This is a genomic window from Lacrimispora amygdalina, assembly GCF_900205965.1.
GTDB classification, from domain to species: domain Bacteria; phylum Bacillota; class Clostridia; order Lachnospirales; family Lachnospiraceae; genus Lacrimispora; species Lacrimispora amygdalina_A.
Map to the genome: position 1 here is coordinate 461372 of NZ_OAOF01000001.1, position 57671 is coordinate 519042.

Sequence of the window (57671 nt, forward strand, 5' to 3'; positions counted from 1 at the left end):
GCAGGTATTCTACTGCGGAACTCTCACTTCCTTCATAAGAAATATAAGCGCAATAATATTAGGAACTGCCATAAGCCCATTCCAGATATCGGAAAATTCCCAGACTGTTTCAAGTTTTGCCAGGCACCCCACAAACACCGCGCACAGATAAAGAAGGGTATAGATCTTCCCTCTCAAAATCCGCTGCAGCAGATAGAGACAATTCCGCTTTTTCAGACTTTCTGCCAGATAACCCGCAGCCTGCTTTCCAAGATAATACCAGGCTATGATGGTTGCAAATGCAAACACCAGCATGGAGCCGGACACCACATATTCTCCAAGACCTCCCAGACGTCTGGAAAAGCTGTACGCAGTGAGCGCTGCACCGTCATAACCGGAGGCGGCTGCATCTCCTTCTGTCATACACAGTATGACAAATGCAGTCATGGTACAAATAATAACGGTATCAAAAAACACTTCAAACATCGCCCACATTCCCTGTTTTTCCGGTGTGGTATTTTCTGCTGCTCCGTGCAAAACCGCCATGCTGCCAAGGCCTGCTTCATTGGAAAAGACTCCGCGGGAAATTCCGTATTGAAGACTTTTGCTGATCCCAAATCCGGCAGCTCCTGAAAAAACGGAAACAGGCCGGAATGCATCCTGAAAAATAATATGAAAGATATATGGAATTTTATCATAACAGGACATAATAACAACCATGGAAAACAACATATATATTCCGGAAGCCAAAGGTATCATTCGTTCCGATACGAAAGCGATCCGGCTGATTCCGCCCAAAACCACAAGCAAAACCAGACCGGTCAGTAAGATTCCGGCTAACGCGGTTGGAACCTGAAAGGAATATTTCATTGTTTCCGCAATGGAATTAGACTGGACCATACTTCCCATCCCCAGTGATACCATAATGCAGAGAAAGCTGTATACCATTCCCAGTACCGGAAGCTTTAATCCTCTTTCCAGATAGACCATGGGACCGCAGATCCATGCTCCCTTCTGATCCCGGTAGCGGTAGCGGATCCCCAGCATCGTCTCCGCATATCCTGTCATCATACCGATGGCCGCAGATACCCACATCCAGAAGATGGCTCCCGGGCCTCCCGCTGTTAACGCAGTAGCCACACCCACGATATTACCAGTTCCTATGGTAGCTGCTAAAGCAGTACAGGCCGTCTGAAATTTGGTCACATCTCCATTTTCCTCATCCTCGTCATCCGTTATACTGCCGATGGTCTGTTTCCACCAATAGGTTAGCTTTCTGAATTGGAAAAAACCGGTTTTTATAGTATAAAAAATTCCGATTCCCAGAAACAGAACCAAAAGCCATGGGCCCCATACCAGTTCATGTATGTAATGAATCATACCTTTTACTCCTTAATTGTCCTCTTTATCACATATTCCATCCAGGAGGATTGTATGAAAATTTCCATTCATTTTTATACAAATTTAATTTTACTATGATATAATCTTATTATGTAATGTATTATTTACAACAAATACGAGGTGAACAATATGCCGGGTTTTACCACCCACTACTTATTAGGTGTCAAGGCATTTAATAATATGCCCAATACTCCGTTAAAGCGAATTATCTCCAAATACCGCTGGCTATATCAGCTCGGCCTCCAGGGGCCGGATATATTTTTCTATAATATCCCTATTCTCCGACACAGAGATTACCGCAACGTTGGCTCCTATATGCATGAAAATCATGTGAACAGCTTTTTCGTTAACAGCTTAAACCAAATAGCTTCCATTGAATCCAGACAACAGAGAGAACAGGCCATCGCATATATGAGTGGCTACTTCTGTCATTATATCGGAGACTCCATCTGCCACCCCTATGTATACGGAAGAATTGAGTACGATATTAAGAATTCCGGAAACTATTATCACGGACTTCATGCCATGCTGGAGAATGATATTGATGCACTTTTATTAATGATCTATAAAAAGAAAAAGCCATCCCAGTTTAATCAGGCAGCTACCATCTGCTTAAATGGCCAGGAGATGCAGTTTATCTCCGGCTTTTTGTCAACCTGCATTAATGATACTTACTATCCGCTGAATTACCGCAATAATTATCAGGTTACTCCCCGCATGGTATCACGCTCCATCCTTGCGATGCGTCTAGGCTGCCGGACACTGGCTGACCCGAACAGCCGTAAGAAAAACAGCATTGAATTTGTGGAATCCCTGTTCCTTAGAACGCCCGTGGCATCACGGAAACTGGTTACTGATATAACCTCTGATCCTGTGATTACATTTAATCTGAATCATGAGACCTGGTGTAACCCCTGGGACCGGAGACTTGCCTCCAAAGCGTCTTTCCCTGAACTGTTTCATCAGTCTATGTCAAAATGCGGGAATGTATTTTTCCGGTTAAATGAAGAATTAACCTCTCCGGTTCCATTAAATAACCTGGATCATAATAAGCTGCTGCGAGAGCTGGGAAATTATTCCTACCACAGCGGACTTGCGGTGGATTAAAAAAAGCATGGAACATAACGCCTGACGCGTTTTGTTCCATGCTTTTTATAACTGTTTTTACTTAGAAGCCTGTGTCTGCTCCTCTTCCGCTTCTGTTTCACTCTCATCTGCTTGCTCTGTATCGTCAGCTGCCGTTGTTTCCATCACAACCGCACCTTCCTTCGGTACAATTTTTTCATCAGAACCTTTTGGAATATCCATATCCACCAGCCAGTACTGCTTCTTGTTCATTGTATAATCCGGCATTACAATCAAATGCAGATCATTATCCTTAAAAAAACCTCCGTATGAGGTATCACTTGATCTCTCAATGCTGAAATCCTGATCAGCCGCTACATCATTCAAATAGCGCACTGCTGCATTAGCAAATGTAACCGCTTCTTCCGGAGTCGTCCCTTCTTTAACAATCAACGTTAAATCAAGACTCTTCTCCTTTGGATCCATGCTGTAATTGACACTGAGAGCCATAGGATATTCTTGATTATCCACAAATTCTTCATCCATATCATTTCCAATCTGAGTCCAGTCCAATACAATTCCCTGCTGCGTTTCAAAGACAGGTTCTGCAGGACCACCACCTGCAAGAATATGGCTCTGGGTACAGCCCGTTAACAGCATTGCTGAAACGGCACATATTATTAGCACTTTGTTCCTCATCATAATATCCTCCTTAATGAACATCACCATTATATCCGATCCGGACTTTTTTTTGTAGTGCTTTCAGCAAAAAGTCAGAAAATCTTCACAAATTCATTAGACTTTTTTATGGCACTCCTGTATTGTATTTCCTCTAATTCCATGTAACTCTAAATATTATTGTATTCAATCTTGCATTTTTGTATAGTCCGTGGTATTATGTTCAATAATGAGTTGTAAATATATTTTTTGAACTTCAAAGGAGCCATAAAATGAACAACAAAGAGAATTTATCATTGATAAAAAAGCTGGATATTATGACTACCCTGGTACCGTTTGCAGGGATTGTTTTATTATGCATTCTGTTTCTTACATACCCCAAAGCCTCAGGAGATGTATTAGCCTCTATCCGTTCCTTTCTGGGAGATGAGCTTGGCAGCTATTACCTGATTATCGGGCTGATCACGTTTTTCTGCTCCCTCTATATGGCTTTTTCCCGATATGGAACAATCAGACTGGGAGATTGTGAGAAACCTTTATACTCTAATTTTAAATGGGGAGCCATGATGTTTACGGCAGGTCTTGCAGCCGATATTTTATTTTACTCCCTTTGTGAATGGCTGCTTTATGCAGGGGAGCCTCACATAAGTGAACTAGGCTCCGTACAGGACTGGGCTTCCACCTATCCTCTGTTTCACTGGGGACCTATCCCCTGGAGCTTTTATCTGGTTCTTGCTGTTGCCTTTGGTTTTATGCTTCATGTTAAAAAACGGACGAAACAAAAATATTCTGAAGCCTGCCGGCCAATCCTTGGTAAACTGGTAGACGGACCTGCTGGAAAACTGATTGATCTGATTGCTGTTTTCGCTTTGCTGGCTGGAACTGCTACTACGTTTTCTCTGGCAACACCGCTGCTTTCCATGGCAGTCAGCCGGGTAACCGGACTGCCTGAATCCAGGTTCCTGACCATCGGAATACTGGTTATCATCTGTACCGTATATACAGTTACGGTTTATTTCGGAATGAAGGGGATATCAAAGCTTGCTGACTCCTGTACCTATTTATTCTTCGGACTTTTGCTTTACGTTCTTATCGGCGGCGGGCAGGCAAGATATACCATTGAAACAGGGATTACTGCAATCGGAAACCTGACCCAGAATTTCATAGGCCTGTCCACCTGGACCGATGCACTGCGGACTTCATCCTTTCCCCAGAACTGGACGATCTTTTATTGGGCATATTGGATGGTATGGTGTGTGGCCACTCCGTTTTTTATCGGCACCATCAGCAAGGGGCGCACGATCAGACAGACGGTTCTGGGCGGTTATTTTTTCGGTCTATCCGGGACCTTTACTTCCTTTATTATATTAGGAAATTACAGCCTTGCACTTCAGACGAAAGGAATCCTTGATGTACTGGGAATCTATCAGTCAACCCAGAATCTTTATCAGACCATACTGGCAATTTTAGAAACACTGCCTTACTATAAGATGGGCCTGGTGCTTCTGGCAGTCACCATGATTGCGTTTTATGCAACGTCCTTCGATGCACTGACACTGGTTGCTTCTTCCTATTCCTATCGGGAGCTGCCTGACAACGAAGAACCCCATAAGCACGTGAAGCTGTTTTGGGCCATTCTTTTGATGTTATTCCCAATCGCCCTTATTTTCTCAGAAAATTCAATGGCAAACTTACAGACGGTATCTATAATCGCCGCGTTTCCCATCGGCATTATCATACTTCTTATTATCTTCAGCTTCTTTCGGGATGCGAAGGAATATTTAAATCAGTCCTGAAAATCCTCTTGACCTTATATCAAGAGCAAAGCTCCTGTCAAACTTTAGGAAAAAAAGAAGGGTGCTGCAAAGCTAAATTACTTAGTTTTGTAGCACCCTCTCTATTTTACTATCAAAAACAACAATACTAATTTAAATTAATATATACCAACTTTCTCTTTGTAAAAGGAAAGGTATAATAGCAGAAATCTTTTTGTATAATTTATTCATAATCTATGTCCTCGTATAATAAATAATAGACTCTACAGAAACTAGCAGAGTCTATTATTCTCACTCTTTTATAAAGTTTTGTAATCGTTTAAAGTATAACCTCTATTCATAAATCTCAATTTCCATACTGGAGTGAGTAGGTACCTGATTTTCCTTTGGGGGAAGCTTCTTATAATCTCCGTAAATCCAGGTAAGAACTTCATGCCAGCCCTTAGGCGCCATCAATTTCGTATCTTCAAACTCCAGATCCACAGTCTGTTCACACCATTCTTTCTTTAACGTCACATATAAATAATCAGGCTGATAATTACTGTAATAGCGCAGACCGCTTTTTCCCTTCCGGTCTTTGACTGCCGCCCAGTACTGAAGCTTTCTTAAGACGCTCATGGGAATCAGCTTACCCGCCAGTGCCAGAATCCCCACGCATATTCCGTTTAACAGGCTGTATTTTTTTAAATCAACTTGATACCTGTGACCCATGGCAAGACCATATATCACTGTATGAAGCAATAATGTGACGGTTGATGACAATTTGTTCTCAGGCAGCTCATCAATGGTAAATAAATCCACCCACAGATGATTTAATCTGCCCTCATAATATTTCATCTCAGCAGTATCATCATGGGTTCTGCTTTTCTTATAAATGATTCTGGCTGTAAAATCATAAAAGGCCTTCCCTCCCCGCAGATCCTTTGGTTCGAGAAGTTCCATATCATCCGGAAGTTCGGCTCTCACCACCTGCAGAAAGGCCTGGTAATTGGAACGGGTAAATGCCACATCTGCATCGTCATCCCACGGAATAAATCCCTTGTGTCTTATTGCACCAAGAAGAGTTCCTGAATCCAGTAAGTATTGAATCCCATGCTTCCTGCAGATCCGGTCTATCTCTTTTAGAATCTTCAGATTTGCCTGATGCACCTTTGTCAGATCATACTCCTTCATAATTCCTCCATTCTGACTAAGACAGAAAAACGATACTTAAGCCTGCTGGTTTAAGCCTTCCTTTATGGTTTTCGCCATATAGTCAATCATGTCATCTGTCATACCCGGATAAACACCAATCCAGAAGGTATCCTCCATAATCCGGTCCGTATTCTTTAATTCACCCACAATCCTGTACCCACTGCCTGCCTCCCTCATCTGATTGAAGCATGGATGCTTGGTTAAATTTCCTGCAAAAAGCATTCTGGTCTGGACACCTTTTGATTCCACATACTGAACCAGCTGGTTCCTGTCAACACCTTCTTTACAGGTTATAAGAAATCCAAACCAGCTTGGTTTTGATCCAGGACAGGGCTCTGGTAAAATCAGCTTTTCCTGCGTATCTTTTAATGCTTCGTGAAGACGGCTGAAATTATGGCGTCTGCGTTCCACAAAAGATGGGAATTTTTCAATCTGCGCACAGCCAATGGAAGCCTGCATATCCGTCGCCTTTAAATTATAACCAAAATGGGAATAAACGTACTTGTGGTCATAACCCAGCGGCAGCTCTCCGTACTGGCGGTCAAACCGGTGCCCGCACAAATTGTCCGTTCCGGAAGGGCATACACAGTCACGGCCCCAATCACGGAAAGAACGGATAATCCGGTTTAACAGGGCATCGTTGGTGTATACGGCTCCACCCTCTCCCATTGTCATATGGTGAGGCGGGTAAAAACTGGAGGTTCCAATATCTCCGATGGTTCCTGAAAAACGCTCTTCTCCATCAATGGTATAAACGGTACCAAGTGCGTCACAGTTGTCTTCCACCAGCCATAAATTATATTTGTCGCAGAATGCTTTAACTGCAGATAAATCGTATGGATTACCCAGGGTATGAGCGATCATAACTGCCTTTGTCTTATCAGAACGCGCCGCTTCTAACATCGTCACATCAATGTTGTACTGGGGAATGGTCACGTCAACAAATACCGGTACTGCACCATATTGAATCACTGGGTTCACCGTTGTGGGGAACCCGGCTGCTACAGTAATCACTTCATCTCCTCTTTTAACCTGACGCTCCTTTAAAAGCGGGGAGGTAAGCGCCATAAACGCAAGTAAATTGGCTGAGGATCCGGAATTCACCAGAGAACAGAACCTTACGTTTAAATATTTAGAGAATTTCTTTTCAAATTCATCGGTATAACGGCCGGAGGTAAGCCAGAACTCCAAAGAGCTGTCTACCAGATTGACCATTTCCTTACTGTCATATACTCTGGAAGCATAGGGGATTCTGTCACCATCTTCAAACGGTTTCTTCTGATTGTGATAAGTATCACAGTATTCCTTTACAAGTGCCAGAATTTCTTCCCTTGCTTCTTTTTCTGTTTTATTATTGATCATAGAATAATTTCCTCTCTTACACTATTAATGAAAGAATTCGCCAATCTGCCGGTCCATCACAGTTATCATATCTGCTCCGGCCAGATACTCTCTGGTCCATTCCACAGTCTTATTAACAGCTTCCTTCACTCCATACCTGGGAGTCCAGCCGAACACCCGCTTTATCTTGGAGCAGTCCAGCTTTAAAAAATTCGCTTCATGAGGACCATCATCCGGTTTGGCGGACCAGGTAATTCCCTGTCCCCATGCTTCGCAGAACAGATTGGTTAATTCGCCGGTTGTAACACAATCCTTATCATCAGGTCCAACATTATAGTATCCCTGGTAAGAGTCATCCTCATACTGTTTCATGGCGATGGTCATATAGACAGCCAACGGCTCTAAAACATGCTGATAAGGTCTTGTGGAATCAGGATTTCTCAATATGATTTCCTGATTTTTAATGGCAGATCGGATACAGTCCGGAATGATTCTGTCATTGGCAAAATCTCCCCCTCCTATGACGTTGCCTGCCCTTGAAGTGGAGATCGCCGTACCTCTTCCGGAAAAGAAAGATTTGGCATAGCTGTGCGTCACAAGCTCAGAACAGGATTTACTGTTTGAGTAAGGATCATAGCCATCCAGTGGATCACATTCCCGATAACCATATTCCCATTCCTTATTCTCATATACTTTGTCAGTTGTTACATTAAGAAAGGACCGGACGCTATCGGTAAGGCGGACGCACTCTAAAAGATTGACTGTACCCATCACATTGGTTTCATAGGTATAAACCGGGTCTTTATAGGAATCTCTTACAATGGGCTGTGCTGCCAGATGAAATACAATTTCAGGTTTTGTATTATGAAAAACTGTTTTTAAATGTTCAAGATCCCTGATATCCCCGATTACAGAATTCATCTGCCCGGATAACCCTGCTACTTCAAACAGGGCAGGATCGGTTGGTGACTGAAGTGAATAACCGGTTACCTTAGCACCAGCTTTTATCAGCATACGGCTAAGCCATGCTCCTTTAAAACCGGTATGCCCGGTAAGAAGTACTCTCTTTCCATTATAAAATTCAGAAAATTCCTTCCATCGGTCCTTTGTTCTGTTCTCCATATTAATTCTCCCATATTTTCCAGGGCGCATTCCCTGACTGCCATAAATCTTCCAGTTTTTTCATCTCTCTCTGGGTATCCATACACTGCCAGAATCCGGTATGATGGAAGCTCATGAGCTGGCCTTCTGCTGCCAGTCTCTGCAAAGGCCTCTGCTCCAATACGGTGGTATCATCTTCCAGATAAGAGAAAATCTCCGGATTAAGTACCATAAAACCACCGTTGATCAGGCTCGCATCTGTCTCATCCTTTTCTCTGAATGAGCGGACAACATCTCCCTCATCAATGTCCAACACACCCTTTAGCTGGGCAATGTTGACCGTTGTCATGGTTGCTGTCTTTCCATGGTTCTCATGAAACTTCAATAGCTCATTTAAATCCACATCACAGACCCCGTCTCCATAGGTAAGCATAAAGGGTTCGTCTCCGATGTAGGGCTGAATACGTTTCACTCGTCCTCCAGTCATGGTGTTCAGTCCCGTATCCACAAGCGTTACCTTCCACGGTTCTGAATAATTATTATGTACCTCCATGCTGTTGTTGGCCAGATCAAACGTTACATCTGATGTATGCAGAAAATAATCTGCAAAAAATTCTTTTACCACGTACTGCTTGTAACCCAGGCAGATTACAAAATCATGGAAGCCAAATTGTGAATAATATTTCATTATATGCCATAAAATTGGCTTTTCTCCGATTTCAATCATTGGCTTTGGTTTTAAATGGCTCTGTTCGCTGATTCTCGTCCCAAAACCACCTGCTAATAATACCACCTTCATTGCGCTGCTTCCTCCTGATATTCCTTTATTCATATTCGTGATAAGCCTTACGGTAAAAATGCATCAGCACCTTAACAACCGGTTCCGGCCACATCTTTCTAAACATCTCCGTCTCTTCCTCTAAACGGCTGTTGTCTTCTATCGCCGCCTTTGTTGCCGCCGCCTCATGAACCCGGTAGAAAATAAGCGGTCTCTCCACACAAATAAAACGGCCGGGCAGCTTAGACAGCTTAAAGAGCGTATCCCAGTCCAGGGCAAAATGATAAGGGGAGGTAAAAAGAGGTTCCCCCAATTGTTCTTTATTGTATGCACATGCAGGACAGCAGATGGAATTCCCAAAAAGCAGGACACTTTTTTTCACCCAGGACAAATGACTGAGAAAGCGCAGGCGCAAAGGCAGACGCAAAATCCGTTTAATCAATTCAACCGGCTCAAGTACTGCAGTCTTGTCCTTTTTTAAAACGGTATAGCCGCCCGTAAACAAAGTCATGTCCGGATACGTTCTGTAACAATCCAGAAGCCTCTTCACATAGTTTTTCTGATAGAGATCATCCTGATGTGCGATTGTTACAAATACAGCGTCTGCCATGTAATAGGCAAAATTCCAGTCATCGCGGATGTTGCTTTTTTCATGTCTGATAAAAAGAGGAATCCCGTACTTGTCTGCCAGTCCGCTTATATAGCAACTAGGCGTTGAAGTACATAGTATAACATCGGATTCCACACTCTGGGCCATAATAGATTGGATACAGGATTCCAAATAAGGAGAATCCCTGTAAGCGCAGATTGCAAATGCATGTGGTTTCATTATTTACCTCTAAGAATACAATTGTTTTAGTCTGGGTATGATTATATCATAAAAACAATCAAACTTACTACCATATTCATTATTTTGAAAGAAATTACCTGTTGTTGATTCTAAACTTTTTATAAAATTAGCACTCTACTATTGACAGTGCTGATAACGCGTGTTATATTACATGTATAACAAATATATAAATTTTATCTTTGGAAAGGAGATATGACTTATGATGATGCCTAGCATTTTTGGAGAAAACTTATTGAGTGACTGGATGGATTTTCCCTTTGACCGTTCCTTCTTTGGAACGAAAGAAACTATGAAAACAGATGTACGGGAAGTTGATAACGGCTATGAACTGGATATCGATCTTCCAGGTTTTGAAAAAGAGGATATCAAAGCCCGTCTATCAGAGGGTTATTTAACTATAACTGCTGCAAAAGCAGAGAACAAAGAGGAAAAGGACCAGAATGGCCGCTACATCCGCAGGGAACGTTATTCCGGAAGCATGAGCCGGAGCTTCTATGTTGGGAATGGTCTGAAAGAAGAAGATATTCATGCTAAATTTGAGAATGGAATTCTTAAGCTGTCCGTTCCTAAAAATAAGAAAAATGAGATTGAGCAGAATAATTACATCTCCATAGAAGGCTGATAAAATAACTATAGCAAGGTATTCTGAATCATATAGCTCAGAATACCTTGCTTTTCTTTCATAAATTATTCATCTGTCGGATAAAAATACATCCTTGGGATTTCTATAATTATTTATTACCACTGCATGCTTTAAATATGGAGCCAACCCGATTATTGATGTCAAAATATCCGCTGTCCATTAAGATAGTAGGCTTTACCTTTGCCGCATCTGGTCTTTTGTTTTTTAAGCAGGATTCATCTGCATACGCAGCAACAATTTCTCCAAGAAACATGGTAAAATCAAATATTGGAATTGTCTGTATTACTTTACAAAGATAATTTACCGGACACTCCTTTATCATTGGTGCGTTTCCTGCTTCGTCATAAAATGACTGAAAAACATTTGTCTTATCTACTTTATTACCAGTTACAGTTCCACAGTAATCTGTTTTTTCAATTTCATCAGAAGATGGAATGTTTACCGAGAAATATCCATTTTCTATGACTCCAGCAGTTGTATAATGAGAATTTTTTAATGAAATATAAAGAACGGGCTTCTGACTTACCACTCCATAGGCTCCAATAGTGGCATAGTTGGGTTTTTCATTAATACACGCACCAGCCAGAACCGCGACATACGGCCCATAAGGAATGTTTGCTATTTTTGTTTTTGTCATATTTATTCTCCTATCAATCTTTCTTATATTGCTGCAGCAATGAAGATTATATAATAGAATTTTATAAATATATAGACTTTTTCTTTTGGATGGGATATCATATAGATAGAGTGCGCCCGGTATGCGCACTCTATTTTATTTCACTCATTATCCTGGTATTAAATTAATTCTATATAAGCCTCAATCAGCTTTAATGTCTGTTCCATTCCTTTTACATGGGTCCGCTCTGTTCCATGGGAAGCATGTACGCCCTGTCCGATCAGTGCAGCCCTGATGTTATGTCCGCCACGGATGGCTGCCCCGGCATCAGAACCGTAATGAGGGAATACATCTACGGCATAATCAATCTTCTTCTCCTTGGCCAGGGAAATGAGACGGTTTGTCATCTCGTAATCATAGGGCCCTGATGAATCCAGGGCGCAGATGGATACCTTACGTTCATCTCCTGATAAATCATCACCAAGTGCTCCCATATCCACTGCGATAAATTCTTCTATATCTTCCGGTATCCAGCTGGCACCGAAGCCAACCTCTTCATAGTTGCTGATCACAATCTTCAGAGTCTTCTTCGGCTTAATTCCTGATTCTTTTATATCTTTTAAAACGCCTAAAAGAACTGCAACTGAAGCCTTATCATCTAAATGGCGGGATTTGATATAGCCGCTGTTGGTATGTACAAACATGGGATCAAAGCTTATATAATCTCCAGGCGCGATTTCCAGCTTTCTTACATCCTCTTCGCTGTCAATTAACTCATCCAGACGCACTTCCATATTCTTTGGTTTTCTCTCCAAAGTTCTGGCGTCGTCATAGGTATGAACCGACGGCTCTTTTGTGAGTATCGTACCGGTGTAGGTCTTCCCGGTTCTGGTATGAACTTTGCAGTACATGCCTTCTATAGACTCCATCATAAATCCGCCTACAGGAATTATGATGAGCATTCCCTTTGAAGTAATGGATCGCACCATGGCACCCAGGGTATCAACATGAGCGGATAATCCTAAAACTTCCTTCTCTTCTCCTGGAACTTCAATGATTAAACCGCCCTTTTTATTATAACTGGCGGAATAACCAAACCCTGCTGCCTCGTCCTCTACTGCTTTTTGCACCTGTCTGGTGTATCCGCTGGGACTTGGGATATTTACTATTTTTTCTAATATGGTTGTTACATATGTCATGGTTTCCATAATATCTGCCTTCTTTTCTGGTTTTTTTCTATTTTAGCAGATCTATAAAAGGAAATCTACTTAAGAATATGGAAAAAGGCTGTAAAGACCAGCCGGATTAACCGGATCTGGCTTTACAGCCTGTATTCATGCTTTATTAAACTTCAAAAATCAGATCACCGTAGCTTGGAAGCGGCCAGATATCCTTATCCACAATCATCTCCAGCTTATCTGCCGGATCACGAAGTGCTTTCATGGCAGGAACTACTTCGTTGTGGTAAGCAGCAGCCTGCTCCTTGTTCTCTCCGATTGCTGCACACTTATCAGTGATATCAACCAGAGCGGAAAGTGCCACCTTCATATCAGACAGATATGCGCTTACCTCAGTCAGAAGCTCTTCCTGTACACTGGTATCTGCAGCCGGACATGCTGTTTTTACCTTGCTTAAGGAATCTGCAAGAGCTGTTGTATATTTTACAACTGCCGGAATGAGCTGTTTGCCAGCCATATCAATCATGGTTCTTGCTTCAATATTAATAGCCTTTGAATAGGATTCATATTCAATCTCAACACGGGATTCTAACTCAGCCTTTGTAAATACCTTGAATTCTTCAAACATGCTGATGGACGCGTCCGTGGTAAGTGCAGGAATCGCATCAACCATTGATTTAATGTTTGGAAGTCCTCTTCTCTCTGCTTCTTCTACCCATGCATCAGAATAACCATTGCCGTTGAAGATTACTCTCCTATGTGCTGCCAGCTGCTCTTTAATCATATCATGTACAGCCGTATCAAAGTCTTCTGCTTTCTCAAGTATATCTGCTGCTTCCTTAAATGCCTCTGCTGTAATGGTATTTAATACAACGTTTGGTGATGAGATGGAATCAGAAGAACCAACCATACGGAATTCAAATTTATTGCCGGTAAATGCAAATGGTGAAGTTCTGTTTCTGTCAGTTGCATCTTTGAATAAGTCTGGCAGAGTCTTAACACCTGTCTTTAACGTACCGCCGGACTTGGAGTGAGTTGCCTCACCTGTGCTGCAAAGCTGGTCTACGACATCCTCCAGCTGCTCGCCGATGAATACGGAGATGATTGCAGGCGGTGCCTCGTTTGCACCCAGTCTGTGGTCGTTTCCAACATCTGCTGCAGACTGACGGAGAAGATCTGCATGCTTATCAACTGCCTTTAAGATACAGGATAATACCAGTAAGAACTGAATGTTCTCATGTGGTGTCTCTCCAGGGTTTAATAAGTTAATTCCGTCATCACTGGTTAAGGACCAGTTGTTGTGCTTACCGGAACCGTTAACGCCTGCAAATGGTTTCTCATGAAGCAGACAGTTTAATCCGTGACGGCCTGCCACCTTCTTTAAGGTCTCCATAACCAGCTGATTGTGATCAACTGCTACGTTGGACTGTTCATAAATTGGTGCCAGCTCGTGCTGGGCAGGTGCAACTTCATTATGCTGGGTTTTTGCAGGTACCCCAAGCTTCCAGAGTTCTTCATTTACTTCTTTCATATACGCTGCAATTCTTTCACGAATGGAACCAAAGTAATGATCTTCCAGTTCCTGTCCCTTTGGAGGCATTGCACCGAATAAGGTTCTTCCGGAGTAAATCAAATCTTTTCTCTGTAAATATTTTTCATGGTCAACCAGGAAATATTCCTGTTCCGGTCCAACAGAAGGGGTTACTCTCTTGGAAGTAGTATTACCAAACAGTCTTAGGATTCTTAAAGCCTGCTCATCAACTGCTTCCATAGATCTTAAGAGAGGAGTCTTTTTATCGAGCGCTTCTCCTGTATAAGAGCAGAAGGCAGTTGGAATGCAAAGAGTTACGCCGATGGCATCTTCTCTTAAAAATGCCGGTGAGGTGCAATCCCATGCTGTATATCCTCTTGCTTCAAAGGTTGCTCTTAAACCACCGGAAGGGAAGGATGAGGCATCTGGCTCGCCTTTTACCAGTTCTTTTCCGGAAAACTCCATAATAACCTTACCTTCTGATGTAGGAGAGGAGATGAAGGAATCATGCTTCTCGGCAGTAATGCCTGTAAGCGGCTGGAACCAGTGTGTATAGTGAGTTGCGCCTCTCTCAATCGCCCAATCTTTCATTGCATGAGCTACTACATCTGCAATAGAAGGATCCAGTTCTGCACCGTCTTCAATGGTTTTCTTTAATTTCTTGAATACGCTTTTTGGCAGACGCTCTCTCATAACGGTCTCGTTAAAAACATTCTTACCGAACAGCTCGGCTACATTCACAACTTCGCTCATAAATTTTCCATCCTCTCATATTAATTTCCACTTAATAAAATTAAGTCTAATTGTTTTTTTAAGTCTCCTCATTATCTGAATATGCGCATAAATCAGAAAAGGCGCCCTCCTGTCATAAGGAGAACGCCATCGTTCTTAATTAAAATAAACCATTTCCCTAAAAAAATCAAGTACTTTTTGAAAAAAATATTTATTTTAGTATGTTTTCTATGCTTTTCCAACGGAACCGAATAATTCCATCTTCTCTTTCACAGTTGCCTTAATGGCTTCTGTTCCTGGTGCAAGGAGCTTACGCGGGTCAAATCCCTTGCCCTCTAAATCCTTGCCTGCTTCAATATATTTACGGGTCGCTTCTGCAAAAGTAAGCTGACATTCCGTATTCACATTGATCTTCGCTACGCCAAGGCTGATAGCCTTTTTAATCTGATCTTCCGGAATGCCTGTCCCGCCGTGAAGTACCAGAGGCATACCGCCTACTTTATCTTTTACGGCTGCCAGAGTTTCAAAGCTTAAGCCAGCCCAGTTTGCCGGATATTTGCCATGGATGTTGCCAATTCCTGCTGCCAGCATGGTTACGCCTAAATCAGCGATCTGCTTGCACTCGTCCGGATCTGCACACTCACCCATACCAACTACGCCGTCTTCCTCGCCGCCGATGGAACCAACTTCCGCTTCAATGGAAAGGCCCTTTTCATTGCAAACCTTCACCAGCTCTGTTGTCTTCTCCACATTCTCTGCGATTGGGTAATGGGAACCATCAAACATAATTGATGAGAAACCAGCCTCAATGCACTTATAACAGCCTTCATAAGAACCGTGATCCAGATGAAGCGCTACCGGTACACTGATCTTTAATTCGTCGATCATGGCCTTAACCATAGCTGCTACCGTCTTATAACCTGTCATGTATTTGCCAGCGCCTTCGGAGACTCCCAGAATAACCGGAGATTTCAGTTCTTCGGCTGTCAGTAAAACAGCTTTTGTCCACTCAAGGTTGTTGATGTTGAACTGTCCAACTGCGTATTTTCCATCTCTTGCTTTTTCAAGCATATCTTTTGCTGAAACTAACATATCACAGACCTCCATATTTTTTATTGTCTTACATTTCTTCATTATATACTATTTTCCCTTATTTGGAAAGGCTATTTTTTACAAGATTGTATTTTTTATAACAAAGTTACATTTACTTTCAGGAACTCTGTGTTAAGCTAAAAAGCCCATAACAGCCTCTTTCATTGAATCCCGGCCGCACTCGGTCTGATGAAGAACTGGTGCAGTGCGGATCTCTTCAACTGCCTGTGGTATATCGGTTCCTGATACCTCTGATAAACGATCTATAATCTTAAATTCATCTTCTAAAGATTTCTTACCTTCCAAAGCTTCTAAGACATTACCGGAAAACTTATACGGACTTGCTGTGGAGGCAATCACTGTTCTGGTCTCATCCTTCGTCCGTTCTTTATACTGATGATAAACAGAAGCCGCAACGCCTGTATGAGTGTCAATTAAATATCCGGTGCGGTCAAACAGCTCTTTTATGGTTCTCTGGTTTTCTGCTTCTCCTGCATATCCACCAATAAAGTCTACCATGAACTTTTTCATATCCGGTGTAACCGTATAACTGCCTGTTTCCCCCAGTTCTTTCATAAGATCTGCATTCTTCTTAGCATCACAGCCGGTGCTTAAATAAATGAGGCGTTCTAAGTTACTGGATATCAGGATATCCATGGAGGGAGAACTGGTAAGAATGAATTCCCTGTTTCTGTCATAGATCCCTGACTGGAAGAAATCATAAAGTACTTTATTCTCATTAGAAGCACAGATTAATTTATCAATAGGCACACCCATCTGTTTTGCAAGATAAGCAGCTAAAATATTTCCAAAGTTCCCAGTTGGAACAACCACATTGATCCGCTCTCCCTCAGAAATCTCTTCTCCTGAAAGCAGTTTTCCGTAAGCATACACATAATATACCACCTGCGGTACCAGTCTTCCGATGTTAATGGAATTGGCGGAAGAAAGTTGATACCCATTCTTCTTAAGCAAAGCTGCAAAGTCCCTGTCACCAAAAATTTTTTTCACACCAGTCTGCGCATCATCAAAATTCCCATGTATTGCCGCGACATGGGTATTCTTACCCTTCTGGGTTACCATCTGAAGCTCCTGGACACGGCTCACACCGTTTTTGGGATAAAAGACGATGATCTCAGTTCCTTCCACGTCCGCAAATCCAGCCATGGCTGCTTTCCCCGTATCGCCGGAGGTAGCAGTCAGTATCACAATCTTATTCTTTACCTGATTCTTCTTTGCAGCAACGGTCATCAGATGAGGAAGTATGGAAAGCGCCATATCTTTAAATGCTATAGTACTGCCATGGTACAGTTCCAGATAATATGCACCGTCTGCTTTTGATATCGGAGCAATCTCTTCCGTATCAAACTTGCTGTCATATGCACAGTTTATACAGTTTTTTAATTCCTCCTCTGTATAATCGGTAAGAAACAGCTTCATAACTTCATAAGCAGTTTCCTGATATGTCAATGTAGAAAGTTCTTTCATGGTCTTGTCAAGCCTGGGGATAAAACATGGCATAAACAATCCGCCGTCTGCTGCCAGCCCTTTTAAAATTGCCTGGGAAGCCGTCACATTGGCCTCTCTGCCTCTGGTACTCTGATAGGATAATTCCATGGTATCGCATTCCTTTCCTGCTCTCTCTTAATAAGTATGAATCAAAAAAACCTTGCCAGCATTGTAGCACACTTTAATCCCAGGTGCAAGAAAAAACAACAAAAAAGTTTCCTTATTGCGGACATATGTTTTTGTATAAAGGACACTTACTGGAGTTTGCAACTCCAGCTATGATGTGATAAGATACTGTGAGAACTACAGAAAGGAGCGCTGTCTCATTGAACTATCCACATATTGTAAAGGGCAGTTTTTTAAGCCGCCCCAACCGTTTCATTGCTTATGTTCAGATATTAACAGGAGAATCAAAGGGAAAGACCGTGGTGTGTCACGTAAAAAATACAGGCCGGTGCAAAGAGCTTCTGCTGCCGGAAGCCACAGTACTCCTTCAGTATCATCCGGAAGCTTCTGTCCTCGGCAGAAAAACAGAATATTCTCTGATCGGGGTCTTTAAAGTGAGGGATGAGGATACGCTGTTAATCAATATGGATTCCCAGGCTCCCAATCTGGCTGCGTATGAGTGGCTCCTTGGCTGTGGATCAGCCTGTGAAATTAAAAGAGAAGTCACCTACGGTCAGTCACGCTTCGACCTTGCTTTCCAGCTAATTGAAAAAGAGGAATCTGGAAGTATAAGGCATATCCCTGCATTTATGGAGGTAAAAGGTGTAACATTAGAGGAGCATAACCTTGCGCTTTTTCCGGATGCCCCCACAATCCGGGGAATCAAACATATTGAAGAGCTGATTCATGCTAAAAAAGACGGGTATGAAACGTATCTTCTCTTTTTAATCCAGATGAAAGGGATGACAGGCTTTTCTCCCAATGAACGGACCCAGCCGGAACTGAAAGAAGCGCTGCAAAAAGCGGCTGCAGCAGGAGTCCACATTCTGGCTTATGACTGCCAGGTTACGGAAAACTCAATGACTGTGGATCAGCCTGTTCCAGTTTATTTAGACTGACCGGATCTTTATCCCTCACTCCAGATAAAAATCCGGGGTGCGGGACAAAAGTTCCCCCCGGTCAACTATCCGGTATACCCTGTCTTCTTTTCTTATTACACCGTCCCTGCAAAGCGTATTTATAATACGGAATGTCTGGCGGTAACTTGCTCCAATTGATTTAGCCGTGTCTGCAAGCGTTTCCAGAAAAAGCCCTTCCTGCTCCGTAAACAGAATATACGCACACAGCCGTTCTTCACAGGAATGAAGAGCTGTAATCACACTCTTTTTGGAGCTTCTGATCAGCTTTGATGCCAGTTCTCTTCCTATATCATTGACAAAAAGAAGATTTTGTTTTAATTTCTCTTCATATTTTCTATATGGAAGCCCAATGCAGATAAACTCAGTCACAGCACAGATGGTGGCATTTGCTATATGGGAACCTGTCATTAACTCCACATCTCCTATAATTCCTTCTGAGATATAATAGCAAAGCAGAAAATCTTTTCCATTTGCAGAAGCAGAGCAGACTTTTGCTTTTCCTGAAACCACCAGAAGAAAATACTCCATCTCCCTGCCTTCCTGTAAAATCAGTTCTCCCGGCATAAACCGAAGTACAACGGAATCGTCAAGATCCATGTCTGACAAATGAAAATGGGTAATCAGACGTTTTATCCGCTGCTCTGTGATATTCATCTTCATCGGCCTCCTTATCTTTTTCTGGAAGTATGACATATGTCATACTGCTTTGTCAACGGATTATGATATGCTTGAAGCCGAAAACGGAGGTAATATTATGTATAATTTTCTCTCATTGCTTGCAGGCGTAATCATAACCTTCATGATTGCAGTTAACGGAGGGCTTACCGCACAGTACGGCGTATTTGGAGCAGCTGTTATCATTCATGCGGCCGGGGTCTTATTTGCCTTACCTCTGCTTAAGCTTCTTCCCACCCGCAGCCGGAAAAAGAAAGAAAAAATTCCATATTGGCTGTACACCGGCGGTATGATCGGTGTGCTGACTACTGCATTCAGCAATTTTGTTTTTGGAAAAATCAGTATAACAGGAATTATTGCCTTAGGACTTCTGGGGCAGGCAATTGCTTCCCTTGTCATAGACTGGCTGGGACTCTTTGGAATGACCGCATATCCTCCCAAAAAGCATACACTGGCCGGACTGGTGCTTGCATTTCTTGGCATTGCTGTCATGCTGAGCCACTCTTTCTATGGAACGGCTTTACCGGTTCTTATTTCTCTTTTAAGCGGAATTACTGTGGTACTCTCCCGTACGGTAAATGCAGGCTTATCCAAACGGACCGGAGCTTTAAAAGGATCCTTTATCAATCATCTGGCTGGGCTTCCCGTAACACTGATCCTGCTCTTCCTTTTAGGAAGAAAAGAACCTATATTTGAAAATTTTATTTTTTCGTACCACATCTGGATCTACTTTGGAGGAATCTTAGGAGTTGTTACAGTTCTTCTTTTTAATGTGACAGTCCCCAAAATACCTGCCTTCCGGCTTACACTTTTAACCTTTACCGGACAGATTTTCACCGGAATATTACTGGATCTGATCACACAGAAGGGTTTTTCAACGACCACCTTTTGGGGCGGTCTTTTAGTTGCTGCAGGTGTAGGAATTACCATGGCAGGAGAACAATTATCTTTACTTCTTTTAAATAAATCCCCTGCCTCCGGTAAATCCGCTTTATAAGCAAAAACAGGATAGAAGCTGAAAATCTGTGCTGTATACAGACTTTTCCTGCTTCTATCCTGTGATTTTCCTGAATCTCTATGTTAAAATTTTCTTCCCCCGCCCCCCATGGTGCGTCCGGAAGATGTATGGGTCGTGCTTCTGCCACCGGAAGACATTCCTCCACCGGATCCTCCGTTTCCTCCATTATTGCGTGGTACGATGACATGGGTAATGGTCTTGTTAATCAGGTTATCATTTTGAGCGGAGTAGGCGAATTCACAGTTGGCCCTGTAAGACATCAGTGCACCTCTGGCTCTTCCTCTCTCTTTTTTCATGGAATACTGGCTGGTGACACCGCCGCAGACTGCCGCTGCTGCTGCCGCTGCTGCCAGTACCGCCAATGCTGCTTCGTACCATCTGATGCTGCGGTAAACGCTGATTTTTCCCGTATCCTTGTCGTAATTATACTGGCCTCCCGGTATCCCTGCCCGGTAGTATTTAATCACTCCGTCAAGGTATATTCTGGCACAGGCTGCATAATCGCCCCCGCTGACCGCTTCATATGCATCATCCAGGATCGCATTCCACCTTTTATCCGTCAGAAACCGGTTCATCTTACCCACAGGCAGAATATACATCTCCCGGTTATCCATATCAATTAGAAACAGCACACCCCGGTAGTCACTCCCGGTTCCGAATTTTCTTTCTATATAGAAATTCTCCGCATAATCTTTGGCAGATTTACCGCCGGTATCCTGGGTGGTCGCTATCACCACATCCATATTCATCTCTTTCTGAATGGACTGGATGGTGCTTTCAAATTCCTCTTTCTCTTCTGTTGAAAAAAGATCTGCATCATCAAACACTCTTGACTGGGCGGCATACACCCCTGTGACGCCTCCAATAGAAATCAGCGCCAGAATCAGAAGAAGGCTCACTGCTGATAATACTCTTTTTATCCTCATACTAAATACCCCGCAAGCAGCAGCAAAAGACACACTGGAACGAATACTTTTGCAAACAGAAGCATCAGTTTTCCTTTGTCAACCGGAAGTTCACCGCATACCTTTCCGGTTTGTCCGTTGATGGTAAAATAATAGATCCGGTCTCTGGCTTCATCTCTGTACGTAAGCGTCCATACCGGAAGAAGTGCATATTCCCAGTTTTCATCCTCCAGCCGGATATCCTGGTTACTGACCCGTACCGAGTCATATGAGGTAATGCTGTTGCGAAGTGTATCTTCCGCAAAGTTTCTGATTTCCATCTTTACCTCATCTGTAAATTCCTGCTCCTCCATATCCCGCCGTTCAGCCATAAAACCCGAGAGATATCCCATGGTAAAAGGCTTTAATTTGTCGGTCTCAAAAGGCAGAACTCCCTCCGCCAGCTTACGGTTTGCTTTCTTTAAGGCATTGCGTGGTACATATCTTACAGGCATGTCACCGGAACGCAGAACTTCATAGGTCTGGGTTTCCGTATATCTTCTGTCACCGCTTACCCAGACCCGCACCCGGTCCGCACTTGCCTCCATACTCCCTTTTGCAAGACAGCTGTAAAGAAGATACGGGAAATAGACACCTGTAATTTTTTCAATCTGTTCCTCACTGTAAAATGCCTTTGGAACATAGCGCTTCTTCTTCATCCAGTCCCGGAAGATTCCCACTGCCTCTTTCTTATCAAGAGAAAAGGGGATTACATAATCCGGATGGAATTCTCCGCTCAGTTTACCGGATAAAATAACCGGGTTGTGACAGTAGTAGCAAAAGGATGCTGCCGTAGTATCGTCGGTTACAATTTCAGCTCCGCAGCTGGGGCAGTTATACAATAACGTCTCTGCCTCTCCTTTGGATTCCTTTTCCTCATTCAGGAGTGTATTTTCTGCAAATTCAGATAAACAGTATTCACAGGCATATTTCTGCTTTTGAGGATTAAACTTTAACGGTCCCCCGCAGTTAGGGCACTTATAGGAGATTGCCGCACTCATGGCCTTGGTTTTCCGCATTCTGAACAGAATTTACCGGTATTAACCGTTCCGCACCCACAGGTCCATGGACCTTCCGGTTTTTTGTTACCGCATTCCGGACAGAATTTGCCAGTGTTAACACTACCGCAGCTGCAGGTCCATGTCTCCTGCACGGCTGCCGGTTTCGCCGGCTGATTCATCTGCATCTGGCTGATGTTGGCTGCAGACGCAGCTCCCATAAATCCACCTGCTGTATTCATTCCCATTCCCATACCCATAAATCCTGCCATAGAGCCGTTTGCATTGCTTCCTGCTGCCTCTAAGCCTCTGGCTGCAGCTCCCTGAACATAGCCTTCCCGCACGCCGGGATCGCTTAACATGGCTCCCTGATTCCTCATCTGGATCAGAGCTTTGGATTCTTCATCATAGGAGATGCTTGCGATTCCCACAGACTGGATTTCCATTCCTCTTCCGGCTCTCCACTGGTTATCCAACACATCCGCCATATACTGCCCCAGTTCTCTTCCCTTTGAGGCTACATAGGAGATGCGGATCCCATCCGCTGACATCTGATTGATGGAAGACTGAAGCGCTTCTAAGAATTCCGATAAATACTGACCGTTGATATCGCTGACCTCAACATGGTCTGTATTCTTTGGAACGGCCTCTGCATAAAATAAGAAAGGATCCGTTACTTTAATGGAATAATTGCCATGAGCTCTTAAAAACAGCTCTGCATTATAAAACTGGTCAAAATAATTAATGGGATTGGGCGTTCCAAACTTGATTCCCTTGATTTCCTGAAGATTAATAAAGTAAACTCTTTGTGATGTAGGTGTCTGGCCTCCGAAACGCACACGGTCAAAAGATTCACTGATGGCTTCTTTCAGCTGACCGTTAAAAAGAGACGGCATGGAGGAATTCTTTACGGTAAAATATCCTGGCTCTCCTGTATAGTCTATAACCTTTCCTCCGTCAACCAGAAGCATAAACTGATTGGGATAAACATGAATGACGGAACCGTCTGACACCGTATTATCCGTGCTCTTTGTATTAGAACCCTTGCGTACCTTTACCCCGCTGGTAAATACGGTCTGATCTCCCATACTGCCTGCCTCTATTACTTCAAGCCACTGGTCTGCCAGTGATCCTCCAATTGCTGAAGTCAATGCTTTCACAATTCCCATTCCGCTTCCTCCTTTAGAGTTTTATTTCATATTATACTGCGCAAATGATATCCTGGCTATCCCTGTCCGCGCATCATGACAATTTCTTTTGCATAACCAGGTAAATCATTGGGAGTCTCCAGATAAAAAGGAAGATCCTTAAGACTGGGATGCTCCACAACCCTTTTTAAAGCATCAAACCCGATCATCCCCTGCCCGATTGCAGCATGGCGGTCCTTATGGGAGCCAAGTGGATTTAAGCTGTCATTCAAGTGAATGGCTTTCAGACTTGACAGCCCGATAATCCGGTCAAATTCATTGAGAACTCCATCTAAATCTCCTGCAATATCATAGCCCGCATCCCATACATGACAGGTATCCAGACAGACTCCCATGCATTCTTTCAGCTGGATCTGATTAAGAATTTCCCGCAGTTCTTCAAATGTTCTTCCCACTTCGCTGCCCTTACCTGACATGGTCTCTAACAGAACCGTAGTATTCTGATCCGGTTTTAGAATCTGGTTGAGCATATGGGAAATATAACCAATCCCAGTTTCCGTTCCCTGACCGGTATGGCTTCCCGGATGAAAATTATAACAGTTGCCAGGAATGTACTCCATCCGTTCAAGATCATCCTTCATGGTATCTCTGGCCAGTGTTCTTAAGCCTTCATCTGCAGAACAGGCATTTAGAGTATACGGAGCATGGGCCAGAATCCGGTTGATTCCATGTTCCTTTGCAAAGGAAAGAAACCGCCCGATATCCTCCGGATCAATCTTTTTGGCTTTCGTTCCTCTTGGATTTCTTGTAAAAAACTGAAATGTATCCGCACCGATCTTCACAGCCTCTTTGCCCATGGCAAGAAACCCTTTGGAAGAAGACAGATGACAGCCAATTGTAAGCATATAAATCTCCTTTTTACTTTTTTCTGATTCTCTTTCGTTTTGACTGACTGATACCTTTTATTGCAATAAAGATAAACATAACAGCCAGAAGAAGCTGAATTAAGATGCTAAGAAGCACCCAGTTATTCATGATGAAGTTATCTGGATGAGGTCCAAACCAGTTATTTAAGCTGTTAAGCACCTGATTATCTCCTGCCTGGCTATTGATCATTACATAAAAAGTAGCCACCGGATTTAATAGAAGCAGATACAGGAATGCACCGGAATTAGCCTGATCCGTCACTCCGTTTATACTGGAGACATAGGTACTGTTCACATTCATCCTTGCCATGGACAGCATGAATATATTCACTGCATAAGTTCCGGCTCCGATAAAAACCAGCACTCCATAGCTGACCACGGTGGCAATGGTAGACCGTTTAAACAGGGACGAAAAACAAATCCCCATACTCCCGCACATAAGTGCCACTGCCAGATAGCATAAGAGCAGAAGAAACACATCGTAAATCATCACTCCACCATAAACGAACGAAACTGCCAGTAATGGAAAGCTGGATACCACCATCAGAAACATGGTGCTGAATGAAGATAAAAGCTTTCCCCAGATAATTTCTGACGGCTTCATGGTTGTTGTCAGCAATATATCAAGTGTCTGGCGTTCTCTTTCCCCGCTTATACTACCCGCAGTCAGTGCCGGCATGATAAACATAAGCATGACAAATTCCACGACTGCAACAAATACGTACAGATTAGTAAAAGAAGAGTACTGGATATCAGCCGTCAGCTTTACCCGCTCTACTACGGAATACATATTCAGCAGTATTACCAGAGCCAGTATGGAATTAAAAATCACCAGAGTCATAGCCAGCCGGAAACTCCTTGCGCTGACCATAGTCTCCCTCTTATATACCGGATTCATTTTCATATACGAGCACCGCCTTTTCTTTATCTGGATCTGTAATCTGCATAAATAAGGATTCCAGGCTTCCCTGTTCCCTGCAAAACCCATGAACCAGCACCTCCGCATCAATCAGCTGCTGAAGCAAAAGAGCTTCATCCTGCTGGTCTCCAATAAAGTTCACACGGATATCTCCTTCCTTCACTGCGATTGTCTGCACACAGGGCTGGCTTTTTAAGATAGTAAGTGCCTTTTCCTTACTTCCAAGAATGGAAATAATAAGAGGATTGGTGGCATTTACCCGTTTTAAAATCTCTTCCATACTTCCGCTTAAAACCATCTTCCCCTGATCTATGATTCCGATATCCGTACACAGCTCAGACAGCTCAGATAAAACATGGGAACTGATAAAGACCGTCTTCCCCTGTTCTCTCAGTTCTTTTAATATCTCCTTAAATTCATAACGGGTTCTTGGATCCAGACCAGATGCCGGCTCATCAAGTACCAGCAGCGGCGGATCATGAATCAGTGCTCTTGCCAGACATAAGCGCTGCTTCATCCCTCTGGATAAGCTGTCTACATAGAAATCTGATTTATCCTCCAGCCCCACCTGTTCTAAAAGTGTCATATACCGGCTTCTGGCCTTTAAGCCATCCAGTCCATAGCAGGAGGCAAAAAACTCCATGTATTCATTGACCTTCAGATTATCATATACCCCAAAAAAATCTGGTACATAACCTATTTTCTCTTTCAGGTGGTTGAAACCTTCTGACACATCTTTCCCGTCAATCAGTACCCGCCCGCTGTCAGCAGACAGAAGTCCTGTCATGATCTTAATCGCAGTCGTCTTTCCTGCCCCGTTGGGGCCTACAAAACCATAAAGAGAGCCTTTTGGAATAACGAAATCAAGACCATTTAAGGCATGAAATTTTCCGAATTTCTTTTTCAACTCTTTTATTTCTAACATCATTTATCCCTTCCCAGAACCATCAGCATAGGCAGCGTGACATACCAGTTATTTTCAACGGTATCCTCACAGACGTATTTGACTGTCAGTGTATTTCCCGGCGACAGATAAGGGGTCAGTTCCTTTGCTGTGTATTCTGTTTTTTCCGGATCCATGGTATCGTAATTGCCTGTATTGTGATTATAAAAATAGGTTTTACCCTTAAATATATTGGTATAATTGGTACTCTGATTATTTAAAAATTCATCAGAAGGATTTTCAAATATAAGCTTCTCTACATTTAAATCATTTCCCAAAGAATATTCCAGAGTAACCGGATCTACTCCGTAAATAGCATTGGAGTCTGAATAATACTGCCCGCTTACCGCTACAGGCGTTTTCATCAGTGCGGACCGGTATGTTTCCCCATTCTTACTGGATTTTACATTAATTGTCGAGGTAAACATGGTCACTCCATAGGTTTCATATCCTCTGTTAACCAGAAACTGGCTGTCTTTCTGGTCCCTGCTGAATGCTACGATCCTCGCTTCCTGATTGTAAAAGGAAGAATATTTATCCAGATAAAAACTCAGTATATTGGTTCTGGACAGGGCAAGCATATAATCCGGATCTTCAATATCTGCCTTGGAATACTGATAGCTTCCTGTGACACGGGCAGACACCTGGAAGGAGTTATTAATGGGATAATTGATGACAGGAAACCCGTCAAGCTTTTTCGTCTCTCCAGGCTTTAACTCATCTATGACTACCATCTTTCCATACATGAGAATGGCTGCCTTTTCCACAGAAAATGGATATTCATTGGTAACAGTGCCATAAACACTGCCTTTAAACAGAGTGATATTCCCCAAAAGACCCTTCCGGTCCTCATTAAGGGTCCGCTTCGACAGTGCATAGTATTTAGGAGTAAATGCAGCAGCGTTCTGTACGGAAACTCTCGTGCCGTTTTCACCATAGCCGATCCGGACATTATAATCTTCATTTCCGGTGAATTTCGGTACCGGTTCCCGTTCATAGGACTTGCTCCTGGTTATGGGAAGAAGATTATAGGACGGATCCAGAAGTATGGTGTAGGCTCTGTTATAAGGCGTTCTCATATTGATATATGTATATTCATCTTCAAAATTTTCTGAGTCATCATAAATTGTTGCATAAGTAAAAAAGGTATCCCGAAACCGTGTCTTTCCACCCATCAGATAAACCACTACAGAAAATAAAAGGGATACGAAAACAATGGCGCTCCGATAATAACGCCGCCCATCCTTCCGTTTTAAAAACAGATAGGTTCCTGGTCCAACAAGCGCAATATAGGTCAATATAACGATAGTATAGAACGCAAGCCCTGGCAGCTTATCTACATCTCCGGTATTAAGCATATTCTGAACCGCCCAAAACTGACTGGAATTACCATTATATAAATAAGAAGATAAATTATTTAACCTGGTTTCTCCTAATAACGCTGTAAAAAGCTTATCAACGTAAGAACGCTGGGTCTCACAGAATGGTGCAATGTCTACGAAATCATAGGCAGCAACTCCCACGACGCCTTTTCCTCTGACTGCCGCTGTCAGAACAGGAAACTGGTCATTTGACAGGACACCGGTTCCCCCTTTTAAAGAAATATCAGCACAGACCAGGTCCATAAAGGAGTCTCCGGGGCCATTGGTCGCATACTCCACACCCATATCCACAGATTTTACTGCAGGCACTTCATAATCATCATTTATAAGATCTGACCGGAAAGCATACAGCGTATCATCTGCGCGGGCACCGGTTCCAAAAAGAAGGGTACCGCCCTCCTTCACCCACTCCATAATGGCGGATATCTGGTCTTTTGAAAGCTTTCTGGTATCATAATCCGTTATAACAAGAACATCCAGAAGATCAAGACCGATTACATGATCCGGAATCTGATCCGTCTGCATCGGGAATGTCCTGATCTTCACTGCGCTGTAATTGACGCCCACTCCCTCCATATAAGAGAGCTTATCGGGCTTATCGGATAGAATCCCCACATAAAGCTCTGCCACATCCGTGGGAACATTCATCTTTAAACGTTTGCGTATCAGTTCCGTTCCATGGGAATCTAAAAGCTTGACATATAAAATATCTGCTCTTCCTACCGGAACATCAAGCGATTCCTTTACAGAACCCATAGCGTCTAATGAAATGGAATAATCATACTGATAAATATCATAGTCGGATTCCATTGCCTCCACACGCACCGTACCATGAAAAGCGGAACCGGACTGGCTTTTCAGTGTAAAATTTACAGGTATATAGCGGTCTGCCTTAGCATTCCCATCGTATCCATACGAAACCTCCATACCGATATCGGAATCATTCTCACCAGTGTATTCCCCGGAATATGAGTTTTCATTTAAGGCCATGCCGAAAGCAGGCAGCAAAGTGCTGCCTGCCAACGTGAGCGCCATGGCACAAATCAGGGATATCTGTCTGACTTTCATTTTGTCACCCTATCTTTCCAAAGTTCTCTTTATTCACATCGAAATCCGTTTTCAGTTTTACCGTAAACACCGTTCCTGATAAGTCACTGGTAACCTGAATGCTTCCGCCATGCATATCCACTATATTTTTGGAAATGGCAAGCCCCAGTCCGGTTCCTCCTGTATTGGTGGAACGGGACTGCTCCACACGGTAAAACTTATTAAAGATCAGAGGAAGCTCTTCTTCCGGTATCACATAACCGTAGTTTACCACCTGGATAGATACAAGTTCTTCACTACCATGTACCTTTACCAGGATCCGCTTTCCGTCTGCTCCATATTTGATTGCATTATTAATGAGATTATCAAACAGACGGGCCAGAAGGTTGGCATCTGCTGAGACGACCTGGACGGGGACATTGCTTTGCAGCTCATAAGAGAGGTTTTTGTCCATAAAACTGGGATAAAACTCTTCCAGGAGCTGGCTTAACAGCTTTATGACATCCACCTTTGTTACATTCATGGAAATCTTTCCGTAATTTAGTTTTGTAAATCCAAATAAATCCTCAATCAGTTTTTCCAGCCGCTTTGTCTTTACGTATGCAATCCCTATGTACTTTTTCTGTATTTCCTGGTCAATCTCTCCCTCCTTGGAAAGGAGCTCCAGATATCCGATAATGGAAGTTAACGGAGTACGTAAGTCATGGGCAATGTTGGTAATCAGTTCGTTCTTGGTACGCTCTGCCTCCCGTTCCTTATCCATCAAATCCCTTAAATCTTCCACCATCTTATTTAAACTTGCAGCCATTACGGAAAATTCATCATCTCCTTCAATGCCTACCGTGATGTTTAGATCTCCTTCTGAAATCCTCTGCATGGCATCTGATATTTTTCCGATATAACGCATGGATTTCTCCTGGAGAAGGAGAAATGTAACTGCGAATATACCGATTCCAAACACAACGTAAATGAGTATCACTATCACATCAAATGAGGTGAGCATCTCAAGGAATGCATTGTCGTCCTGAGTGCTCCTCACATAGGAAGCAATGAGTGATATGTTGGTCACCAAAAATATTTCGATCAGAACCGTGACAATGGCACTGTAAAATATATTGGCAATGACCCGGGTATGAAAACGGTGATTGATATCATTTTTCAATTTTGTATCCTACCCCCCAAACAGTTGTGATGATCTTGTTCTGTCTGGTGTCTTCCTTCATCTTACCTCTCAGACGCCTGATATGTACCATTACCGTGTTATTGGCTTCGTAAACCTTTTCGTTCCATACCTTTTCAAATATCTCATCTGTACTGAACACTCTTCCCGGATTGGAAGCCAGCAGATACAGAATGTCAAATTCAATGGGAGTAAGCTTTATCTCCTCCCCATATACTGTCACCTTATGATTATCCTTATTAATGGTCAGTCCTCTGATTCCTATTTCATTCTTTGCCGATTCGTTAACCGCACTGTTGGGATTAAGCTGGGTATAACGGCGCAGCTGTGATTTGACTCTGGCAGTCAGTTCCAGCGGATTAAAGGGCTTTGTCACATAATCATCTGCTCCTGTCCCAAGTCCTAAAATCTTATCTAAATCTGTTGATTTGGCACTCAGCATAATAATCGGAATGTTGTTGGTTTCCCGTATCTTCTTGCACATGGAAAGGCCGTCCATCCCAGGCATCATAATGTCTAGGAGCACCAGATGAATCTGATTCTTATTAAGAACCTCCAGTCCCTCTTCCGCATTGTTTGCCTTGTATACTTTATATCCGTCACTGACCAGATAAATCTCCACCAGATCCGCAATCTCTTTCTCGTCATCCACAACCAGAATGCTTATTGTCTCGGACATTGAAAAATACCTCCCTTGTCGTTATGTAAGCGGCGATCTCATGTTGAAAAAGAAAAAGCCTGCATCCATTTTACCACAAGAAAGGTATCTTTGCCTTACTATTTTCTTACAAAAAAGCTATAAAACGGTAAATCAGGAACACTTTCTCACCCCTGGCTTTCCGTCGGAATAAACACTCTGCTGCCTGACGGATCCAGTCTGCCAAGCTCTGCCCTGACGGAATGAATGACCTCCTCACAGAACTGCTCCTGGCTGTTAATCAGTGTCTTTCCTCTCTTATCTGGTTTTTCCCATGTCCCATCCGGCTTTAGAATATGCGATTTCACATTGTCCTCCAGTTGTATTTTCAGGACATGACAAATCCGCTCCATCAGTTTTTCGTCTTCTACAGGAAACATGACCTCCACCCGTTTATCCAGATTTCTCGGCATCCAGTCAGCACTTCCAAGATAAAGCTCCGGACTTCCATCATTCTCAAAATAGAAGATTCTGGCATGTTCCAGGAAATTTCCAACGATGGAACGTACCGTGATATTTTCACTCAGACCGGGGACCCCCGCTTTTAAGCTGCAGATTCCTCTCACAATCAGCTGTATGTTCACGCCTGCGCAGGAAGCTTCATAAAGTGCAGCGATCACCTCTTTATCGCACAGAGAGTTCATCTTGGCTATGATGTGGGCCGGCTTACCGGCTGAAGCATTTCTCGTTTCCCGTCTGATCATCTTTAAGAATCTGGCCCGCAGCCAGATCGGTGCCACCACAAGCTTATTCCAGTGGAGGGGCTCTGAATAGCCGGAAAGCATGTTAAAGACAGCGGTGGCATCTTCCCCGATCTGTGGATTGCAGGTCATGAGTCCAAGATCCGTATACAGCTTTGCAGTGGAATCATTGTAGTTTCCGGTACCCAGATGGACATAGCGGCGTATGCCATCCTCTTCCCGCCGGACGACCAGCGTAATCTTACTGTGGGTTTTCAGTCCCACCAGTCCATAGATTACGTGACAGCCGGCTTTTTCCAGTTTTTTTGCCCAGTTTATATTATTTTCCTCGTCGAAGCGTGCTTTTAATTCCACAAGTACAGAAACCTGCTTGCGGTTATCCGCAGCCTCTAAAAGAGATGCAATAATGGGAGAATTGCCGCTGACCCGGTAAAGCGTCTGTTTGATTGCAAGAACCTCAGGATCCTTGGCAGCACTCTTGACAAACTGCACCACAGGATCAAACGTCTGGTATGGATGGTGAAGCAGAATATCTCCCTTGCGGATATTGGCAAAAATATCATCTTCATTCATCAGTTCAGGCACCTGCTGGGGAATGTACGGAACTTCTTTCAAATGATCAAACCCCTTTAACCCATACATCTTCATAAGGAATGTCAGATCCAGAGGCCCTGCGATCTCAAAGATGTCGCCGGAACTGATACTTAACTCCCGCTTTAAGATCTTTAGGAGGCGTTTATCCATTTTCTCTTCCACCTCAAGACGAATGGCCTCTCCCCACTGGCGCTTTTTCAGCTGCTTCTGAATCTCCTCCAGAAGATCAACGGCTTCCTCTTCATCAATGGTAAGATCCGCATTTCTCATGACCCTGAACGGATGGGAGGTAATTACGTTGTAATTTAAAAACAGGCTTTCCATGTTCCGCTCAATGATCTGTTCCAAAAGAATGAAAGACCGCTCTCCTGATTCACTGGCTGGAAGCTCCACAATTCTCGGGAGTACACTGGGAACCTGAACCATGGCAAACTCAAACTCCTCTTCACCGCTTTTCTTTTTTAACAATGCCGCAATGTTTAAAGATTTATTGCGGATTAAAGGAAACGGTCTGGAAGAATCCACTGCCATGGGTGTCAGAACCGGATAAACATCTCTGACAAAATACGTATCTGCAAATATACCTTCCTCCCTGCTTAAATCTTCATGTCTGGAAATAACACGCAGACCATTCTGCTTAAGAGCAGGAAGAAGCGAACGGTTATAGGTAGAATACTGCACGGATACAAGTTCATGTGTCTGTTCACTGATGCGCTCCAGCTGTTCATCCGGTTTCATTCCGGCAATATCCGGCTTAGTGTATTTTGCATGAACCATATCCTTTAATGAGGCCACTCGTACCATATAGAATTCGTCTAAGTTAGAGGCTGTAATACTTAAAAACTTAAGCCGTTCAAACAGCGGAAGGCTTTTATCTCTTGCCTCACTTAAAACCCGGTAATCAAACTCGATCCAGCTCAGTTCGCGATTTACATAATTATCCGGATTGTAATATATTTCATTGATGTCTGCCATCAGGATAACCTCCTCTTCTGCCTGAGTACAGGCCTGATACCAAATATCTCTTCAAAAAAATCAGCCTTCTGATTAAATGATATCGCTTCCAGTGTCATATCTCCTTCATAGGATGTGGTAATTACAAGTCTGCCCTCCTTCACAATCATCCGGTTATTTGACAATTTCTGCTTATGGCTCCGGTCCATGGAATTGGAAAGTCTTAAAATAGCCGTCAGCTTGGCAATCAGGATGGTGATGTCTTCATGAGACAGCTCCCCTTTTGTATTGCGGAACAGTTCCTCATTGAGCTGTACCCTGTTATAATCAAATTCCACTCCATTGTACCGTACCACATTGGCAATGATTTCCCGCTCCATATGGGATAATCCAATAATTTCGGTTGACATAATGATGTTATAAGCGGATTCACTGGGCTTCCTCATACTGATAAATTTGCCGCAGGCATGAAGAATTGCTGCAATCTGTAACATAAGCCGCTCCCGTTTTCCCATACCATGATACTTTTTCATGCTGTCAAAGATCTCAAGAACATACTTTTCCATATGATCCGTATGGGGTCCGTGGCATTTATAACGCTTTGCCATGTTCCTTGAGGCAGCGAGAATGTCCTCAGAAAAATCGTGATTAAATTTTACTGTCTTAGCTTCTTCCGCGTACTCCGCAGCAATGCTGTCACATAACCGGATACCTGGAATCCAGAACATCTCCGCTCCGGTAAGCTCCAGAACACGTTTGAATATAATGGCCGCAGGTACCAGAAGTGCTGCATATTCCGCATTGACACCAAACCGGTCCTGAATCTGATCTAATGACATCAGATTAATCTTATCATAGAAAATGATAAATTCTTCTGCAGTTATCCATTCTACCGGCTTTCCGCCATTGCTGCCCCTGGACAGATAGAGGATGCTTTCTCCAATGCCGATGAGGTTCTTAATTACCCTGTCTTTTAAATAAACCTTTCGGAATGTATTTAACTCATTGTCCACCATCTCTTCAATCAGAGTGTTCTGCATCTGGGTGCTCACCTGCATATCTCCCATCATCTCACGAATCCGCAATACTCCAAGCATCAGATTCTGGGTGGAGATGAGAGCATCCTTATCAAATAGAGAAACCTGCATGCTGCCGAATCCCACATCTACAATGGCGGTTCCCTTCTGTATGATTTTATTGAACTCCGCATCTTTAGAGGCAATCGCCTTATAACTGATAAAACGCTGCTCGGAGTTACTGATAATCTGCACCTCAATGCCGGTTCTTACCCTGATCTGATCCAGTACAATCTGGCTGTTTTTTGCTTCCCGAAGTGCACTTGTGGCATAGGCACGATAACCTGTCACTTTATAAGACTGCATAATATCTGCAAAGTCTTTGATTACTTTGCACATCTCATCTACTAACTCATAGCGGATTTTCCCATTCTTATAGGTATCCCTTCCAAGGGCGATAACGTGGCGGACATGATCAATCTTGCGGATTCCTGTTTTAGGGGAAATCTCATAGATGCCAAGTTCAAGTTCAAAAGATCCCACATCAATAGCGGCAAATAAACGGACTGCCATACTTGTCCTCCTCTCTGCCCTCTTCGGGACAGTTTTCTATTATTCTATCTTAATTTTTTACCATTTGTGTCAAATATCGGTAAAATCTGCGAAAAATTAACTGTTTTCCTGTTTTCCCAAAAGATAGGTGATAAACTGATTTGCTGTTCTGCCGGACAGTCCGCCGTGTTTCAGTTCCCAGATATTCGCCTTCTCGTAAAGTTCTTCCAGCGGCATGGATATTTGACTGCGTTCTGCCAGCTGCCGGACAATTTCTTTGAATTCTGCCGGTTCCGGGGCTCCATAGTAAATAGTTACACCAAAGCGGGCAACTAAAGAGAGCTTCTCCTGGACGGTATCATTATTATGTAATTCATCATCCAGTTGTCTCTTGTCGCTGAACTTCTCACGGATTAAGTGACGGCGGTTTGAGGTTGCATAGATTAAGACATTGACTGGCTTCTTTGCAAGTCCTCCTTCTATAATTGCCTTCAAATATTTATATTCAAGCTCTGTATCTTCAAAAGATAAATCATCCATATAGATGATAAATTTATAATTTCTGTCTTTGATCTGCTCCTGAATCTTTGAAAGTGTATGAAACTGATGCTTATATACTTCAATGATGCGGAGTCCTTTGTCATAATATTCATTTAAAATTGCTTTAATGCTGGATGATTTTCCGGTTCCGCTGTCTCCGAACAGCAAAACGTTGTTGGCAGCCCTGCCATTTAAGAAAGCTTCTGTGTTCTCAATCAACTTCTCCTTCTGCCGTTCGTATCCCACAAGATCCGACAAATAGATGTGATCCATACTGGTAATCGGAATGATCTCCGGGTCCTTGTCTGTCTCTTCCACACGAAATGCCTTGTTTAATCCAAATTTCCCTACGCCGAAATTCCTGTAAAATTCAGTGATTATATCGCCAAAGGTCCGTACATCCGGTGATTCCTTCAGTTTCACTGCAAGCGTCACAATCTGATCCCTGATTCGCCTGTTATAGATTTTACTGTTTCCGTCATTGGAATGGTAATCAGAAAGTGCCGCCCAGATTCCTTCCTCTTCCCCTCGATCCAGCTTGCGGATGTCCTGATCAAACAGCTCTTTCATAACCTGAAAATCATGGGCTGCAACTTCATTTAAAGTACCCTTTACCGGACCGGTTATTTCGCAGGAAGTACTGTAAGCGTTCTCGTGGTCTGCCAGACATAATGCTAAAAAACAATGCCAGAGATTCCCCTCAAAGCCATAGGAAGCCGCCAGCTCGATAAGCTGACCGGCACAGGCGAAGGATTCCGGCATTGTTTCTTTCATATGCTCTGCTTGGGGCGCCAGCTGGCTTAACATCTGGTCAAAAAGCTTCTGGTATTTTAAACCTCGGTATAAAATCAGTTCTTTCAATATCATAATACCTCCATGTGTAAATTGAAGTCCGGCCTGTCTCCAGACCGAACCTCATAATAAACATCAGTAATTTCCCAGGACTTTCATGTTACGTCCCTCTTCTGATATCCCTTTTAACGCATTCTGAATCGGGGGATCGCTTAAATTCCCTTCCATGTCCACAAAGAAGCGGTATTCCCAGTTTCTTCCCGGAATGGGTCTTGACTCAATCATAATCATGCTGATTCCGTTATAGATCATATTGCTCAGTATATTGTAAAGAGTACCGCTCTTATGAGGCAGTTCAAAGCTGATACTGACTTTTTGTGCATCCTCACGGTATATCCTCTGGTTTGACAGAATAATAAACCGCGTGGTATTAAGCTTGTTGTGGTTAATGGATGATTCAAGGATTTTCAGCCCATAGAGTCTGGCAGCTATCTCACTGGCAACTGCGGCCTGAGAGGGATCGCCTTCTTCAATGACCTTTTTGGCGGCCACAGCAGTATTCTCTACACTGATCTGTTTCCAGTCTCTGTTGGTATTTAAAAATTCCGAACACTGCATCAGAGCCTGGGGATGGGAAAATACTGTACGGATATCCTCCTGTCTGGAATCCTGTAACCCTAACAATGCATGATTTACAGTAAGAAACGTCTCAGCAACAATATAATTGCTGTACTTCATCAACAGGTCATAGTTGTCAATCACCGCTCCGGCAGAGGAATTCTCAATGGGAAGCACTGCATAATCGGCACGGCCGGACTCCACTTCTTTCATGGCATCCTCAAAGGTTTCTACATGATAGACGCTGGCATCACAGCCAAAATACTGGAGAGCGGCCGCATGGCTGTATGCACCTTCTACTCCCTGATAAACCACCCGTACATCTTCGGACGGAATGGTTTTCACCGGCTGGAAGTTTTCCTCTCCCTTCAGTCCATGTTCCGCCATCAGCTTATACTGATAGTGGCGGCTGATTGTCATCATCTGGGTAAACAGATCGCTGACTGCCTGTTTCATGAAACCGCCATCCACCATACCGGTGACGGAATCAATCTTTTGCATCTCTCTTTCCTTATCATAAACCGGTTTGCCGGTTTCGATCTTAAATTCAGCTACCTCACCGCTCAGTCTCATTCTTTTTTCGAACAGCTCTACGATTTCACGGTCAATTCCGTCAAGCTGCGTCCGGATCTCCAGCAAGTCTAATTTTTTCATATGTCCATTCCTTCGTCTTATCTGTTTGTCTTCTTTACCGATTTCCCTGCAGGGAACGTTCCGTTTTTAGCATATCTTCTATGTGATTTTTTACATAGGCCCCCGGAAACTTTTTAAGTTCCGGTTCTAACTCCTTTATGAAGAAGGGATCTCCAAATTCAATCGTTACCCGGGAAGGACGTATAAACGGAAAGTGCTTCTCAAAAATCTCCGCAGTGCCGGTCATGGCAACGGGAACCACCGGGCAACCACTCTTTTCCGCTATTTTTAAGCTGCCTTCCTTAAATGGAAGAAGCTCCAGGATATCTTCCTGTTTATTTCTTGTTCCTTCCGGAAATATCCAGACAGATATTCCATTCTTTACCTGCTCAATCCCCTGAAGAATGGTTTTTAACCCTTCCTTTAAATTCTTTCTGTCCAGAAATAAACAATTGACATATTTCATCCAGGTAGAGAGAAGAGGGATACGTTCCATCTCTTTTTTGGCCACAAAACCAACCAGACCAGGAACCGTCGTATATCCTACAAGAATATCAAAATAGCTTCTGTGATTTCCAACGTATAAGACTGCCTGGTCCTTTGGCAGCTTTTCCTTACCTTTTACCGTAATTTTTACACCTGCCAAAAACAGGATGATTCTAAAAATCCAACGGACTTTAGAAATGCTTTGTTCATCACGCAGACGGCGGTTCTTATTACCGGTCAGAAATTGTACTATCAGGACCGGAATACTTAAGATCAGATAGATAATAACTGTTGCTGCTACAAGAATAAATCGAATCATTAGTCTAGTCCTCCATTCCATCTATTATATAGAATGGTCACTTTAATTACAATACTACCTGCCTTTCTTTTTTGTAATTTGTTCGAACAATAATCCCGTAGCAAACCAAAGAGGTGCAAAATCAAGGCGGATCAATCCGTCGATATTGGTGCTTCTGCCTGTATAATCCCACGGGCACATTCCCCTGCCCCGCAAAAGGGATCCGGATAAATACTCCGCCACAAAGATCAGCACCATATAGAGAAATCCGTGACGGATAGCAATATCTGTTCTCGCTGCTGTTATACCGGCTCCCGGCGTAACCCAACGGTCAATCAATGCTCCGATGGGCGCAAGCAATGCTCCGCAGCCATAAATAGGAAACATGAGAAGAGAAGTCTGCCCCATCAGCCGCCAGTCATGGCGTAAAATTGATTCTGTTGAGGTAAAAATAACCTCCAGGCACCAGCCTGCAACCCCGCATTTACAAAAATCCAGGGGTAATTGTTTTAAGTTTAATTGTGATAGTATCTTCATAAGGTTCATTATGTGCCGGTTGTGGAGATATTATGTTTTGCTGTAAGAGAATTCTATAAAAGGGGAGAAAGAAGCCGGCTGCCCTGTTCCTTTACCCTTATAAAGATGCTTCTTGCTTCATATCGTTCCGGTGTGATCTCCTGGCAGACCTTTAAATCCTCCAGAAACAGCTCTTCTAATTTCCTGGTAGTCTCCTCATCATAGATCACTGCATTGACTTCAAAATTCAGCTCAAAACTGCGGATGTCCATATTGGCAGTTCCATAGGAGCTGACCCTGCCGTCTGTCATAACCCCTTTTGAATGGAGGAATCCGTTATCATAGGTGTAGCACCTGGCGCCTTCGGAAAGAAGATCTCCCACGTATGAATAGGTAGCCCAGTAGACAAAGGGGTGGTCCGGCTTACAGGGAATCATGAGTCTGACATCCACTCCGGATCTGGCAGCAACCTTAAGAGCCGACAACACCGCATCATCAGGCACAAAATAAGGGGTCTGGATATAAATATGATGCTTTGCCTTTGAAAACAGCCGGATATAATTATCCCGGATCTGTCTGCTTCTGGCATCTGGACCGCTGGCGATAATCTGAATGCCCAGCTTTCGTACCGTCTGGTTTAAGTCCACCACCCCAAGACAGTCCAGACAGGCCCCGTCCTCATCTTCACAAAAATACGTCATATTTTTAAATAAATTTTCTCCCACTGCATAATTCCAGTCCAGGGCAAAACGAATCTGGAGACTTAATACAGAGCCGCCCTGAAGCTTTAGATGGGTATCCCTCCAGTAGCCGAATTTGGGATCTTTTGAAATATACTCTCTTCCTATATTAAAACCGCCCACATACCCAACGCGGTTATCAATGACAACAATTTTGCGGTGGTTTCTATAGTTAATACGAAGATGCAGCCTGCCCAATACCGGTGGAAAGAAGATTCCGACTTTGACACCGCTTGCCTTTAATATCTCCCATTTTGATTTGTGCATGAACCGTCCGCCCATGCCGTCACAAAGAATCCGGACTTCCACGCCTGCTTTTGCCCGTTCTGTTAATATGGGAATAATGGAATCAAACACCTCATCATCCTTAATAATATAATATTGAAAATGAATAAACCGGTCTGCCTTTGACAGTTCTTCCCTTAGATCCTGAAACTTTTTCTCTCCATCGGTGAAAATTTCCACGGAATTATCAACCGTTAAAACAGAACCGGATGTTTCTAAATTGTAGACGACAAGATCAGAGTAATCCCTTTCCAGAGAAGTATTAAGACCAATATCGTGGCTTTTCAAAAACTCTTCCTGGTTCCTGGCTGAAAAACGCATACGGTCCTCCACTTCCTTAACCCGGAACATCTTCCCTTTCCTCATATCCTGCCCCAGTACAAGATAAAAGAGGAAACCAAATACCGGTATAAAATACAAGGCTAAAAGCCAGGTCCAGACTGCCTTAGGATCCCTTCTCTGAAAGAAAACTATGATAACAGAAAGTATCAGATTTATATAGATTAAATGCTCCATCATCCAATTCCAGACCGCTACGGTCTGATGCCAGAAAGATCCCATGACAATTCCCTCCCTTCTCCTTCTGCCCTGTTTCTTTCGGGCAGGATTCTAACAAGCTTGCACATGATACAGTTTTCCTTTTTTAAGCCCGTTCATTCTAATTATTTTATGGTTCGATTCCTGCAAATAGTCACAAAATTATTTTTCCAAAAAAGGTCCCCGCAGCTGCGACGACCCTTCTATATCCAATCCAATTACAAAAACTGATTTTTTATTTTGTCATATCGATAGTCAATAGATGCCAGAGACCCGATGATCTTTTCTTCCTCTAATCCCAGAGTCAGACAAAGTTCATCTAAAGATGGGTAAAAATCTCTCAGCTGCGTATTGATATAACTGAGCAGCATAACCGGATCTTTTGGTATATTAGCCATATTTTTTCTCCTCTATCTGTTTGTCCCTCATTTTATCACAGTTTTCATTGATTTTCAAGAAATCCTCTGTACGAATGGAAAAAGAAATGCTACAATCGGTTCATAATTCATCAGGAGGTATTATTCATGAAAAAAATAATGATGCTTGGAACCGGTGGTACCATCGCATGCAAAAGAGGAGATTCGGGACTGAAGCCCCTTCTGACTTCCAATGAACTCCTCTCCTATGTTCCCGATGCTACAGATTACTGCCACGTGGACAGCCTGCAGATATTCAGTATAGACAGCACCAATATGCAGCCGAAGCACTGGCTGGAGATTGCAAAAGCAATCGAAGATCATTACGATAACTATGACGGTTTTGTTATCTGCCACGGTACCGATACCATGGCTTACACAGCCGCCGCCCTTTCTTATCTGGTACAGAATTCTCCAAAGCCTATCGTTATTACCGGTGCCCAGAAACCAATTGACATGGAAAATACCGATGCAAGAACCAATTTATCGGACAGTCTCCGTTTTGCAAGCGATGACAAGGCCCACGATGTGAACATTGTTTTTGACGGAAAAGTAATCTCAGGAACAAGAGGAAAAAAAATGCGGACCAAAAGCTACAACGCATTTTCCAGCATTAATTTTCCCTACATAGCCACAATACAGGATGGTTATGTAATCTTCTATCTGGATGACAAAAAACACCGCTCCGGCGGCCCTGTATTTTTCCATAAACTTAATATTAACGTTACACTGTTAAAGCTGATTCCTTCCATGGGGGCTGACGTTCTGGATTATATGGCAGAGCATTACGATGCCGTTATTATTGAATCCTTTGGTGTTGGAGGACTTCCATCCTATGATACCGGTGATTTTTACAAGGCAATTGAGAAATGGATCTCTCTTGGAAAAACGGTCGTTATGACCACTCAGGTGACGAATGAAGGCAGCAATATGTCTGTTTATGAAGTGGGGCATTCAATAAAGAAAGAATTCGGACTGTTAGAAGCATACGATATGACCCTGGAAGCCACCGTAACCAAACTTATGTGGATTCTGGGACAGACAACAGACCAAAAAGAAATACGGGATTATTTTTATCATACGGTTAACAGGGATATTCTCTGGACCGTATCATAATATTATACATACAGAAAAGGGAGCCGCGGCTCCCTTTCCCAATCCTACTCCAGATAGGCTATCAATTTTCCCCCATCTTCTGAAACATCAATTACAATCTCACTGCCTGCATGTATCTCATCTCCCAGGATTACCCTTGCTGCAAGTGTCTCAACATGCTTTTGAAGATAACGCTTTAACGGTCTGGCACCATACACCGGATCAAATCCCTGTTCCACTACAAACTCACGGGCCTGGTCTGTGAGTTCAATCCTGATCTCACGGTCCTGAAGTCTCTGATTTAAGTCCTTCATAAGCAGACCAACAATACCGGAAATGTTACTCTTATCCAATGGCTTAAACAGAATAATTTCATCAAGACGGTTTAAAAATTCAGGTCTGAAATGGGATCTTAAATCTCCCATAACCATATCTTCTGCCTCTTTTCTTATATTTCCTTCGTCGTCAATACCGGTCAGAAGATACTGGGATCCAATATTGGAAGTCATAATAATAATGGTATTTTTAAAGTCAACAGTCTTACCGGTGGAATCGGTGATCCGGCCATCATCAAGAACCTGCAAAAGTACATTAAACACATCAGGATGGGCTTTCTCAACCTCATCAAACAGCACCACAGAATATGGCTTTCTGCGTACTGCTTCCGTAAGCTGGCCGCCCTCATCGTATCCCACATATCCTGGCGGAGCTCCGATCAGTCTTGATACCGAGTGCTTTTCCATATATTCACTCATATCAATTCGGACTATGTTATTCTCATCATCAAACAGGCTTTCTGCAAGTGCCTTTGCAAGCTCTGTTTTTCCCACTCCTGTCGGACCCAGAAAAAGAAAGGAACCGATTGGCTTTGTTGGATCCTTGATTCCTGCCTTTGATCTGATGATTGCTTCAGTCACCTTTAAAACGGCTTCTTCCTGTCCAATGACTCTCTTATGAAGCTCCTGGTCCAGATGAAGGGTTTTATTTCTCTCACTCTCTGTCAGCCGGGCAACCGGTATTCCTGTCCATTTGGATACAATCCTTGCAATCTCATCTTCTGTAACACTTTCACGCACCAGACTTAAATCCTGATTTTTCACCCTCTCCTCTTCTTTGGCAAGCTCCTTCTGAAGCTGGGGCAGCCTTCCATACTGAAGTTCTGCCGCACGGTTTAAATCATATTTCTGCTGGGCAGTCTGGATTTCCCTGTTTAAGCTTTCAATCTCTTCTCTTAACGACGAAAGACGTTCTACCGACGCTTTTTCATTCTCCCACTGCGCCTTCTGAGATGCAAATTCATCATGAAGCTCTGCCAGTTCTTTCTGCAGTTCCGCCAGACGGTCCTGGCTTAACCGGTCTGTCTCCTTCTTTAATGCCGCCTCTTCGATCTCCATCTGCATAATCCGCCTTGACAGCTCGTCAAGCTCAGATGGCATGGAATCCAGCTCTGTCTTTATCATGGCACAGGCCTCATCGACTAAGTCAATGGCTTTATCAGGAAGAAAACGTTCACTGATATAACGGTCGGAGAGAGTCGCCGCAGATACCAGGGCAGAGTCAGTGATCTTCACCCCATGGTAAACCTCATACCGCTCCTTTAAACCTCTTAAGATGGAAATGGTATCCTCTACGGTAGGTTCCTCCACCATAACAGGCTGGAATCTCCGCTCCAGAGCCTGATCTTTTTCAATATACTGGCGGTATTCATCCAGAGTGGTTGCACCAATACAGTGAAGTTCTCCTCTGGCAAGCATGGGTTTTAACATATTTCCTGCATCCATGGAGCCTTCCGTTTTCCCCGCTCCCACAATGGTATGAAGCTCGTCAATAAAAAGGACAATCTGTCCGTCGCTTTTTTTCACTTCATCAAGAACAGCCTTCAGCCGCTCTTCAAATTCTCCCCGGTACTTTGCGCCAGCCAGTAAAGCGCCCATATCAAGCGCAAACAGCTTCTTATCCTTTAAGCCATCAGGCACATCTCCTCTGACAATTCTCTGGGCAAGCCCCTCGACAACCGCTGTCTTTCCAACACCAGGCTCTCCGATTAAAACCGGATTGTTCTTTGTCTTTCTGGAAAGAATCCGGATTACATTTCGTATTTCACTGTCTCTTCCGATTACGGGATCAAGCTTCTGCTCTCTGGCCCTTTCTACCATATCGTACCCGTACTTTGTCAGGGTATCGTAGGTAGCTTCCGGATTGTCGCTTACCACCCGCTGGTTCCCCCGCACCGTGGATAATGCTGTTAAAAAGTTCTCTCTGGTAATTCCATAACTGCGAAACATCTCTTTTAATGCTTTTGAGGGCTGTTTTAACATGGCCAGAAATAAATGCTCTACGGAAACATACTGATCTCCCATTCCCTTTGCCTCATTCTCGGCACTGATTAAAACTTTATTTAAATCATTACTGACGTAGAGCTGACCTCCGCTGACTTTCGGAAGCTTCTGGATTGCTCCGGCAGCTTCATTAAGAAACTGCTCCTTTTGAATATTCATCTTGGTAACCAATTTAGAAATCAGGCTGTCTTCTAAAGTGAGAAGGCTGTAAAGCAAGTGCTCCTGTTCAATCTGCTGATTTCCATACTCATACGCAAGCTTTTCACAATTCTGAACAGCTTCCATGGACTTTTGAGTAAATTTATTAATGTTCACGGCAATTTCCTCCTTATCCGGCTTATTGCAAGTATTGCATTGTTTGTTCTATATGTAATATAACAAACGCAAGCAGCCATGTCAAGATCCTTTTACTAAAAAAGCTCAGATTTATAAATAATATCTTACGGTTTCCTTTCCCTCATTGTTTTTTTCCAGGCCTTCGCTTATAATCGACTCATACAATCCTGGATAAACCGGAAGGAGGAGAATATGTCTGACAGACCCCGTTTTTTTCGTGCCAATGCCATTCACCTTGCTGCCGCCATGCTTTTATCCGTCTGGTTTGCTGCATTTGGCACGCATATTCTGGTAAGCTATGCCCATACAAAAGATGAATCGATTTATATCTCCGGGAACTGGGTGAAGGATGAAACTGGCTGGCGTTTCTTCAATCAGTGGAATTCAAAATATCCAGCTGGACAATGGATTGAATATCAGGGTAATTCCTATTATTTTATGGATAATGGATATATGGCTACCGGCTGGCATTATTTAAATAACCATTGGTATTACTTTAATCCTGAAGAGGGAAGTACACAGGGTGCCATGGTAACCGGCTGGATTCGTGACTCTCATTATAATAGCACCTTTTATACCAACCAGATAGGCATCATGGTAACCGGTTGGCATAAGATTGACGCAAACTGGTATTATTTTAACCCGGGTCCGGATGGTATTGTAGGACAGATGGCAGTCAGCCGGGTGATTGAAGGCTCTTATGTGAATGCAGACGGTAAGATGAATGAAGAAATAGAGTAGGGAAATAATTGACAAGAATTATTTCCCTACTCTATTTCCTTCTTAAATCACCTATCACAATTTTACTTGTCAGATTATTACTGAAGCTCGTAGCTCTTTTCCATCTGTACTTTCCCAGACTTCTGCCTGAATGTTGAATAAATAAAGAATAAAGTAATTAATACAACCGTAACAATCACCAAAGTTGGTGTCAGATTACGCAGTGATAATCCGATTACAAATAAAGTCACACAAAGGCAGAATGTCATTATTGCATAGAATGCAGGTTTTGAAATCTTAAAATATCTGTTTTCCCAGGCATCAGGAATACGTTTGGGAAGACAAAGTACAGCAACAATTGCAACAACATCTGAAATACGGCTGATGAGAATTGAATTGCTTGTAATTGTACTGATACTGAAGTTTAACAGTACCGGAACAACCGAAATAATATAAATAACTGTAAGTAATATATAAGGAGCTCCTAAGTTGTTTGTTACTGCCATCTTTTTCGAGAACCATCCATCTCTTGCCATCTGATGGAATGGACGGGAAAAAACAGTAAAGGATGAATTCAGAGTTGTAGCAAGTGCCATGATTGGTCCACCAATAATAAATGCATAATATAATGGACGGGAAAGAATCTGACCAGCTGCAAGTGTCAGTGGTTTTCCAGCCACCTGATCGATTGGAAGAACGCCAGAAGCAACTATTGCAATCAATGCGTATACAACAAGAATAACTCCACTGGCTGCAGTAATTGCAAAAGGAACATCACGGCGTGGGTTTTTTGCTTCCTTACTAAAAGCAACAATAAATGACTGACCTGTACAGGAGAAAACTAATAATAAAGTACCATTAAAAAATCCGCTGGCACCACCTGTAAAAAATTCCGGTGATGAAAAATCAAATGTACCTGGACGTAAGTTAAAAAGGCCAACTACAATGAACACAGCCAGACCAACTAAAAGACAGACAGACATAACATTCTGAATTTTTGCCATGAATTTTACCCCTAACATATTCGCAATCCAGAATAATGTGATTGCAATAACTGCAGTTAGTTTGATATTAACACTTGGGATTAAGGCATTTAAATAAGTTCCAAGGCCCAGTCCAAACATACCGCAGGCAAAACTGTTCAAAGTAAAGGCCATTCCATACATTCCGCCCCATCGTTCTCCAAGAATTGTTGCAACAAATGTATAGTTTCCACCATTTACACGAATCATACTGCTTAACATAATATACGGAAATATAATGCATAAACCAAGAACAACAGCAAATACATAGGCAAGCCATATAGATCGGCCAGTTACACCGATTGCCTGTCCTACTAATGTTACAACACCGGCACCAATTACCTGTCCTACTGCTAATGACAATAATTCTCGAAAGCCAAGAGTTCCTTTACCAGATGTATTTTCCATATTTTTCTCCTTATTTAATTGTCACGATTTCGGCTGTTTCAATTGCTCTCTTAGAAATTTCCTGGCCAATACCTGGCAATTCAGGTAATTCAAAGTATCCTTTTACTGGCTGGTAGTTGTATTCACACTGCTGAATTGTACCGCTTGTAGTATTTGCAATATGATGCTCATGAATAATAAAGTTCGGAATAGCTGCCTCCAGATGAAGAGCAATTGCAACACTGATTGGGCTTGAACATACATGACACTGAACACCTACATCAAAAATATGAGCCATATCAGCTATCTTCTTACACTCTGTAATACCACCGCAGTTTCCGATATCTGGCTGAATCATAGATAGGCATCCGTTTTCAAGGAATGGCAGGAATCCCCATCTTGTATATGTTCTCTCACCAGTAGTTAATGGAATGCTTGTATTCTCAGAAATCTTCTTCATAACTCCAGGATTTAATGGTGTACATCCTTCTTCCAGAAACATAACATCATACTGCTCAGCCATCTTAGCAAACTGAATGGCAGTGTTAGCGTCAGTCATTGCATGGTTTTCAATCATAATATCAATATCTGGTCCAACAGTTTTACGAACTGCAGATAATCTCTCCTCTGCCAGTCTCATAGTCTCTCTGCTTAAATGACCAGTTGTATCTAAATGAGTAAGAATTTTTCCCTGCCGGTCAAAACGAAGGAAATTGATCTTGATTGCCTCATATCCCTCTTCTACAGCCTTTACTGCTGCCTCACAGTAGCGTGAAGCATCTCCACCTGGTGTCTGTGCAGGATTAAACTTATCAACCCCCCAGCCAAACTGGAGCTGGCTTGCATAAGTTCTTAATTTGCTGCGCTGCTTTCCTCCAAGTAACTGGTACAATGGAAGATTTGCAACTTTTCCTTTAATATCCCAGAGTGCTGTATCGATCGCGCTGATTGCAGCCATCATGATAGCTCCATTTCCCTGCCCCCAGAAAGATAATTTAAAAAGTTTTTCCCAAATCACCTCGTTAGCCAGTGGATCCATACCAATAATCAATGGGCCAAAATCTTTTAACAGCTCATATGCACCTCTTGCTCCCGTTCCAATCGCAACTGCTGCCTCGCCTAAACCGTAGAATCCTTCATCTGTGTTAATTCGACAGATGACTGGACGTGATCCACCACACCCATTGTCCTTTTCCAGGGCCATAACATCCATACTGGTAATTTTCATAATTTCTTTCTCCTTTACATATGTTTTATGTATAAATGTAAGTTGTATGACAACTTACATGTTACAGCTAGGTTTTATGTTTGTCAATAAGTACATTGAAGCCCATTGAAATTCTGTTAAAAATGCACTAATTAACTTTATATTTTTCTAGCACTTTAACGAAAACTTATAGAAGAAGAATGACTATGCTTTTCTTGACAATCGTATTTAATGCCGATATACTTTAATCAGTCAATAAGATATGGAGTATAAATTAAATGGAAAAATTGCCAAAAATAGCAAGAAAAAGTGTATCAGATCAGGTTTTTGACCTGTTAAAAGACTATATTATACAAGGTAAGTTTAAAGTAGGGGAAAAAATCCCATCAGAGAATGAACTTACAAAAATGCTGGGAGTAAGCCGCCCTTCTATCAAAGCTGCTGTAGAACGGTTGCGCGCAATGGGACTTATTGATATCCGCGTTGGAGATGGTAGTTATGTAAAGCAATTTAGTACCGCTGAATATATTGCAAACTATGCAGATTTTATTATGGATGAACAGAATATATCAGAAATTGTGGAAATTCGTCGAGCTTTAGAATTGGAAAGTCTGTCACTTGCGATTAAAAAAGCTGAGCCAGATGATATCGAACAATTAAAACTTATATGTGACAATCTGGTTGATGCATTTAAACGTAAAGATTATGCAAAAGGTGCTTCCTATGATTTTGAATTTCATCTTCAGATTTGCAGATGTTCAAAAAATAAATATTTCCCAATGATGTATGAACTGATTGGAAGTCTGATTTATAAACAGATTGGGCTTTTTTCAAGCAACATATATAAAAAATATTCTTCCTCTATCTTGATTGATGATCACGTAAAAATGTACCAGGCTATAAAAGAAAAAGATTTTACACTCTGTCATCAACTTTTTACAAACATGATAGATATAAATACTCATATGGATTAACAAAATTTAAAAGGACAGTGCCGTTTAACTAACGGACACTGCCCTTTTTTCAATTCCTTGAAACCTAAGTGCAAATACAGCTGCGCGGAAAAACCAGTCAATAAACATTCCATACCAGACTCCCATGACTCCCAGCTTCATGACCTGAACAAAAAAATAGGCTGATGCGATTCGAAAGAGCCACATGGAGAATACAGAAACAGCCATCGTAAATTTAGCATCCATGGAAGCACGCAGGGAATATGGAACGGTAAAGGCCAAAGGCCACACGATCATCGCATAACTGTGTGCCTTTATCATCTCTACGGATATTCTGGACGCTTCTTTGGAAAGCCGGTATATGGATACAAGCTGTCCGGAAAATAATATCATGGCAGCACACAGGATCAGCAGAATAGCATAGTTGACCATAACTAAACGCCTGGTATAATGCTTTGCCTGCTTTCTTTCACCAGCCCCAACGCACTGACCCACTATGGTAATCAGTCCCAGGCCAATCGCATTTCCTGGAAGATAAAGCAAAGTTACAAGATTAGAAGCTACTGCATAGCTGGCTATCGCAGCAGTTCCCAGTGACGAAACCAGACTTTGCAGTGCGATCTTTCCAAACTGAAACATACCGTTTTCCAATCCATTGGGAATCCCTACAGACAGAATATTTTTTATCATATGAAAATCAGGTTTTAACTCTTCAAGATGTTTTATTCTCACTGTATTATCAGGACTTTGAATCAGATAAAACATCATAACTGCGGCTACAATACGGCTTGTAAGTGTCGGGATAGCAACACCGGTTACCCCCATATGCAGACCGAATACACAGATCGCATTGCCAACGATGTTAATCGTATTCATTACTATGGATACCACCATGGATACCTTTGAGTTGCCCATGGAGCGGAACAACGCCGCACAGGAATTATAAACTGCCATAAAGGGATAGGACAGTGCCGTGATCCGAAAATATATCACTGCATCATTCATTACCTTTGATTCAACATTGCCAAATATGGACGCAAGTAAAAGCCTGTTACCAACCAATGCAATGACAGACACTGCCAGTGATAATACGGTAGTCACACCGATCAGCTGGCCAGCTGCCTTGCATGCGTTCTCGGACTGTTTTTTGCCCAGATACTGAGCGGAAATAACAGCACCGCCGGTAGCCAGGGCAGCCAGGATCTGAAGAATCAGTATGCTGATGGAATCCACCAGAGATACACCGGATACAGCCGCCTCGCCAACCGCAGCAACCATGATCACATCTGCCATACCCACCAAAACTGCCAGGATCTGCTCCACGATTAAGGGAGCCAGCAGCCGGATCAAATCTTTTCTATTAAACATTCCAGTATCCTCATTCGTCCTTTTCAAAGGGATAACGTATCCCCCATTGTCTTCTGAGCTCGTCCATGACCTTCATAACATGAAGAGTCGTCTTGTGAGGCATCTGCGGGCACTCTGTCAGACCCTGCTCTATGGCCGCTTTGCTGGCCAGAACCTGATATTCATATCCGGTTATCTGCTGTGGTCTTTCATAGGTTCCCACCAGATTCCGATTCTTATCGTATACACAAATTGATTCAAAATTATTAATGTTTTCCACAACCAGAAATCCTTTTGTTCCGTATATGCTACCCTGTCGGTCAGAAAGTACCTGAACCGAGCTATTGAGTACAGCCATTTTTCCACCAGGGTAAAGAAGCGTAATGCTGTTTTGGGCATCCACTCCTGTATCAGTCTTTACCACGCTGGATGTGATATCTGTTACCTTATCACCGAAGACAAGAGATGCAAAATTAAGGGTATAAACGCCCACATCTAAGAGCGCTCCCCCTGCAAGCTCCGGCATAACAATCCGGGGCTTATCTGCGACCAGATAGGCGAGATTGGCAGTAAGTGTCATAGGTTCTCCAATTATTCCGGAATTAAGAATGTCTTTTAATGTCTCAGCCATAGGCATATAACGCACCCACATGGCTTCCGTAATCATCAGTTTTTTCTCTTCTGCCAGATCAATCATCTCTTTTGCCTGGGAGTAATTTGCTGCAAAGGATTTCTCACATAAAACATGCTTCCCATGTTCCAGGCACAGTCTTGCATTGCTGCAGTGTTCCGAATGGGGTGTTGCTATATAAATCAGCTGAATCTCAGTATCAGCCGCCAGTTCTTCATAAGAGCCATAAGCTTTTTTTATTGAAAAACGTGCTGCAAATTCTTCTGCCTTTTTAATGCTTCGTGAAGCAGCTCCATACAAACAGACTTCCGGCATCTGAATCATGGTCTCAGCCAGTAATGTAGCGATTCTTCCGGTCCCCATAATTCCTATTTTTAAAACTTCCATAATTTATCCTCCAGCTGATTATTGTTGTTCTCTTAGTATAACACATGCTTTCTGCCCGTACAATATCATTGCTCCTCCATCTCTAAAACAAGCTCCATAAATGCTTTCATTTCCCTGCTGAGCCATTTATCCTTATGGTATACAATCTGTCTCCATGTTCGTAAATAAAATTCCTTCATGGAAAGTGCGGTCAGATTCCCAAGCTCCATCTCTTTTCTTATGGTAAACTCAGGAAGAAATGAGATTCCTTCATTCTGCTTAAGTAGCTTTATAATAAATTCCGTATTTCCAATTTCCAGAAAGGGATGAAGCTTTTTGTCGTCTGAGGCCAGATACTGCTCCAGAATAAACCGGTAACTGGCATCCTTTTCCGTCAGTATCAGCGGCTGGGTAATAACCTGGTCTATGCTAAGCCCTGTTTCCTTTGCAAAGTTATGTTCCTTAGACGCGGCAAATATGATATCTTCCGGTTTTTCCAGTATTTTGATCCATTTGGTATCGTACAGCCTGCGGTCCAGAAAATATACCATATCGATCTGGTTGCTGTTCATCCTGTTTAACAGAGTGCCCGGTGAATCCACAATAATATTGATATTTACCCCGGGATACCGGTGGTGATACTCCCTGATCAGCGGAGGGAACAGCGTGGAACAGATGGATTCAATCGTACCGATCACCAGACTGCCCGTCAGTTCTGACGACTGGCTTAAAACATTACGGGCGCATGTCAGATTCCGCATCACTTCTGACGCATACTGGTAGAACATCTTTCCCTCGTGCGTCAGGGTTGTCTGTTTCCCGATGCGGTCAAATAAATGTACGTTTAATTCTTTTTCCAGCTGCTTAATCTGAACGGTCACTGCAGCCTGGGAGTATTTCAGTTTCTCTGCCGCCCTGCAGAAACTCTTTAAATCAGCCACTGCTAAGAATGTTCGTATTTCACGCAGTTCCATAATCTTCCTTTCACTATTTAAAATTTTTAAATGTATTCATAAAAACATTAAATTTTACATCCGGTTGTATTTATGGTACATTAAAGACACTCAGAAATCAAGTCAAAGGGTAAGTAGTTCAGGATACGATCAGAAAGGACTTAATGAAGTATGGAAAAGGCAAATTGTAAATACCGCGCCTACGTGCAGATATTGAAGGAAGAATTAGTTCCGGCCATGGGCTGTACGGAACCGATTGCTTTGGCTTACGCTGCCGCGGTTGCAAAAAAAACTCTTGGAGGTATGCCTGATAAGGTAATTGTAGGTGCCAGCGGAAGTATTATAAAGAATGTGAAATCCGTAATTGTACCCAATACCGGACATTTAAAGGGCATACCAGCAGCTGTGGCTGCAGGAATTGTAGCCGGAGATCCGGAGAAAGAACTGGAAGTAATCTCTTCTGTTACACCGGTTCAGATCCTTGAGATGAAAAAATTTATGGAGGAGACTGAAATTGGGGTTGTGCATATTGATAATGGAATTACCTTTGATATTCTTATCACGCTGCACAAAGGACCCTCCATATGCAAAGTCCGTATTGCCAATTATCATACTAATATTGTCCTGATTGAGAAAGACGGGGAAATCTTAAAACAACTGGATGCGGTTGGAGAGGAAGAGTCCCTCACTGACCGGAGCTTACTCAATATGGAAGATATCTGGGATTTTATTAATACGGTTGACACTGCAGACATCAAAGAAACGCTGGACCGCCAGATTAAGTACAACTGGGCCATTGCCGAGGAAGGACTTGTGAATGACTACGGCGCCAATATCGGTAAGATTCTCCTAAAGAGTGCCGGGAGCGATTTAGCCCTGAAAGCAAAGGCTATGGCTGCGGCAGGTTCCGACGCCCGCATGAATGGATGTGAACTTCCTGTTATTATTAACTCCGGAAGCGGAAATCAGGGAATCACCGTTTCTGTACCGGTCATTGTCTATGCAAAGGAATTGGGCGTCAGCAAAGATACCATGTACCGTGCGCTTGCTTTATCCAACTTAACTTCCATTCATCAGAAAACTCCGATAGGAAGATTGTCCGCTTACTGCGGAGCGGTTAATGCAGGGGCCGGAGCCGGAGCCGGAATCGCCTATCTGTGCGGGGGCGGCTATGAGGAGGTCATACATACAGTTGTTAATGCACTGGCCATTGTTTCCGGAATTGTATGCGATGGGGCTAAGGCTTCCTGTGCAGCAAAGATCGCATCCTCCATCGAGGCGGGAATCTTTGGATACAGCATGTACAGCCAGGGACAGCAGTTTCTGGATGGAGACGGCATTGTCACAAAAGGCGTAGAGGCTACGCTGAAAAACGTTGGAAGATTGGGAAAAAAGGGAATGAAGGAAACCAACGAAGAAATCATTAAAATCATGATAGGAGAATAGGTATGAAAAAATTAGTAAGTAGTTTACCTTTTAAATTACTTCTGGGGGTTATTTTGGGGATTTTAATCGGCCAGATCGCCGGTGAACATTTCATGAATTTTGTGGTAACTGTTAAATATATACTCAATCAGGTCATTATATTCTGTGTCCCACTCATCATTATCGGGTTTATTGCCCCATCCATTACACGTTTGGGAAACAATGCTTCTAAAATGCTGGGAATCGCTGTATCTGCCGCCTATCTTTCTTCCATAGGCGCAGCCCTGTTTTCCATGACTGCCGGGTATATCATGATCCCTCATCTGTCCATTTCCACCAGTACCGATGGATTAAAGGAACTTCCGGGAATTGTATTCCAGCTGGATATTCCACAAATCATGCCGGTTATGAGCGCTCTTGTATTTTCACTCTTGCTGGGTCTTGCTGCAACCTGGACAAAAGCCGGAGTTATCACCCAGGTACTGGAGGAGTTCCAGGAGATCGTTCTTTCTATTGTGACCAAGATCGTCATACCCATCCTCCCTGTCTTTATCGCATTTACGTTCTGCGCACTGTCCTACGAAGGAACCATTACCAAACAGCTTCCTGTCTTCCTTCAGGTGGTACTGATCGTAATGGCCGGCCACTATATCTGGCTGACACTATTGTATGTAATTGGGGGTCTCTATTCCAGAAAGAATCCCTTTGATGTTGTGCGCAATTACGGACCAGCCTATATTACAGCCGTAGGTACCATGTCATCAGCAGCAACCCTTGCCGTGGCTTTAAAATGCGCAAAAAAATCACAGCCCACGTTAAGAGAGGATATGGTGGATTTTGGTATTCCGCTATTTGCCAACATTCACTTATGCGGTTCTGTTCTCACTGAGGTTTTCTTTGTTATGACCGTATCCATGATTCTTTACGGCTCCACTCCTTCTCTTGGATCAATGCTTTTATTCTGTGCCCTGCTTGGTATATTTGCAATTGGTGCACCTGGTGTTCCCGGAGGTACCGTTATGGCATCTCTTGGACTGATCACCGGTGTTTTGGGTTTTGATGAGATGGGAACTGCTCTCATGCTGACAATTTTTGCTCTTCAGGACAGTTTTGGAACCGCATGCAACGTAACCGGAGACGGAGCCCTGACTCTGATTCTTACCGGATATGCAGAAAAGCACGGAATTAAGAATCACAAGATAGAATCAGGAATCTCATAATATGAAACGAGCGCCCCGGCAGAAGTCTCATACTTCCTGTCAGGACGCTCGTTTTATTCATTAGTTTTCCAGTTCTCGTTTCAATGTTTCCCGGACTGCCCCAACTCCCTTAATCTGGGAGCAGAACATCTCTTCAATCATTTCACCAATACCGGCTTTATAAAGGTCAATTCCGAAGATATTTTCATTAGACAGAATATCTTTCAGCTGTCCGTGATACGTCTCTGGTTTCCCCAGCTCAATTCCTTTCAGCTTATCGGTCAGCTCCGGAATCATAGGATCAGAAGATAGCTCGAATGCCTTACCCTCATCATCCACAGCCAGAAGATAGCGGCACCAGCCGGCAATTGCCAGAGGAATGGCCTTTAATTTTTTCGCATCTCCGTATTTTTCCACATAAGCCTTGATGGTTTCACCATAGCGGATTCCTACTTTCTGAGATGTATCTGTAGCAATTCTCTGTGGTGCATCCGGCATAAATGGATTAGGAATTCTCACACGGATTACTTCGTCCACAAATTCCATAGGAGACAGGATTCCCGGATCAGTAACAACCGGCATTCCTTCAACAGGACCAATCTCATGAACCAGACGATTCAGCTGCGGATCCTTCATTTCATCTGCGATCAGAGTATATCCCAGGACACATCCATACACTGCCAATGCTGTATGAAGCGGATTTAAGCAGGTAGTTACTTTCATACGCTCCACTTTGTTAACGGTATCCCTGTCTGTCATATAGACTCCGGCTTTTTCAAGCGCCGGTCTTCCGTTAGGGAACTTGTCTTCAATTACCAGATACTGAGGACCCTCTGCATTGACGAATGGTGCAATGTAAGTCTTTTTAGAGGTAATAACCGGAGCCATATTTTCAACTCCTGCTTTTTCCAGCTCACTGCAGACAGAATCAGCCGGACGTGGTGTGATCTTATCGATCATGGACCATGGGAAGGAAACACAGGACTCATCATCCAGATAATCAACAAACGCTTTCTCCACAAATCCTCTGTTCTCCCATTCTCTTGCAACTGTCACGACAGACTGTTTCAGCTTCTCACCATTGTGGGAACAGTTATCCATGGAAACCACCGCCAGAGGCGCTTTCCCGGCCTTAAACCGTTCAAAAAGCAGTGCACATACCACAGCCATGGCAGAAACTGCCTTGTCAGGACCATTTTCCAGATCGGCTAAAATAAATGGGAAATAATTTCCTTCTGTTCCTTTCAGTGCATAGCCTTTTTCCGTAATAGTGAAAGAAGCGATCTGCAGCTGGGGATTAACAAAAATTTCTTTCAGGCGATTCCAATCAGATGCCACGGCAGACTGTGCCTTTATTGCTTCCGTCAGAGAACCAATTACTCTTTTAGCAGTCGAACCATCCGCATTCAGAGTTACACCAAGAACCAGATTGTCATAAGGATCATAGATCTTGTCAATCACATCAAAATCAAAAGTCTCCACACAGGTAATTCCTTTTGTACTCTCTCCCTGCGCTATTAACGTATCTGCAATTCCTCCGATAAAAATACGGAAGATATTACCTGCTCCAAAATGCACCCACTCAGGAGACTCTTTGGTTTCTCTGACTACCTTTTCAATGTCATAGGATGGAAGGCTGATTCCAGCTGCCTCCCAGGCTTCTTTATTCTTTAAACCTTCTAATGTCAGCTTCATTCCGGCACTGCCTCCTTAGTTTTTCCGTGATTCCTTATCAATGGCTTCCCATAATCCCTGGAGATATTCCGCACCCAGTGCTCTGTCATAGAGACCGTATCCCGGCATGGCAACCTCTCCCCAGATCATTCTTCCATGATCCGGACGGATCACTCCGTCAAATCCGGTATCATGCAGAGCTTTCATAATTGCGTACATATCCATGGAACCGTCGGAGGAAAGATGAGCTGCTTCTTCAAAATCCCTGTCACTGTTGTATCTTAAGTTTCTTACATGGGCAAATGGAATTCTTCCTTTTGCAGCTTTAATAATATCACAGATATCATTTGCCGGATTAGAACCAAGAGAACCTGTACATAAAGTAATGCCGTTATATGGTTTGTCAACTGCCTTTAAAAGTTTTACAATCAGGTCCTTATTACGTATGATTCTTGGCAGTCCAAATATCGGCCATGCCGGATCATCCGGATGAATTCCCATCTTAATATCATACTTTTCACATACTTCACCGATTGACTCCAGAAAATAAACCAGGTTCTGAAACAGCTTCTCTTCGTCAATATCTTTATAAGCCTCAAATAAAGATTCCAGGCGTGACAGACGTTCCGGTTCCCAGCCTGGCATTACAAAGCCGTTAGACATCTTTTCAACGGATTCTTTCATATGTGCGGGATCAATCTTATCCACTACATCCTGGTTATAAGCAAGTACTGTGGATTTGTCCGCACGCTCTCTTGCAAGATCGGAACGTGTCCAGTCGAATACAGGCATGAAATTGTAGCAGATCATATGAATTCCTGCTTTTCCCAGATTCTCAAGAGTTTCAATATAATTCGCAATATGCTGTTCCCGTTTTTCTGTACCAATCTTAATATCGTCAGAAATATTAACGGATTCGATTCCGGCAATGGTAAGACCTGCATCTTCCACCGTTTTTTTAAGTTCAGCAATTTCTGCCTCAGTCCAGACTTCTCCTGCCTGCTTGCCCATCAGAGTAGTAACAACACCTTTTACTCCTGGTATCTGTTTGATCTGCTCAAGAGATACACTGTCATATCCTGGTCCATACCAGCGTAAAGTCATTTCCATCAATTTGTTCCTCCTGTTTTGTAATCATTCTTAGTTTACCGTAAGCACAATAAGGCTGTCCTTATTATATGCTAGTATTACCCGGTCAGCCAAACATGTATGAATTATTCTTTATCATGCCTTTCTATCTTGTATGGTAGTATATTACGGGAGAATTTTCAATATGTAATTTTGTATATTTTTTTATTGTTTTTTTGTGCATATTGACATTTTTTCAGTTTTGATACATATATTATTGACATTTGAGCATTTTGAAAGCATGATACTTGTATACAAGTTAGCCCTAAAAACTTAGCTATTTAAAAAAACAATAGATAAACCTGCTTTCCGGTAGTATACTATCCGTATGCTGTCAGCAGGATTTTTAATGAGAGAGGTTTTATATGAAATTGTTTGATCGGTCTCCCGGAGAGAATGCCAGAAATTACGCCGTACGTGTTCTTCTTTATAATATCATTAATCTGGAGCTTGCTCCAGGCAGCGCTGTAAGTGAAAATGAACTTTCCTCTACCCTTAATCTTTCAAGAACTCCAGTCAGAGAAGCCCTCATTGAACTGAGCAAATCCGGTCTTGTTGAAATACTGCCCCAGCGGGGCAGCTATATATCAAAAATTAATTATGAACATATTGAAGAGTCACGCTTTATGAGGCTTGTGCTTGAAATTGCAGTGTTAAAGCTTGCCTGCGAAAATCCGGATCCCGTGGATTTAAAGATGCTTAAGGATAATATAAATGAGCAGAAGTTTTGTCTGGAGCGGGAAGATACGGAGAAGTTCTTCCCCCTTGATAATGAGTTTCACATGC

49 protein-coding genes (1 of these 49 cut by a window edge) are annotated in these 57671 nt (G+C 42.8%); 11 read left to right on the plus strand and 38 right to left on the minus strand.

The window, feature by feature from the left end; translation table 11 throughout:
• Positions 1-9 precede the first annotated feature (9 nt).
• Entirely contained in the window at positions 10-1359 is a 1350-nt protein-coding gene (locus CRO04_RS02220) for an alanine/glycine:cation symporter family protein (protein WP_097002589.1), read from the minus strand.
• Between the two features lie 150 nt (positions 1360-1509).
• On the opposite strand from CRO04_RS02220, the gene CRO04_RS02225 reads away from it, so the two are divergent.
• On the plus strand, positions 1510-2487 hold the full coding sequence (locus CRO04_RS02225; protein ID WP_097002590.1) for a zinc dependent phospholipase C family protein: 978 nt from the start codon (positions 1510-1512) through the stop codon (positions 2485-2487).
• A gap of 57 nt (positions 2488-2544) precedes the next feature.
• Here the strand turns inward: CRO04_RS02225 and CRO04_RS02230 are convergent, their stop codons facing one another.
• Positions 2545-3147 carry a hypothetical protein gene (locus CRO04_RS02230; RefSeq protein ID WP_097002591.1) on the minus strand — a complete coding sequence of 201 codons (603 nt, stop codon included), beginning with the start codon at positions 3145-3147 and terminating at the stop codon, positions 2545-2547.
• A 248-nt stretch (positions 3148-3395) separates the two neighbouring features.
• Here CRO04_RS02230 and CRO04_RS02235 point away from each other — a divergent pair, with 248 nt between their 5' ends.
• Positions 3396-4919, plus strand: coding sequence for a BCCT family transporter (locus tag CRO04_RS02235; protein WP_097002592.1), 1524 nt, complete (start codon positions 3396-3398; stop codon positions 4917-4919).
• 312 nt (positions 4920-5231) lie between these two features.
• On the opposite strand, the gene CRO04_RS02240 is transcribed toward CRO04_RS02235, so the two are convergent.
• From CRO04_RS02240 to CRO04_RS02260, 5 genes are read right to left on the minus strand one after another with little or no spacing between them, the layout of a single operon-like run.
• The gene (locus CRO04_RS02240) at positions 5232-6071 is read right to left on the minus strand and encodes a LicD family protein (RefSeq protein WP_097002593.1); all 840 of its coding nucleotides are present in this window, start codon (positions 6069-6071) and stop codon (positions 5232-5234) included.
• A 36-nt stretch (positions 6072-6107) separates the two neighbouring features.
• Positions 6108-7454 (minus strand): lipopolysaccharide biosynthesis protein RfbH, encoded by a 1347-nt coding sequence (gene rfbH / locus CRO04_RS02245; protein WP_097002594.1) that lies wholly within the window; start codon positions 7452-7454, stop codon positions 6108-6110.
• Positions 7455-7478: 24 nt separating this feature from the next.
• Complete coding sequence (gene rfbG / locus CRO04_RS02250; protein ID WP_097002595.1) at positions 7479-8555, minus strand: CDP-glucose 4,6-dehydratase; 1077 nt, start codon at positions 8553-8555, stop codon at positions 7479-7481.
• Position 8556: 1 nt separating this feature from the next.
• The gene (gene rfbF / locus CRO04_RS02255; protein ID WP_097002596.1) at positions 8557-9333 is read right to left on the minus strand and encodes a glucose-1-phosphate cytidylyltransferase; all 777 of its coding nucleotides are present in this window, start codon (positions 9331-9333) and stop codon (positions 8557-8559) included.
• Positions 9334-9358: 25 nt separating this feature from the next.
• A complete protein-coding gene (locus tag CRO04_RS02260; protein ID WP_334293607.1) occupies positions 9359-10144 on the minus strand; it encodes a glycosyltransferase family A protein in 786 nt (261 codons plus the stop codon).
• 217 nt (positions 10145-10361) lie between these two features.
• On the opposite strand from CRO04_RS02260, the gene CRO04_RS02265 reads away from it, so the two are divergent.
• Entirely contained in the window at positions 10362-10784 is a 423-nt protein-coding gene (locus tag CRO04_RS02265) for an Hsp20/alpha crystallin family protein (protein WP_097002598.1), read from the plus strand.
• 109 nt (positions 10785-10893) lie between these two features.
• Here CRO04_RS02265 and CRO04_RS02270 read toward each other — a convergent pair whose 3' ends face one another.
• The 5 genes from CRO04_RS02270 to thrC form a co-directional block, all read right to left on the minus strand.
• Entirely contained in the window at positions 10894-11442 is a 549-nt protein-coding gene (locus tag CRO04_RS02270; protein WP_097002599.1) for a flavin reductase family protein, read from the minus strand.
• Between the two features lie 158 nt (positions 11443-11600).
• Complete coding sequence (locus tag CRO04_RS02275; RefSeq protein WP_097002600.1) at positions 11601-12629, minus strand: M42 family metallopeptidase; 1029 nt, start codon at positions 12627-12629, stop codon at positions 11601-11603.
• Between the two features lie 136 nt (positions 12630-12765).
• Entirely contained in the window at positions 12766-14883 is a 2118-nt protein-coding gene (locus tag CRO04_RS02280) for a glutamine synthetase III (RefSeq protein ID WP_097002601.1), read from the minus strand.
• 207 nt (positions 14884-15090) lie between these two features.
• Positions 15091-15954, minus strand: coding sequence for a class II fructose-1,6-bisphosphate aldolase (gene fba, locus CRO04_RS02285; RefSeq protein ID WP_097002602.1), 864 nt, complete (start codon positions 15952-15954; stop codon positions 15091-15093).
• 132 nt (positions 15955-16086) lie between these two features.
• Complete coding sequence (gene thrC, locus CRO04_RS02290; RefSeq protein WP_097002603.1) at positions 16087-17571, minus strand: threonine synthase; 1485 nt, start codon at positions 17569-17571, stop codon at positions 16087-16089.
• Positions 17572-17789: 218 nt separating this feature from the next.
• On the opposite strand from thrC, the gene sfsA reads away from it, so the two are divergent.
• Positions 17790-18527, plus strand: coding sequence for a DNA/RNA nuclease SfsA (gene sfsA, locus CRO04_RS02295; RefSeq protein WP_097002604.1), 738 nt, complete (start codon positions 17790-17792; stop codon positions 18525-18527).
• A 15-nt stretch (positions 18528-18542) separates the two neighbouring features.
• Here sfsA and CRO04_RS02300 read toward each other — a convergent pair whose 3' ends face one another.
• Positions 18543-19202 carry a cyclic nucleotide-binding domain-containing protein gene (locus CRO04_RS02300; RefSeq protein ID WP_242974311.1) on the minus strand — a complete coding sequence of 220 codons (660 nt, stop codon included), beginning with the start codon at positions 19200-19202 and terminating at the stop codon, positions 18543-18545.
• Between the two features lie 100 nt (positions 19203-19302).
• Between CRO04_RS02300 and CRO04_RS02305 the strand changes: the two genes are divergently transcribed.
• Positions 19303-20220 carry a DMT family transporter gene (locus tag CRO04_RS02305; protein WP_097002606.1) on the plus strand — a complete coding sequence of 306 codons (918 nt, stop codon included), beginning with the start codon at positions 19303-19305 and terminating at the stop codon, positions 20218-20220.
• An 83-nt stretch (positions 20221-20303) separates the two neighbouring features.
• On the opposite strand, the gene CRO04_RS02310 is transcribed toward CRO04_RS02305, so the two are convergent.
• The 17 genes from CRO04_RS02310 to CRO04_RS02390 form a co-directional block, all read right to left on the minus strand.
• Entirely contained in the window at positions 20304-21167 is an 864-nt protein-coding gene (locus CRO04_RS02310; RefSeq protein WP_097002607.1) for a TPM domain-containing protein, read from the minus strand.
• Positions 21164-22186, minus strand: a complete 1023-nt coding sequence (locus CRO04_RS02315; protein ID WP_097002608.1) for a zinc ribbon domain-containing protein — start codon at positions 22184-22186, stop codon at positions 21164-21166. The genes CRO04_RS02310 and CRO04_RS02315 overlap by 4 nt, the downstream gene beginning before the upstream one ends.
• Complete coding sequence (locus tag CRO04_RS02320; RefSeq protein ID WP_097002609.1) at positions 22183-23352, minus strand: SPFH domain-containing protein; 1170 nt, start codon at positions 23350-23352, stop codon at positions 22183-22185. The genes CRO04_RS02315 and CRO04_RS02320 overlap by 4 nt, the downstream gene beginning before the upstream one ends.
• A 56-nt stretch (positions 23353-23408) precedes the next feature.
• Complete coding sequence (locus CRO04_RS02325; RefSeq protein WP_097002610.1) at positions 23409-24236, minus strand: deoxyribonuclease IV; 828 nt, start codon at positions 24234-24236, stop codon at positions 23409-23411.
• 13 nt (positions 24237-24249) lie between these two features.
• Complete coding sequence (locus CRO04_RS02330) at positions 24250-25161, minus strand: ABC transporter permease (protein ID WP_097002611.1); 912 nt, start codon at positions 25159-25161, stop codon at positions 24250-24252.
• The gene (locus CRO04_RS02335; protein WP_097002718.1) at positions 25139-26101 is read right to left on the minus strand and encodes an ATP-binding cassette domain-containing protein; all 963 of its coding nucleotides are present in this window, start codon (positions 26099-26101) and stop codon (positions 25139-25141) included. The genes CRO04_RS02330 and CRO04_RS02335 overlap by 23 nt, the downstream gene beginning before the upstream one ends.
• Positions 26101-28569 carry a hypothetical protein gene (locus tag CRO04_RS02340; protein ID WP_097002612.1) on the minus strand — a complete coding sequence of 823 codons (2469 nt, stop codon included), beginning with the start codon at positions 28567-28569 and terminating at the stop codon, positions 26101-26103. Before CRO04_RS02340 ends, CRO04_RS02335 begins: the two co-directional genes overlap by 1 nt.
• Positions 28570-28573: 4 nt before the next feature.
• Positions 28574-29710 carry a sensor histidine kinase gene (locus CRO04_RS02345; protein WP_097002613.1) on the minus strand — a complete coding sequence of 379 codons (1137 nt, stop codon included), beginning with the start codon at positions 29708-29710 and terminating at the stop codon, positions 28574-28576.
• Positions 29700-30407 (minus strand): response regulator transcription factor, encoded by a 708-nt coding sequence (locus tag CRO04_RS02350; RefSeq protein ID WP_097002614.1) that lies wholly within the window; start codon positions 30405-30407, stop codon positions 29700-29702. The genes CRO04_RS02345 and CRO04_RS02350 overlap by 11 nt, the downstream gene beginning before the upstream one ends.
• 146 nt (positions 30408-30553) lie before the next feature.
• Positions 30554-32695: an RNA degradosome polyphosphate kinase gene (locus tag CRO04_RS02355; protein ID WP_097002615.1), complete on the minus strand. Its 2142-nt coding sequence runs from the start codon at positions 32693-32695 to the stop codon at positions 30554-30556.
• Complete coding sequence (locus tag CRO04_RS02360; protein WP_097002616.1) at positions 32695-34263, minus strand: exopolyphosphatase; 1569 nt, start codon at positions 34261-34263, stop codon at positions 32695-32697. Before CRO04_RS02360 ends, CRO04_RS02355 begins: the two co-directional genes overlap by 1 nt.
• 96 nt (positions 34264-34359) lie before the next feature.
• Entirely contained in the window at positions 34360-35649 is a 1290-nt protein-coding gene (locus tag CRO04_RS02365; RefSeq protein WP_097002617.1) for an ATP-binding protein, read from the minus strand.
• Between the two features lie 60 nt (positions 35650-35709).
• Positions 35710-36846 carry a prephenate dehydratase gene (pheA, locus tag CRO04_RS02370; protein ID WP_097002618.1) on the minus strand — a complete coding sequence of 379 codons (1137 nt, stop codon included), beginning with the start codon at positions 36844-36846 and terminating at the stop codon, positions 35710-35712.
• Between the two features lie 34 nt (positions 36847-36880).
• Complete coding sequence (locus CRO04_RS02375) at positions 36881-37630, minus strand: lysophospholipid acyltransferase family protein (RefSeq protein ID WP_097002619.1); 750 nt, start codon at positions 37628-37630, stop codon at positions 36881-36883.
• Between the two features lie 54 nt (positions 37631-37684).
• On the minus strand, positions 37685-38155 hold the full coding sequence (locus tag CRO04_RS02380; protein ID WP_097002620.1) for a putative ABC transporter permease: 471 nt from the start codon (positions 38153-38155) through the stop codon (positions 37685-37687).
• 44 nt (positions 38156-38199) lie between these two features.
• On the minus strand, positions 38200-39711 hold the full coding sequence (cls, locus tag CRO04_RS02385; RefSeq protein WP_097002621.1) for a cardiolipin synthase: 1512 nt from the start codon (positions 39709-39711) through the stop codon (positions 38200-38202).
• 194 nt (positions 39712-39905) lie between these two features.
• Positions 39906-40085 (minus strand): DUF4250 domain-containing protein, encoded by a 180-nt coding sequence (locus tag CRO04_RS02390; protein ID WP_097002622.1) that lies wholly within the window; start codon positions 40083-40085, stop codon positions 39906-39908.
• 126 nt (positions 40086-40211) lie between these two features.
• Here CRO04_RS02390 and CRO04_RS02395 point away from each other — a divergent pair, with 126 nt between their 5' ends.
• Complete coding sequence (locus tag CRO04_RS02395) at positions 40212-41219, plus strand: asparaginase (RefSeq protein ID WP_097002623.1); 1008 nt, start codon at positions 40212-40214, stop codon at positions 41217-41219.
• A gap of 44 nt (positions 41220-41263) precedes the next feature.
• Here the strand turns inward: CRO04_RS02395 and clpB are convergent, their stop codons facing one another.
• On the minus strand, positions 41264-43852 hold the full coding sequence (clpB, locus tag CRO04_RS02400; protein ID WP_097002624.1) for an ATP-dependent chaperone ClpB: 2589 nt from the start codon (positions 43850-43852) through the stop codon (positions 41264-41266).
• Between the two features lie 213 nt (positions 43853-44065).
• Between clpB and CRO04_RS27000 the strand changes: the two genes are divergently transcribed.
• Positions 44066-44614: a glucan-binding protein gene (locus CRO04_RS27000; protein WP_141400931.1), complete on the plus strand. Its 549-nt coding sequence runs from the start codon at positions 44066-44068 to the stop codon at positions 44612-44614.
• 77 nt (positions 44615-44691) lie between these two features.
• Here the strand turns inward: CRO04_RS27000 and CRO04_RS02410 are convergent, their stop codons facing one another.
• Both CRO04_RS02410 and CRO04_RS02415 read right to left on the minus strand, forming a co-directional pair.
• On the minus strand, positions 44692-46023 hold the full coding sequence (locus tag CRO04_RS02410) for an APC family permease (RefSeq protein ID WP_097002625.1): 1332 nt from the start codon (positions 46021-46023) through the stop codon (positions 44692-44694).
• A 10-nt stretch (positions 46024-46033) separates the two neighbouring features.
• A complete protein-coding gene (locus tag CRO04_RS02415; RefSeq protein WP_097002626.1) occupies positions 46034-47230 on the minus strand; it encodes a mandelate racemase/muconate lactonizing enzyme family protein in 1197 nt (398 codons plus the stop codon).
• Between the two features lie 257 nt (positions 47231-47487).
• Here CRO04_RS02415 and CRO04_RS02420 point away from each other — a divergent pair, with 257 nt between their 5' ends.
• Positions 47488-48183, plus strand: a complete 696-nt coding sequence (locus tag CRO04_RS02420; protein WP_097002627.1) for a FadR/GntR family transcriptional regulator — start codon at positions 47488-47490, stop codon at positions 48181-48183.
• Positions 48184-48207: 24 nt separating this feature from the next.
• Here the strand turns inward: CRO04_RS02420 and CRO04_RS02425 are convergent, their stop codons facing one another.
• From CRO04_RS02425 to CRO04_RS02435, 3 genes are all read right to left on the minus strand, one after another.
• Complete coding sequence (locus CRO04_RS02425; RefSeq protein ID WP_097002628.1) at positions 48208-49530, minus strand: MATE family efflux transporter; 1323 nt, start codon at positions 49528-49530, stop codon at positions 48208-48210.
• Between the two features lie 10 nt (positions 49531-49540).
• Positions 49541-50527, minus strand: a complete 987-nt coding sequence (locus CRO04_RS02430; protein ID WP_097002629.1) for a Gfo/Idh/MocA family protein — start codon at positions 50525-50527, stop codon at positions 49541-49543.
• Positions 50528-50592: 65 nt separating this feature from the next.
• The gene (locus tag CRO04_RS02435) at positions 50593-51480 is read right to left on the minus strand and encodes a LysR family transcriptional regulator (protein ID WP_097002630.1); all 888 of its coding nucleotides are present in this window, start codon (positions 51478-51480) and stop codon (positions 50593-50595) included.
• Positions 51481-51630: 150 nt separating this feature from the next.
• On the opposite strand from CRO04_RS02435, the gene CRO04_RS02440 reads away from it, so the two are divergent.
• Both CRO04_RS02440 and CRO04_RS02445 read left to right on the plus strand, forming a co-directional pair.
• On the plus strand, positions 51631-52905 hold the full coding sequence (locus CRO04_RS02440; RefSeq protein WP_097002631.1) for a serine dehydratase subunit alpha family protein: 1275 nt from the start codon (positions 51631-51633) through the stop codon (positions 52903-52905).
• Positions 52906-52907: 2 nt separating this feature from the next.
• On the plus strand, positions 52908-54104 hold the full coding sequence (locus tag CRO04_RS02445) for a dicarboxylate/amino acid:cation symporter (RefSeq protein WP_097002632.1): 1197 nt from the start codon (positions 52908-52910) through the stop codon (positions 54102-54104).
• A gap of 60 nt (positions 54105-54164) precedes the next feature.
• On the opposite strand, the gene CRO04_RS02450 is transcribed toward CRO04_RS02445, so the two are convergent.
• Both CRO04_RS02450 and uxuA read right to left on the minus strand, forming a co-directional pair.
• A complete protein-coding gene (locus CRO04_RS02450; protein WP_097002633.1) occupies positions 54165-55778 on the minus strand; it encodes a mannitol dehydrogenase family protein in 1614 nt (537 codons plus the stop codon).
• Between the two features lie 15 nt (positions 55779-55793).
• The gene (gene uxuA / locus CRO04_RS02455; protein ID WP_097002634.1) at positions 55794-56867 is read right to left on the minus strand and encodes a mannonate dehydratase; all 1074 of its coding nucleotides are present in this window, start codon (positions 56865-56867) and stop codon (positions 55794-55796) included.
• A 383-nt stretch (positions 56868-57250) separates the two neighbouring features.
• On the opposite strand from uxuA, the gene CRO04_RS02460 reads away from it, so the two are divergent.
• Positions 57251-57671 carry the 5' portion of a GntR family transcriptional regulator gene (locus CRO04_RS02460; RefSeq protein WP_097002635.1) on the plus strand. It continues 257 nt past the right edge of the window, so only the first 421 of its 678 coding nucleotides appear in the window; the start codon lies at positions 57251-57253; its stop codon lies beyond the right edge, outside the window.

What these genes read in the sequence shown, in the direction of transcription:
- CRO04_RS02340 (WP_097002612.1), bottom strand. Translation starts at nt 28,569, where the DNA reads ATGAAAGTCAGACAGATATCCCTGATTTGTGCCATGGCGCTCACGTTG.
- CRO04_RS02355 (WP_097002615.1), bottom strand. Translation starts at nt 32,695, where the DNA reads ATGGCAGACATCAATGAAATATATTACAATCCGGATAATTATGTAAAT.
- CRO04_RS27000 (WP_141400931.1), top strand. Translation starts at nt 44,066, where the DNA reads ATGTCTGACAGACCCCGTTTTTTTCGTGCCAATGCCATTCACCTTGCT.
- uxuA (WP_097002634.1), bottom strand. Translation starts at nt 56,867, where the DNA reads ATGGAAATGACTTTACGCTGGTATGGACCAGGATATGACAGTGTATCT.
- CRO04_RS02380 (WP_097002620.1), bottom strand. Translation starts at nt 38,155, where the DNA reads ATGAACCTTATGAAGATACTATCACAATTAAACTTAAAACAATTACCC.
- CRO04_RS02220 (WP_097002589.1), bottom strand. Translation starts at nt 1,359, where the DNA reads ATGATTCATTACATACATGAACTGGTATGGGGCCCATGGCTTTTGGTT.
- CRO04_RS02320 (WP_097002609.1), bottom strand. Translation starts at nt 23,352, where the DNA reads ATGGGAATTGTGAAAGCATTGACTTCAGCAATTGGAGGATCACTGGCA.
- CRO04_RS02365 (WP_097002617.1), bottom strand. Translation starts at nt 35,649, where the DNA reads ATGATATTGAAAGAACTGATTTTATACCGAGGTTTAAAATACCAGAAG.
- fba (WP_097002602.1), bottom strand. Translation starts at nt 15,954, where the DNA reads ATGTTAGTTTCAGCAAAAGATATGCTTGAAAAAGCAAGAGATGGAAAA.
- CRO04_RS02225 (WP_097002590.1), top strand. Translation starts at nt 1,510, where the DNA reads ATGCCGGGTTTTACCACCCACTACTTATTAGGTGTCAAGGCATTTAAT.
- CRO04_RS02265 (WP_097002598.1), top strand. Translation starts at nt 10,362, where the DNA reads ATGATGATGCCTAGCATTTTTGGAGAAAACTTATTGAGTGACTGGATG.
- CRO04_RS02280 (WP_097002601.1), bottom strand. Translation starts at nt 14,883, where the DNA reads ATGAGCGAAGTTGTGAATGTAGCCGAGCTGTTCGGTAAGAATGTTTTT.
- CRO04_RS02395 (WP_097002623.1), top strand. Translation starts at nt 40,212, where the DNA reads ATGAAAAAAATAATGATGCTTGGAACCGGTGGTACCATCGCATGCAAA.
- pheA (WP_097002618.1), bottom strand. Translation starts at nt 36,846, where the DNA reads ATGAAAAAATTAGACTTGCTGGAGATCCGGACGCAGCTTGACGGAATT.
- thrC (WP_097002603.1), bottom strand. Translation starts at nt 17,571, where the DNA reads ATGGAATTATCCTATCAGAGTACCAGAGGCAGAGAGGCCAATGTGACG.
- CRO04_RS02315 (WP_097002608.1), bottom strand. Translation starts at nt 22,186, where the DNA reads ATGAGTGCGGCAATCTCCTATAAGTGCCCTAACTGCGGGGGACCGTTA.
- CRO04_RS02390 (WP_097002622.1), bottom strand. Translation starts at nt 40,085, where the DNA reads ATGGCTAATATACCAAAAGATCCGGTTATGCTGCTCAGTTATATCAAT.
- rfbH (WP_097002594.1), bottom strand. Translation starts at nt 7,454, where the DNA reads ATGATCAATAATAAAACAGAAAAAGAAGCAAGGGAAGAAATTCTGGCA.
- CRO04_RS02445 (WP_097002632.1), top strand. Translation starts at nt 52,908, where the DNA reads ATGAAAAAATTAGTAAGTAGTTTACCTTTTAAATTACTTCTGGGGGTT.
- CRO04_RS02350 (WP_097002614.1), bottom strand. Translation starts at nt 30,407, where the DNA reads ATGTCCGAGACAATAAGCATTCTGGTTGTGGATGACGAGAAAGAGATT.
- rfbG (WP_097002595.1), bottom strand. Translation starts at nt 8,555, where the DNA reads ATGGAGAACAGAACAAAGGACCGATGGAAGGAATTTTCTGAATTTTAT.
- CRO04_RS02430 (WP_097002629.1), bottom strand. Translation starts at nt 50,527, where the DNA reads ATGGAAGTTTTAAAAATAGGAATTATGGGGACCGGAAGAATCGCTACA.
- CRO04_RS02230 (WP_097002591.1), bottom strand. Translation starts at nt 3,147, where the DNA reads ATGATGAGGAACAAAGTGCTAATAATATGTGCCGTTTCAGCAATGCTG.
- CRO04_RS02325 (WP_097002610.1), bottom strand. Translation starts at nt 24,236, where the DNA reads ATGCTTACAATTGGCTGTCATCTGTCTTCTTCCAAAGGGTTTCTTGCC.
- CRO04_RS02440 (WP_097002631.1), top strand. Translation starts at nt 51,631, where the DNA reads ATGGAAAAGGCAAATTGTAAATACCGCGCCTACGTGCAGATATTGAAG.
- CRO04_RS02360 (WP_097002616.1), bottom strand. Translation starts at nt 34,263, where the DNA reads ATGGCAGTCCGTTTATTTGCCGCTATTGATGTGGGATCTTTTGAACTT.
- CRO04_RS02410 (WP_097002625.1), bottom strand. Translation starts at nt 46,023, where the DNA reads ATGGAAAATACATCTGGTAAAGGAACTCTTGGCTTTCGAGAATTATTG.
- CRO04_RS02240 (WP_097002593.1), bottom strand. Translation starts at nt 6,071, where the DNA reads ATGAAGGAGTATGATCTGACAAAGGTGCATCAGGCAAATCTGAAGATT.
- CRO04_RS02415 (WP_097002626.1), bottom strand. Translation starts at nt 47,230, where the DNA reads ATGAAAATTACCAGTATGGATGTTATGGCCCTGGAAAAGGACAATGGG.
- CRO04_RS02275 (WP_097002600.1), bottom strand. Translation starts at nt 12,629, where the DNA reads ATGGAAACCATGACATATGTAACAACCATATTAGAAAAAATAGTAAAT.
- CRO04_RS02305 (WP_097002606.1), top strand. Translation starts at nt 19,303, where the DNA reads ATGTATAATTTTCTCTCATTGCTTGCAGGCGTAATCATAACCTTCATG.
- CRO04_RS02435 (WP_097002630.1), bottom strand. Translation starts at nt 51,480, where the DNA reads ATGGAACTGCGTGAAATACGAACATTCTTAGCAGTGGCTGATTTAAAG.
- cls (WP_097002621.1), bottom strand. Translation starts at nt 39,711, where the DNA reads ATGGGATCTTTCTGGCATCAGACCGTAGCGGTCTGGAATTGGATGATG.
- CRO04_RS02310 (WP_097002607.1), bottom strand. Translation starts at nt 21,167, where the DNA reads ATGAGGATAAAAAGAGTATTATCAGCAGTGAGCCTTCTTCTGATTCTG.
- CRO04_RS02420 (WP_097002627.1), top strand. Translation starts at nt 47,488, where the DNA reads ATGGAAAAATTGCCAAAAATAGCAAGAAAAAGTGTATCAGATCAGGTT.
- rfbF (WP_097002596.1), bottom strand. Translation starts at nt 9,333, where the DNA reads ATGAAGGTGGTATTATTAGCAGGTGGTTTTGGGACGAGAATCAGCGAA.
- CRO04_RS02425 (WP_097002628.1), bottom strand. Translation starts at nt 49,530, where the DNA reads ATGTTTAATAGAAAAGATTTGATCCGGCTGCTGGCTCCCTTAATCGTG.
- CRO04_RS02375 (WP_097002619.1), bottom strand. Translation starts at nt 37,630, where the DNA reads ATGATTCGATTTATTCTTGTAGCAGCAACAGTTATTATCTATCTGATC.
- CRO04_RS02335 (WP_097002718.1), bottom strand. Translation starts at nt 26,101, where the DNA reads ATGTTAGAAATAAAAGAGTTGAAAAAGAAATTCGGAAAATTTCATGCC.
- CRO04_RS02235 (WP_097002592.1), top strand. Translation starts at nt 3,396, where the DNA reads ATGAACAACAAAGAGAATTTATCATTGATAAAAAAGCTGGATATTATG.
- CRO04_RS02270 (WP_097002599.1), bottom strand. Translation starts at nt 11,442, where the DNA reads ATGACAAAAACAAAAATAGCAAACATTCCTTATGGGCCGTATGTCGCG.
- CRO04_RS02330 (WP_097002611.1), bottom strand. Translation starts at nt 25,161, where the DNA reads ATGAAAATGAATCCGGTATATAAGAGGGAGACTATGGTCAGCGCAAGG.
- CRO04_RS02300 (WP_242974311.1), bottom strand. Translation starts at nt 19,202, where the DNA reads ATGAATATCACAGAGCAGCGGATAAAACGTCTGATTACCCATTTTCAT.
- CRO04_RS02450 (WP_097002633.1), bottom strand. Translation starts at nt 55,778, where the DNA reads ATGAAGCTGACATTAGAAGGTTTAAAGAATAAAGAAGCCTGGGAGGCA.